At 73.1% G+C, this 52,924-nt stretch carries 56 protein-coding genes and 2 pseudogenes; 31 read left to right on the forward strand and 27 right to left on the reverse strand.

Annotation, left to right across the window (positions count from 1 at the left end; genetic code table 11):
• The 3 genes and pseudogenes from ACIP98_RS00880 to ACIP98_RS00890 all read right to left on the reverse strand — a co-directional run.
• Nucleotides 1–272: pseudogene (locus tag ACIP98_RS00880) on the reverse strand (hypothetical protein); the annotation flags it as partial.
• 257 nt (nucleotides 273–529) lie between these two features.
• The gene (locus ACIP98_RS00885; protein ID WP_401973055.1) at nucleotides 530–1,000 is read right to left on the reverse strand and encodes a hypothetical protein; all 471 of its coding nucleotides are present in this window, start codon (nucleotides 998–1,000) and stop codon (nucleotides 530–532) included.
• 93 nt (nucleotides 1,001–1,093) lie between these two features.
• A complete protein-coding gene (locus ACIP98_RS00890; protein ID WP_401973056.1) occupies nucleotides 1,094–3,163 on the reverse strand; it encodes a putative Ig domain-containing protein in 2,070 nt (689 codons plus the stop codon).
• 384 nt (nucleotides 3,164–3,547) lie between these two features.
• Here ACIP98_RS00890 and ACIP98_RS00895 point away from each other — a divergent pair, with 384 nt between their 5' ends.
• The 10 genes and pseudogenes from ACIP98_RS00895 to ACIP98_RS00940 all read left to right on the forward strand — a co-directional run bounded on the left by ACIP98_RS00895 (nucleotide 3,548) and on the right by ACIP98_RS00940 (nucleotide 12,395).
• Nucleotides 3,548–4,351: a MerR family transcriptional regulator gene (locus ACIP98_RS00895; RefSeq protein WP_401973057.1), complete on the forward strand. Its 804-nt coding sequence runs from the start codon at nucleotides 3,548–3,550 to the stop codon at nucleotides 4,349–4,351.
• Nucleotides 4,348–5,223, forward strand: a complete 876-nt coding sequence (locus ACIP98_RS00900) for a hypothetical protein (RefSeq protein ID WP_401973058.1) — start codon at nucleotides 4,348–4,350, stop codon at nucleotides 5,221–5,223. The genes ACIP98_RS00895 and ACIP98_RS00900 overlap by 4 nt, the downstream gene beginning before the upstream one ends.
• A gap of 105 nt (nucleotides 5,224–5,328) precedes the next feature.
• Nucleotides 5,329–6,144, forward strand: coding sequence for a putative protein N(5)-glutamine methyltransferase (locus ACIP98_RS00905; RefSeq protein WP_401973059.1), 816 nt, complete (start codon nucleotides 5,329–5,331; stop codon nucleotides 6,142–6,144).
• A gap of 906 nt (nucleotides 6,145–7,050) precedes the next feature.
• Nucleotides 7,051–7,353: pseudogene (locus ACIP98_RS00910) on the forward strand (transglycosylase SLT domain-containing protein); the annotation flags it as partial.
• A gap of 178 nt (nucleotides 7,354–7,531) precedes the next feature.
• Entirely contained in the window at nucleotides 7,532–7,972 is a 441-nt protein-coding gene (locus ACIP98_RS00915; protein WP_319660159.1) for a GntR family transcriptional regulator, read from the forward strand.
• Nucleotides 7,973–7,980: 8 nt separating this feature from the next.
• Nucleotides 7,981–8,904: an ABC transporter ATP-binding protein gene (locus tag ACIP98_RS00920; protein ID WP_319660160.1), complete on the forward strand. Its 924-nt coding sequence runs from the start codon at nucleotides 7,981–7,983 to the stop codon at nucleotides 8,902–8,904.
• On the forward strand, nucleotides 8,901–9,905 hold the full coding sequence (locus tag ACIP98_RS00925) for an ABC transporter permease subunit (protein ID WP_401973060.1): 1,005 nt from the start codon (nucleotides 8,901–8,903) through the stop codon (nucleotides 9,903–9,905). The genes ACIP98_RS00920 and ACIP98_RS00925 overlap by 4 nt, the downstream gene beginning before the upstream one ends.
• A 107-nt stretch (nucleotides 9,906–10,012) precedes the next feature.
• On the forward strand, nucleotides 10,013–10,804 hold the full coding sequence (locus ACIP98_RS00930; RefSeq protein ID WP_319660162.1) for a maleylpyruvate isomerase family mycothiol-dependent enzyme: 792 nt from the start codon (nucleotides 10,013–10,015) through the stop codon (nucleotides 10,802–10,804).
• Nucleotides 10,805–10,944: 140 nt separating this feature from the next.
• Nucleotides 10,945–11,460: a GNAT family N-acetyltransferase gene (locus ACIP98_RS00935; RefSeq protein ID WP_319660163.1), complete on the forward strand. Its 516-nt coding sequence runs from the start codon at nucleotides 10,945–10,947 to the stop codon at nucleotides 11,458–11,460.
• Nucleotides 11,457–12,395, forward strand: coding sequence for an aldo/keto reductase (locus ACIP98_RS00940; RefSeq protein WP_401973061.1), 939 nt, complete (start codon nucleotides 11,457–11,459; stop codon nucleotides 12,393–12,395). Before ACIP98_RS00935 ends, ACIP98_RS00940 begins: the two co-directional genes overlap by 4 nt.
• 37 nt (nucleotides 12,396–12,432) lie before the next feature.
• Here ACIP98_RS00940 and ACIP98_RS00945 read toward each other — a convergent pair whose 3' ends face one another.
• Nucleotides 12,433–13,335 carry an aminoglycoside phosphotransferase family protein gene (locus ACIP98_RS00945; protein WP_319660165.1) on the reverse strand — a complete coding sequence of 301 codons (903 nt, stop codon included), beginning with the start codon at nucleotides 13,333–13,335 and terminating at the stop codon, nucleotides 12,433–12,435.
• 111 nt (nucleotides 13,336–13,446) lie between these two features.
• On the opposite strand from ACIP98_RS00945, the gene ACIP98_RS00950 reads away from it, so the two are divergent.
• From ACIP98_RS00950 to tsaA, 3 genes are all read left to right on the forward strand, one after another.
• Nucleotides 13,447–14,154: a Clp protease N-terminal domain-containing protein gene (locus tag ACIP98_RS00950; RefSeq protein WP_401973062.1), complete on the forward strand. Its 708-nt coding sequence runs from the start codon at nucleotides 13,447–13,449 to the stop codon at nucleotides 14,152–14,154.
• A 175-nt stretch (nucleotides 14,155–14,329) separates the two neighbouring features.
• Complete coding sequence (locus ACIP98_RS00955) at nucleotides 14,330–16,342, forward strand: TerD family protein (protein ID WP_401973063.1); 2,013 nt, start codon at nucleotides 14,330–14,332, stop codon at nucleotides 16,340–16,342.
• A gap of 9 nt (nucleotides 16,343–16,351) precedes the next feature.
• Nucleotides 16,352–16,768 carry a tRNA (N6-threonylcarbamoyladenosine(37)-N6)-methyltransferase TrmO gene (tsaA, locus tag ACIP98_RS00960; protein WP_401973064.1) on the forward strand — a complete coding sequence of 139 codons (417 nt, stop codon included), beginning with the start codon at nucleotides 16,352–16,354 and terminating at the stop codon, nucleotides 16,766–16,768.
• 69 nt (nucleotides 16,769–16,837) lie between these two features.
• Here tsaA and ACIP98_RS00965 read toward each other — a convergent pair whose 3' ends face one another.
• The gene (locus ACIP98_RS00965; RefSeq protein WP_319660168.1) at nucleotides 16,838–17,695 is read right to left on the reverse strand and encodes a class II glutamine amidotransferase; all 858 of its coding nucleotides are present in this window, start codon (nucleotides 17,693–17,695) and stop codon (nucleotides 16,838–16,840) included.
• A gap of 557 nt (nucleotides 17,696–18,252) precedes the next feature.
• Here ACIP98_RS00965 and ACIP98_RS00970 point away from each other — a divergent pair.
• Both ACIP98_RS00970 and ACIP98_RS00975 read left to right on the forward strand, forming a co-directional pair.
• The gene (locus ACIP98_RS00970; protein ID WP_401973065.1) at nucleotides 18,253–19,200 is read left to right on the forward strand and encodes a LysR substrate-binding domain-containing protein; all 948 of its coding nucleotides are present in this window, start codon (nucleotides 18,253–18,255) and stop codon (nucleotides 19,198–19,200) included.
• Between the two features lie 115 nt (nucleotides 19,201–19,315).
• The gene (locus ACIP98_RS00975) at nucleotides 19,316–20,494 is read left to right on the forward strand and encodes an NAD-dependent formate dehydrogenase (RefSeq protein ID WP_401973066.1); all 1,179 of its coding nucleotides are present in this window, start codon (nucleotides 19,316–19,318) and stop codon (nucleotides 20,492–20,494) included.
• A gap of 36 nt (nucleotides 20,495–20,530) precedes the next feature.
• On the opposite strand, the gene ACIP98_RS00980 is transcribed toward ACIP98_RS00975, so the two are convergent.
• From ACIP98_RS00980 to ACIP98_RS01000, 5 genes are all read right to left on the reverse strand, one after another.
• Nucleotides 20,531–20,929 carry a helix-turn-helix transcriptional regulator gene (locus ACIP98_RS00980; protein ID WP_319660171.1) on the reverse strand — a complete coding sequence of 133 codons (399 nt, stop codon included), beginning with the start codon at nucleotides 20,927–20,929 and terminating at the stop codon, nucleotides 20,531–20,533.
• 83 nt (nucleotides 20,930–21,012) lie between these two features.
• Nucleotides 21,013–22,209 carry an ABC transporter permease gene (locus tag ACIP98_RS00985; RefSeq protein WP_401973067.1) on the reverse strand — a complete coding sequence of 399 codons (1,197 nt, stop codon included), beginning with the start codon at nucleotides 22,207–22,209 and terminating at the stop codon, nucleotides 21,013–21,015.
• Entirely contained in the window at nucleotides 22,206–22,916 is a 711-nt protein-coding gene (locus ACIP98_RS00990; protein ID WP_401973068.1) for an ABC transporter ATP-binding protein, read from the reverse strand. The genes ACIP98_RS00985 and ACIP98_RS00990 overlap by 4 nt, the downstream gene beginning before the upstream one ends.
• Nucleotides 22,913–24,040 carry a hypothetical protein gene (locus tag ACIP98_RS00995; RefSeq protein WP_401973069.1) on the reverse strand — a complete coding sequence of 376 codons (1,128 nt, stop codon included), beginning with the start codon at nucleotides 24,038–24,040 and terminating at the stop codon, nucleotides 22,913–22,915. The genes ACIP98_RS00990 and ACIP98_RS00995 overlap by 4 nt, the downstream gene beginning before the upstream one ends.
• Nucleotides 24,033–24,671, reverse strand: a complete 639-nt coding sequence (locus ACIP98_RS01000; protein WP_401973070.1) for a hypothetical protein — start codon at nucleotides 24,669–24,671, stop codon at nucleotides 24,033–24,035. Before ACIP98_RS01000 ends, ACIP98_RS00995 begins: the two co-directional genes overlap by 8 nt.
• A gap of 123 nt (nucleotides 24,672–24,794) precedes the next feature.
• On the opposite strand from ACIP98_RS01000, the gene ACIP98_RS01005 reads away from it, so the two are divergent.
• Both ACIP98_RS01005 and ACIP98_RS01010 read left to right on the forward strand, forming a co-directional pair.
• Nucleotides 24,795–25,493, forward strand: coding sequence for a response regulator transcription factor (locus ACIP98_RS01005; protein ID WP_319660176.1), 699 nt, complete (start codon nucleotides 24,795–24,797; stop codon nucleotides 25,491–25,493).
• A complete protein-coding gene (locus tag ACIP98_RS01010; RefSeq protein WP_401973071.1) occupies nucleotides 25,490–27,352 on the forward strand; it encodes a sensor histidine kinase in 1,863 nt (620 codons plus the stop codon). The genes ACIP98_RS01005 and ACIP98_RS01010 overlap by 4 nt, the downstream gene beginning before the upstream one ends.
• On the opposite strand, the gene ACIP98_RS01015 is transcribed toward ACIP98_RS01010, so the two are convergent.
• The gene (locus ACIP98_RS01015) at nucleotides 27,282–28,247 is read right to left on the reverse strand and encodes a DUF1152 domain-containing protein (protein ID WP_319660178.1); all 966 of its coding nucleotides are present in this window, start codon (nucleotides 28,245–28,247) and stop codon (nucleotides 27,282–27,284) included. The two genes, ACIP98_RS01010 and ACIP98_RS01015, sit on opposite strands and share 71 nt — an antisense overlap.
• 227 nt (nucleotides 28,248–28,474) lie before the next feature.
• Here ACIP98_RS01015 and ACIP98_RS01020 point away from each other — a divergent pair, with 227 nt between their 5' ends.
• Nucleotides 28,475–28,861: a hypothetical protein gene (locus ACIP98_RS01020; RefSeq protein WP_319660179.1), complete on the forward strand. Its 387-nt coding sequence runs from the start codon at nucleotides 28,475–28,477 to the stop codon at nucleotides 28,859–28,861.
• 98 nt (nucleotides 28,862–28,959) lie between these two features.
• A complete protein-coding gene (locus ACIP98_RS01025) occupies nucleotides 28,960–29,277 on the forward strand; it encodes a hypothetical protein (protein WP_319660180.1) in 318 nt (105 codons plus the stop codon).
• A gap of 35 nt (nucleotides 29,278–29,312) precedes the next feature.
• Here the strand turns inward: ACIP98_RS01025 and ACIP98_RS01030 are convergent, their stop codons facing one another.
• The 5 genes from ACIP98_RS01030 to ACIP98_RS01050 all read right to left on the reverse strand — a co-directional run bounded on the left by ACIP98_RS01030 (nucleotide 29,313) and on the right by ACIP98_RS01050 (nucleotide 34,233).
• Nucleotides 29,313–31,238 (reverse strand): sulfatase, encoded by a 1,926-nt coding sequence (locus tag ACIP98_RS01030; protein ID WP_401973072.1) that lies wholly within the window; start codon nucleotides 31,236–31,238, stop codon nucleotides 29,313–29,315.
• Nucleotides 31,239–31,339: 101 nt separating this feature from the next.
• Nucleotides 31,340–31,759: a hypothetical protein gene (locus ACIP98_RS01035; protein WP_401973073.1), complete on the reverse strand. Its 420-nt coding sequence runs from the start codon at nucleotides 31,757–31,759 to the stop codon at nucleotides 31,340–31,342.
• 3 nt (nucleotides 31,760–31,762) lie between these two features.
• A complete protein-coding gene (locus ACIP98_RS01040) occupies nucleotides 31,763–32,188 on the reverse strand; it encodes a hypothetical protein (protein ID WP_401973074.1) in 426 nt (141 codons plus the stop codon).
• A gap of 19 nt (nucleotides 32,189–32,207) precedes the next feature.
• Nucleotides 32,208–33,812 (reverse strand): peptidoglycan-binding protein, encoded by a 1,605-nt coding sequence (locus ACIP98_RS01045; protein WP_401973075.1) that lies wholly within the window; start codon nucleotides 33,810–33,812, stop codon nucleotides 32,208–32,210.
• A 64-nt stretch (nucleotides 33,813–33,876) separates the two neighbouring features.
• On the reverse strand, nucleotides 33,877–34,233 hold the full coding sequence (locus tag ACIP98_RS01050) for a WXG100 family type VII secretion target (protein ID WP_401973076.1): 357 nt from the start codon (nucleotides 34,231–34,233) through the stop codon (nucleotides 33,877–33,879).
• Between the two features lie 573 nt (nucleotides 34,234–34,806).
• Between ACIP98_RS01050 and ACIP98_RS01055 the strand changes: the two genes are divergently transcribed.
• Together ACIP98_RS01055 and ACIP98_RS01060 are read left to right on the forward strand one after the other, a co-directional pair.
• A complete protein-coding gene (locus ACIP98_RS01055; RefSeq protein ID WP_401973077.1) occupies nucleotides 34,807–35,022 on the forward strand; it encodes a hypothetical protein in 216 nt (71 codons plus the stop codon).
• Nucleotides 35,023–35,128: 106 nt separating this feature from the next.
• Nucleotides 35,129–36,043, forward strand: a complete 915-nt coding sequence (locus ACIP98_RS01060; RefSeq protein WP_319660187.1) for a DUF4232 domain-containing protein — start codon at nucleotides 35,129–35,131, stop codon at nucleotides 36,041–36,043.
• Between the two features lie 16 nt (nucleotides 36,044–36,059).
• On the opposite strand, the gene ACIP98_RS01065 is transcribed toward ACIP98_RS01060, so the two are convergent.
• From ACIP98_RS01065 to ACIP98_RS01080, 4 genes are all read right to left on the reverse strand, one after another.
• Nucleotides 36,060–36,734 carry a hypothetical protein gene (locus ACIP98_RS01065; RefSeq protein WP_401973078.1) on the reverse strand — a complete coding sequence of 225 codons (675 nt, stop codon included), beginning with the start codon at nucleotides 36,732–36,734 and terminating at the stop codon, nucleotides 36,060–36,062.
• A 116-nt stretch (nucleotides 36,735–36,850) separates the two neighbouring features.
• Nucleotides 36,851–37,426 carry a hypothetical protein gene (locus ACIP98_RS01070; protein ID WP_401973079.1) on the reverse strand — a complete coding sequence of 192 codons (576 nt, stop codon included), beginning with the start codon at nucleotides 37,424–37,426 and terminating at the stop codon, nucleotides 36,851–36,853.
• Complete coding sequence (locus tag ACIP98_RS01075; RefSeq protein ID WP_401973080.1) at nucleotides 37,419–37,970, reverse strand: SigE family RNA polymerase sigma factor; 552 nt, start codon at nucleotides 37,968–37,970, stop codon at nucleotides 37,419–37,421. Before ACIP98_RS01075 ends, ACIP98_RS01070 begins: the two co-directional genes overlap by 8 nt.
• Nucleotides 37,971–38,175: 205 nt before the next feature.
• The gene (locus ACIP98_RS01080) at nucleotides 38,176–38,607 is read right to left on the reverse strand and encodes a hypothetical protein (protein WP_319660392.1); all 432 of its coding nucleotides are present in this window, start codon (nucleotides 38,605–38,607) and stop codon (nucleotides 38,176–38,178) included.
• A gap of 432 nt (nucleotides 38,608–39,039) precedes the next feature.
• On the opposite strand from ACIP98_RS01080, the gene ACIP98_RS01085 reads away from it, so the two are divergent.
• The 5 genes from ACIP98_RS01085 to ACIP98_RS01105 all read left to right on the forward strand — a co-directional run bounded on the left by ACIP98_RS01085 (nucleotide 39,040) and on the right by ACIP98_RS01105 (nucleotide 42,667).
• Nucleotides 39,040–39,324 carry a zinc ribbon domain-containing protein gene (locus tag ACIP98_RS01085; RefSeq protein ID WP_319660192.1) on the forward strand — a complete coding sequence of 95 codons (285 nt, stop codon included), beginning with the start codon at nucleotides 39,040–39,042 and terminating at the stop codon, nucleotides 39,322–39,324.
• 45 nt (nucleotides 39,325–39,369) lie between these two features.
• Complete coding sequence (locus tag ACIP98_RS01090) at nucleotides 39,370–39,990, forward strand: AmiS/UreI family transporter (protein ID WP_319660193.1); 621 nt, start codon at nucleotides 39,370–39,372, stop codon at nucleotides 39,988–39,990.
• Between the two features lie 68 nt (nucleotides 39,991–40,058).
• Entirely contained in the window at nucleotides 40,059–41,309 is a 1,251-nt protein-coding gene (gene fmdA, locus ACIP98_RS01095) for a formamidase (protein WP_319660194.1), read from the forward strand.
• A gap of 155 nt (nucleotides 41,310–41,464) precedes the next feature.
• Nucleotides 41,465–42,202 carry a carbonic anhydrase gene (locus tag ACIP98_RS01100; protein ID WP_319660195.1) on the forward strand — a complete coding sequence of 246 codons (738 nt, stop codon included), beginning with the start codon at nucleotides 41,465–41,467 and terminating at the stop codon, nucleotides 42,200–42,202.
• Nucleotides 42,203–42,253: 51 nt separating this feature from the next.
• Nucleotides 42,254–42,667 (forward strand): VOC family protein, encoded by a 414-nt coding sequence (locus ACIP98_RS01105; RefSeq protein WP_401973081.1) that lies wholly within the window; start codon nucleotides 42,254–42,256, stop codon nucleotides 42,665–42,667.
• Between the two features lie 11 nt (nucleotides 42,668–42,678).
• Here the strand turns inward: ACIP98_RS01105 and ACIP98_RS01110 are convergent, their stop codons facing one another.
• Nucleotides 42,679–43,473, reverse strand: coding sequence for a hypothetical protein (locus ACIP98_RS01110; protein WP_401973082.1), 795 nt, complete (start codon nucleotides 43,471–43,473; stop codon nucleotides 42,679–42,681).
• A 269-nt stretch (nucleotides 43,474–43,742) separates the two neighbouring features.
• Between ACIP98_RS01110 and ACIP98_RS01115 the strand changes: the two genes are divergently transcribed.
• The 4 genes from ACIP98_RS01115 to ACIP98_RS01130 are packed head-to-tail and all read left to right on the forward strand — an operon-like array spanning nucleotide 43,743 to nucleotide 48,221.
• Nucleotides 43,743–44,696, forward strand: coding sequence for a hypothetical protein (locus ACIP98_RS01115; protein WP_319660198.1), 954 nt, complete (start codon nucleotides 43,743–43,745; stop codon nucleotides 44,694–44,696).
• The gene (locus ACIP98_RS01120; RefSeq protein ID WP_401973083.1) at nucleotides 44,693–46,174 is read left to right on the forward strand and encodes a peptidoglycan-binding protein; all 1,482 of its coding nucleotides are present in this window, start codon (nucleotides 44,693–44,695) and stop codon (nucleotides 46,172–46,174) included. The genes ACIP98_RS01115 and ACIP98_RS01120 overlap by 4 nt, the downstream gene beginning before the upstream one ends.
• The gene (locus ACIP98_RS01125; RefSeq protein WP_401973084.1) at nucleotides 46,171–46,962 is read left to right on the forward strand and encodes an ABC transporter ATP-binding protein; all 792 of its coding nucleotides are present in this window, start codon (nucleotides 46,171–46,173) and stop codon (nucleotides 46,960–46,962) included. Before ACIP98_RS01120 ends, ACIP98_RS01125 begins: the two co-directional genes overlap by 4 nt.
• Nucleotides 46,959–48,221: an ABC transporter permease gene (locus ACIP98_RS01130; protein ID WP_401973085.1), complete on the forward strand. Its 1,263-nt coding sequence runs from the start codon at nucleotides 46,959–46,961 to the stop codon at nucleotides 48,219–48,221. The genes ACIP98_RS01125 and ACIP98_RS01130 overlap by 4 nt, the downstream gene beginning before the upstream one ends.
• A 25-nt stretch (nucleotides 48,222–48,246) precedes the next feature.
• Here the strand turns inward: ACIP98_RS01130 and ACIP98_RS01135 are convergent, their stop codons facing one another.
• The 4 genes from ACIP98_RS01135 to ACIP98_RS01150 form a co-directional block, all read right to left on the reverse strand.
• Entirely contained in the window at nucleotides 48,247–48,594 is a 348-nt protein-coding gene (locus ACIP98_RS01135) for a MerR family transcriptional regulator (protein ID WP_319660202.1), read from the reverse strand.
• Between the two features lie 180 nt (nucleotides 48,595–48,774).
• On the reverse strand, nucleotides 48,775–49,086 hold the full coding sequence (locus tag ACIP98_RS01140; protein ID WP_319660203.1) for an SCO5918 family protein: 312 nt from the start codon (nucleotides 49,084–49,086) through the stop codon (nucleotides 48,775–48,777).
• 55 nt (nucleotides 49,087–49,141) lie between these two features.
• Complete coding sequence (locus ACIP98_RS01145; protein WP_319660204.1) at nucleotides 49,142–50,680, reverse strand: DEAD/DEAH box helicase; 1,539 nt, start codon at nucleotides 50,678–50,680, stop codon at nucleotides 49,142–49,144.
• 376 nt (nucleotides 50,681–51,056) lie between these two features.
• Nucleotides 51,057–51,260 carry a cold-shock protein gene (locus ACIP98_RS01150; RefSeq protein WP_272118185.1) on the reverse strand — a complete coding sequence of 68 codons (204 nt, stop codon included), beginning with the start codon at nucleotides 51,258–51,260 and terminating at the stop codon, nucleotides 51,057–51,059.
• 542 nt (nucleotides 51,261–51,802) lie between these two features.
• Here ACIP98_RS01150 and ACIP98_RS01155 point away from each other — a divergent pair.
• A complete protein-coding gene (locus tag ACIP98_RS01155; RefSeq protein ID WP_401973086.1) occupies nucleotides 51,803–52,027 on the forward strand; it encodes a hypothetical protein in 225 nt (74 codons plus the stop codon).
• Between the two features lie 222 nt (nucleotides 52,028–52,249).
• Here ACIP98_RS01155 and ACIP98_RS01160 read toward each other — a convergent pair whose 3' ends face one another.
• Together ACIP98_RS01160 and ACIP98_RS01165 are read right to left on the reverse strand one after the other, a co-directional pair.
• Entirely contained in the window at nucleotides 52,250–52,420 is a 171-nt protein-coding gene (locus ACIP98_RS01160) for a hypothetical protein (RefSeq protein ID WP_319660206.1), read from the reverse strand.
• Nucleotides 52,421–52,454: 34 nt separating this feature from the next.
• Nucleotides 52,455–52,811 carry a PRC-barrel domain-containing protein gene (locus ACIP98_RS01165; RefSeq protein ID WP_401973087.1) on the reverse strand — a complete coding sequence of 119 codons (357 nt, stop codon included), beginning with the start codon at nucleotides 52,809–52,811 and terminating at the stop codon, nucleotides 52,455–52,457.
• Nucleotides 52,812–52,924 lie beyond the last annotated feature (113 nt).

The following is a 52,924-nucleotide window of genomic DNA, read 5'->3' on the forward strand; positions in this document are numbered from 1 at the left end:
CTCACGGAGACCGTGGTGCCGTCCGCGAAGGGCACCGTGGAGCCGAGGGTGCCGGTGATGGTGACCTCGGTGCCGGGAAGGGCGCCGGCCGGGGCGTTCACCGTGAGGGTGGTGGCGGCGAGGGCCGGGTCCTCCAGGCTGAACGAGGTCACCGGCGGGACGGTGGTCCCGCTGTCGGTGGCGGCAGCCGGCGTGGCCGTGACACCGAGCAGGGATGCGGTGGCGAGCAGGACGGACAGAGCCGTCCCGCTCGCGATGTGGCGGGTGCGCAAGCTGGTTCCCCCCAGGCAGGCGTGGAGTCCGGAAGTCTTCCGGTGAGGTGTGGGTGCGCCGAGGGGCGCGGGCGCCCGTGAAGGTGCTCCGGCGCGCCTTCGTCGGCGGCAAGGGGAAACGCTACGTCATGCCTATGACAGCGGGCTACTGCATTGATCGCCCATGTCGATCCGTTACCACGACTTCGTCGGTCGCTGACCGATCCGTGCCCGAATCGATGCCGGGATCCGTACAACCTTTTCGCGGGCACTGGTGTTCAGCCCTGTGCGACCCGCACGGTGACGGTCCACTCGCGCAGTCCCAGGCAGGCTACCCCGTCCGGGGAGGTCGGCTGGGCGCACAGGGGACGGGTGGCGGTGAGGCGGGCCGTGCCGGGGGCGGTGGCGCGGTAGGCGGCGATTGTGTCGCCGCGGGGGGCGCCGATGCCGGCGTTGTCGGCCCGCAGGGCGCCGCCCTCGAGCGTGACGGGGGACCAGGGGCGGTCGGGGCTGCCGTCGAGCGCGACGCGGACCGTGGCGCCGGTGCCCACGCAGAGCGTGCGGCCGCTGTCGGCGGCGGTGAGGTCGAGCCGGGTGGGGCACGGCTTCACGCCGGTGGCCGGGCCGTCGCCCGGCTCGGCGCCGCCGCCGCAGGCGGTGAGCACGAGCGCCGCGACGGCCGCCGCGACGGCGGCTGTCGGTCGGGGGTGCGGCAGATGCGGTCGGTGCGGTCGGTGCGATCGGTACATGGGAGAGCCTCCTTTTCTCTGTGACGTGTCCCGGACGTAAAAGGGTCCCGGCCGCCTCGCGGCGACCGGGACCCCACACGCGGAGGAAGGGGCTCAGCCCGTGGTCAGGGCGGTGTCGTCGACCACGAAACTCGTCTGCAGGGAGGAGTCCTCGGTGCCGCTGAACTTCAGGGTGACGGTGGAACCGGCGAAGGAGGACAGGTCGAAGCTCTTCTGGGCGTACCCCGTGGCCTTGTTGAGGTTGGAGTACGTGGCCAGGGTGGTGGACCCGGCCGTGACGGTGAGCTTGTCGTAGGCCGAGGTCGTGGTGGTCTCGGCGGTGTCGATGTGCAGCCAGAAGGTGAGGGTCGCCTTGCAGCCGGCCGGGACGGTCACCGACTGGGAGAGCGTGTCGGTGTGCGTGGAGCCGTAGCCGTCCAGCCAGGCCTTGTACGAGCCGCTGTGCGCGGCCTCACCGGAGTCGTTGGTGACGACACCGCTGGAGGCGGTCCAGCCGGTGGCGCCCGACTCGAAGCCGGGGTTGGCCAGCAGCTGGCCGGCCGTGCAGGTGCCGCCGCCGGCCGGCGCGATCGTCCAGCCGAAGGAGGCCGAGCCGGAGGCGCCGGTGGAGTCGGAGGCGGTGACGGTGGTCTGGTAGGTGCCGGCGGTGGTCGGGGTGCCGGAGACCAGGCCGGTCGAGGCGTTCACGGAGAGCCCGGCGGGCAGGCCGCTCGCGCTGTAGGTGAGCGCGGCGCCCGCGCTGTCGGTGGCCGCGATCTGCAGGCTGCGGGCGGTGCCGACGGTGCCGGTCTGGCTTCCCGGGTTGGTGACGGTGACCGTGTTGCCGCTGCTGGTGCCGTTCTTGAAGGCGGTGACACCGTTCGGGGTGCCGAGGCCGGTCGGGCCGTCGTAGCCGGACTTCGCGGTGCACAGGTAGGAGCTGGAGCAGCTGCCGTTGGCGCCGGTGGTCACGTCGTAGAGGTTGGCGGTGTGGGCGTAGGGGTACGACGCCGGGTTGCTGCCCGCGGCCGGGGCGCCGCCCAGGGCGTACACGCCCGCGATGAGCGGCGAGGAGGCGCTGGTGCCGCCGTAGACCGCCCAGCCGGAGCCGCCGTAGGTGTCGTACACCGCGACGCCGGTGGCGGGGTCGGCCACCGCGGAGACGTCGGCGACGGTGCGCCGGGCGCAGCCGGTGTCGGTCTGCCAGGTGGGCTTGGTGTCGTACGCGGAGCAGCCCGAGCCGGTGCCGTCGCCGCCCGAGGTGGTGCCCCAGACCTTCTCGGTCCAGCCGCGGGTGGTGGAGGAGGTGTTCAGCGAGGTGCCGCCGACGGCGGTCACGTAGCGGGAGGCCGCCGGGTACTCGGCGCCGTAGCCCGCGTCGCCGGCGGAGACGGTGATGGCGACACCCGGGTGGTTGAAGTAGGCGCTGTCGTACGACGGGTCGGCGGACTCCTCGTCGCCGCCGTAGCTGTTGGAGACGAACTTCGCGCCGAGCGCTACGGCCTCGTTCACGGCCGTGCCGAGGTCCTCCATGCTCGCGGAGTCGGCCTCGACCAGCAGGATGTTGCAGCTCGGGCAGGCGGCGCTGACCATGTCGAGGTCGAGTGCGATCTCACCGGCCCAACCGCTGTCGGGGCTCGGCAGGTTGGTGGTGCTGCCGGTCTGGCCGACCTTCTTGAAGCAGCCGTTGGCGGTCGTGCAGGCCGACAGCCCGTACTGGGAGCGGTAGGTGGACAGGTCGGTGGCGGCGTTGGGGTCGTCGTAGGCGTCGACGATGGCCACGGTGAGGCCGGAGCCGCCGGTGGACGGCAGGTTGTAGGCGCTGTGCAGGTTGGCCGGCCCCAGACCGGACGGGGTGGCCTCGGGCGAGAGCGTGTTGTCGCGGCGCATCGCGATGTCGGTGCGCCGCTGGGCGAGGCAGCTGAACCGGCCGGCGACGGGCGCGCCGCACAGGTGCTCCGTCGGGACGTGGGCACCGGCCGTGCCGGTCGAGTGCACCGCCTGGGCCTGCGGCGACTGCAGGGCCCGGGCGTTCTGGGTGTCGCGGGCCGAGAGGGTGTGGGGGGTGGGGGGTGCGGCGGCCTGGGCCGTGGGACCGGCGGCCAGCAGGCCGCTGACGGCCAGGGCGAGCGCGGGCAGGGCCGCGGCGACCGATCGTCTCAGTCGGTGCGTGGAGAGGTGCACGAGGTGCCTCCGTCGAGTGCCGGGAGTGGGGGTGTCACGGCGCGGTGCGGGTGGCGCGGGCGGCGCGGATCCTGGGCGGCCGCGGGGTGCAGGTCATTTGCCTGTAAGGCATGTACATGTCATTTCGACACGCGTAGACCACCCCTGTGCTGCGGCTGCGTACGGGTGATGACGGTTGACGCGCCGAAGCTATTGCAGGCCGCCACCGCCGAACAGCGGCGGAGGAAGATCTTTACCGCCGCTTGAGGGGCGTTTGCCCGGACCGAGGCGGGAGCCCTCGGCCCGGCGGCGGCCGGCCCGATTTCCCTAGGGTTTTCCCTGTACGCCCCGCTGTGGCCGCGCCGTCCTTGACCTTGTCGCAGCGTCAAGGTCTCTACTGGCCCCATGCGCATCGGAGAACTCGCCGCCCTCGCCGGGGTCAGCACCCGCACGGTCCGGCACTACCACCGCATCGGGCTGCTGCCCGAGCCCGCGCGCCGCGTCAACGGCTACCGCGACTACGGGCTGCGCGACGCCGTCGGGCTCGCCCGCGTCCGGCGGCTGGCGGAACTCGGCCTCGGCCTGGAGGAGATCAGGGACGTACTCGCCGACGACGCCGGCAAGGACCTGGCGGAAGTCCTCGCCGAACTCGACGCCGACCTCGCCCGCCAGGAGGAGGCCATCCGCGGCCGCCGCGCCCGGCTGGCGGAACTGCTGCGCCAGGCCGGGACCGGCGGGCTCCCCGCGGAGGGACCCGTCTCCCCCGAACTCGCCGAGCTCTTCGCCGACATGGCCCGCGTCACCGCGGACCTGCCGGGACCCGAGCCCGCGATGGCGGCCAGGGAACGCGAACTGCTCGCCCTCCTGGAAACGGCGGCCACCCCGCAGACCCGGGGCTGGCTGACCGGCCTGCTGCGCTCCATGGACACCGGCCCGGACGCGATGCGCCGCGCGTACGCGGTCTACGCGCTCATGGACGAACTGGCCGGCGCCCCGCTCGACGACCCCCGGGTCGGCGAGGCTGCGCGGGCCATCGCCGACGCCGTCCCGGACGAGATCGTCGCCGCGATGGCCGACACCGCTGAGGACGACGTGGTGGCGGCCGCCGGACAGGGCGGCTTCGTCGCCGCGTTCCTCGACGACCACGCCCCCGCCCAGGCCGAGGCCGTGCGGCAGGCGATCCGGCTGCTGTCGGAGCGTGCCCGATGAGGAGCGCGCGCGGCTGGGCACTGGGCCTGCTGCTCTGCGCGGAGGCCGTGCTGGCCGGGTGCCTGTCGGCCGGGGTGCCGGTGCCGACGCCGGTGCTCCGGGGCACGGAACTCTGCCTTGCCGCCGCGGCCGCGTGGCGGCTGCCGCGCCTGGTGCGGGTCCACCGCGAGGCGCGGCGCCGGGGTCAGTCGCGGCGGGCCGCGCTGCGGACGGCCGTGCGCGCCATGGTGCCGGTGGCCGTGCGGCGGCTGGTGCGTCACGAACTCGCCCTGGCGGCGAGCCTGTTGCTATGGACCGCGCGGCGGCCGCGGCACGGCGTGGGCAAGGGCGCTGTCCCGGTCCCGTACAGCGGGGCGCAGACGGCCACCGTCTACGGGCTGCTCTTCGTCTCCGTGGTCGAGACCGTGCTGCTGGCGCTGGTCATCCCCTGGCCGGCCGTGCACGCCGTCACGCTCGTCCTCGACCTGTGGGGCTGCTTCTTCGTCCTGGCCTTGCACGCGGCGTGCGTGGTCCGCCCGCACGTCGTGGAGGCGGACGGCTCGCTGCGGGTGCGGTACGGCGCGCTCGTCGACATCCGGGTGCCCGCCGGGCGGATAGCGGCCGCCCGCGTCGACCGGCGCTTCCCCGGTGGACGGCTGGTGACGCTCACCGACGACGGCACGGCCGACCTGGTCGTCGGCGGGCAGACCACCGTGACCGTCGAGCTGTCCGAGCCGGTCGCCTTCCTGCGCCCGCTGGGCGCCCCCGCCCGGGCGCGCGTGCTGCGCTTCCACGCCGACGACCCGCGCGCCGTCGTGGCCGCCCTGGGGTGGGCGGGCCGCGGGGGCTCGGGTAACGTGGCGTCGCCCGCAGTGGACGGACCGAGGAGGTGAGACCCATTACCGCCATGTCAGGTTGGGTGCTCCCCCCGTACGGCTCCGCTGCCACCCCGGCGTAGGAGACCGCGAGAGCGCCCTTCGGCATCCCGAAAGGCCTTCATGCCCGCATTGCCTCCTTCCGTGCCGCCCACCCCGGTCGATCACCGGGCCGTCGTCGCCGCGCTGCGCGCCGCCGGCTGCGTCTTCGCCGAGGACGAGGCGCGACTGCTCCTCGCCGCCGCGGGGACCCCGGCCGAGCTCGCCGTCATGGTCGAGCGCCGTACCGCCGGTTTCCCCCTCGAACAGGTCGTCGGCTGGGCCGAGTTCCGCGGTCTGCGGATCGCCGTGGACCCCGGGGTCTTCGTGCCCCGGCGTCGTACCGAGTTCCTCGCCGGCGAGGCCGCCCGGCTGGCCCGCCCCGGCGCGGTCGTCGTCGACCTGTGCTGCGGTTCCGGGGCGGTGGGCGCCGCGCTGGCCGCCGAGGTGGAGCGGCCCCGGCTGTACGCCGCCGACATCGATCCCGCCGCGGTCGCCTGCGCCCGCCGGAACCTGGCCGCCGCGGGCGGTGAGGTCCACCAGGGCGACCTCTACGAGCCGTTGCCCGCCCGGCTGCGAGGCCGCGTCGACATCCTGGTCGCCAACGCCCCGTACGTCCCCACCGACGCCGTCGGTCTTCTGCCCCCCGAGGCCCGTGACCACGAACCGCTCACGGCCCTCGACGGCGGCCCGGACGGCCTCGACATCCTCCGCAGGGTCGTCGCCCGCGCCCCCGACTGGCTGGCCCCGGGCGGCCACCTCCTCTTCGAGACCGGGGAGCGGCAGGCCCCGGCGGCGGTCGAGGCCGTCACCCGGGCCGGCCTTCGCGCGCGCGTCGCTGTTTCCGAGGAATGGCACGCCACCGTGATCGTCGGCACCGCGGCGGCCCGGTCCGTATAAGGGTTCGCGGAGAAAAGCCCCCGCCGGAACGGGACCAAGGTCCCGCCGCCTCGCTGTCGAAAGGCCCGGCCGTCGAAAGGCGGAAAGCAAGAATGCGGGAAAGCGGGGGAGGGAGAAAGTCCCGGCGCTCGGAGGGGAAAGTCCTGGCACCCGGAAGGGGAAGTCGCCCGCCCGCGTGAAGCGGAATCCCCCGCGTTTTCGTCCGCCTCCCGGGCTTCCCCTTCGTGCCGCGCCCGCGCGGGCGCGCGGGCGCGCGTAAGGGGGGTGTCCGCGCGGGCCGCGGTGCCGGCGGCGGCCCGCCGCGCAGGGGCCGCCGCCCCGGTACCGATGTGCCGGTGCGGCGGCCCCTTGGCATGTTCGCCCACGTCGGCGGGGGGCTGCACCCCTGCGGAGTCCGTGCCCGCAGGGCGCCGGTCGCGCCCGGCGCCACCGTCGCCCGGAGTGGGACACGCAGTGTCATCGGGTGGGCGCGGGGAGCGAGAACGGCGGCGAATTCGTGACCGGGACCACGTGGCGCCGGTCACGCAAGGGGCGATTTGTGGGGGTTTGCGTGTGACGTGGCAGATATGGCGCGCGCCACAATCCGGCCCTCTTAGTAGTCCGCGGTCCTCAATTCCCGTCCGGTGACTGGGCGGCGGGACTTTGGACCCTGGGGGCACTACTAATCGCGGTCGTAATGGGGGGCATTGACCCCCGCCAGGAATTCGGCCAACAATTCATGGCGTACCCCACGGAAAAGGAAAGAAACGAATGCAGATCTCCTCCATGACGAAGTTCGCCTCCGCCGCCAAGGCCAAGAAGATCTCCCTCGGCGTCGTCGCTGCCAGCGCCGCCGTCGTCGCCGGTGGTGTGGCGATGGCCCCCACCGCTTCCGCCGCTACGACGCACTCCGGCTCCGTCAACGCCTGGATCAACCAGAGCCTGGAGATCATGCACAAGAACGGCATCCCGGGCACGTACAACGGCATCTACAAGAACCTGATGCGCGAGTCCTCGGGCAACCCGTCGGCGATCAACAACTGGGACAGCAACGCCGCCAAGGGCATCCCGTCGAAGGGCCTCATGCAGGTCATCGACCCGACGTTCAAGACGTACCACGTGCCCGGAACCTCGTACAACATCTACGACCCGGTCGCCAACATCACCGCGGCCTGCAACTACGCGGCCCACCGCTACGGTTCGATCGACAACGTCAACTCGGCCTACTGAGGCCGGGCGCGACAGCGCCACGCGTGTGCCCGTGAAGAGTGCCCCCGGCAGTGCCACTGCCGGGGGGCGCTCTTTTTTGTGCTCCCGGACCGGTTCCCGGGTCCGTGCTTGACACCCGCCGCGGACCCGACGCATCATCGTTCCACTAATCAAGTAGTGGAATGGTGGTGCTGGGAACGTGGAGTTCCGCATCGACCGCCGGAGCGGCGTCGCCGCCTACCAGCAGATCGTCCAGCAGACCAAGCAGGCACTGCGGCTGGGCGTGCTGGTGCCGGGCGACCGGCTGCCGACGGCCAAGGAGGTCGCCGAGAGCAGCGCGGTCAACCCCAATACGACGCTGAAGGCCTACCGCGAGCTGGAGCGGGAGGGGCTGGTCGAGCCCCGGCCGGGCCTGGGGACGTTCGTCCGCCGGTCGCTGGCCCGCCCGCAGGCCGGGCCGGACTCGCCGCTGCGCGGCGAGCTGGACGAGTGGGTGCTCCGGGCCCGTGCCGCGGGCCTGGAGCGGGACGACGTGATCGCCCTGGTCACGTCGGTACTGGAAGAGCGGTACGCCGGTCCCCTGGTGTCCGCCGCGGGCACGGAAACGCACGGGAACACGGAAAGCGGGAAGCACGGATGAGTGAGGGCATGGACCTTCCGGGACCACCGGAGGAGTCGGCGATCGAGGCCTACGGCGTCGGGAAGAAGTACCGGCGCGGCTGGGCGCTGCAGGACTGCTCCTTCCGGCTGCCGGCCGGCCGGATCTGCGGTCTCGTGGGGCCCAACGGAGCGGGCAAGACGACGCTGATGAGCATCGCCGCCAATCTCCTGGAGCCGACCGCCGGCACGCTGCGCGTGTTCGGCGCGGCCCCCGAGTCCGCGGAGGCCGGCCGCCGGGTCGCCTTCCTCGCCCAGGAGAAGCCGCTGTACAAGCGCTTCACCGTGGCCGAGACGCTGCGCATGGGCCGCGAGCTCAACCCCGGCTGGGACCAGGCCGCCGCCGAGGGGATCGTGCGCTCCGGCAATGTGCCGCTGAACGCGCGGATCGGCACCCTGTCGGGCGGCCAGCGCACCCGCGTCGCCTTCGCCGTGGCCTTCGGCAAGCGCCCCGACCTGCTGCTCCTGGACGAGCCGCTGTCCGACCTGGACCCGCTGGTGCGTCACGAGATGATGAGCCTGCTGATGGCCGAGGTCGCCGAGCACGGCACGACCGTCCTGATGTCCTCGCACATGCTCGCCGAGCTGGGCACCATCTGCGACTACCTCATGGTCATCGCCGGCGGCGGGCTCCGCCTCGCCGGCGACGTCGACGAACTGCTCTCCGCCCACACCCTGCTGACCGGTGTCGCCGAGGGCGGCCCGGGCGTGCCGGCCGGCCTGGGGCATCACACCTTCGTCGAGTCCCGCGTGCACGGACGGCAGTTCACCGCCCTCATACGCCCCGACGGCCCGGTCGGCGCCCCGTGGCAGGCCGACACCCCGAACCTGGAGGAACTCCTGCTCGCCTATCTGCGCAACCCCGGGGCTCCCGCGCTGATCAGCCCCACGGCCCGGGTGGCGGTGGCGGCATGAGCACCATGACCGATCCGAGGACGCCCGCCGCCGCGCCGGCCGAGGCGACCCGCCGCCCGCACCTGAGCGGCATGACCTGGCTGGTGTGGCGGCAGCACCGGGCCGCGTACTGGACCCTGATCGCCCTGACCGTGGCCGGACTGGCCGGTATCGCCTGGCGGCGGTCCGTCCTGACGGACTACCTCGCACCGTACGGCTGGCCGCACCTGAAGTCCGACGACTGGGTCCAGGGCTTCACCGCCTACTCCCAGCAGCTGAGCCAGGCCGGCCTGGCGCTCAGCTTCGTCCCCATTCTCCTCGCCGTCTTCGTCGGTGCCCCGCTGCTCGCCCCGGACCTGGAGAACGGCACCGCGAAGCTGATCGCGGCGCAGTCCGTGAGCCGGGTGCGATGGATCGCCAACAAGCTCGTCATCACCGGGCTCCTCCTGGTGATCGGCACGACGCTGCTCTCGGTCGCGTACGCCTGGTGGTGGGAGCCGGCGAAGAGCCAGGCCGGCTGGACCGAGTCCACCTACTTCGACACCACCGGTCCGGTGCCGGTGGCGCTCACCCTGTTCCTCGTCGCCGCGGGTGTCCTCATCGGCACGCTGCTGCGGCGCACGCTGACGGCGATGGTGGTGACCTTCTTCTTCGCGGTCTTCTCGGAGGTCGTCTGGAGCCTGACCCGGTTGCACCTGGGCACCCCGGTCACGCTGGCCACCCACCACGCCGCGGGTCTGCCGGGCCAGTCCCCCGCACTGCCGGCCGGCGCGTTCGAGATCGACTCCAACTACGTCACCGGCTCGGGCAAGTTGATGGGCTGGGGCACGTGCGCCCATGAGGCGGACGAGAAGGCCGTCGAGGTCTGCCTGCGCAAGCTGGACGTGGTGGGCTGGTCGACCGAGTACCTGCCCGTCTCGCAGCTGTCGACGATGCAGTGGCTCGGCGCGGGCATCCTGTTCGTCCTGACCGCCGCCCTCGTCGCGGTGATCGTCCTGCGGGGCCGCAGGCGACTGGTCTGAGTCCGGCGTCCGGACCCGGCTCCCGCCCCTCACCAGGGGCGGGAGCCGGGTCCTCGGCGCGTCACGGGTCTTTACAGACGTACCCGCCTCGGCCACCCTTCTCCTCCATGACGTCCGTCCCGCCGCAGGTCACCGCAGCCGTCCACGCCACCGCCGAGCGGATCGCCGAGCTGCTCCGCCGCTGCGCGGACGCGTCGGCGCGCATCCCCGGTGCGCAGTGGACGGTGGGCGAGGCGGCGGCGCACCTGGTGCTGGCCAACGAGCTGATGGCGGCGCTCGCGCGGGGCGACGAGCGGCCCTACGGCGACGGCACCGCCGGCAGCCTCGCCGCCGCCAACGCGGCCTCGCTGGAGGCGTACCCGGAGCGCGACCCGGCCGTGCTGGCCGAGGGCGTCGTGCGCCACGCCCGGGCGTTCACCGAGGCGGCGTCCGGCCGCCCGGCGGAGCGGCCCGTCCGCACCCCGCTCGGCCCGATGGACCTGGCCACCCTCGGGTCGTACCTGGTGGCGCACATGCTCGGCCACGGCTGGGACATCGCCGCCGCACTGCGCCGCCCGCACATGATCGACGCGGCGGCGGTGGAGGCGACCGTGCCGTTCGTCATGACCGCCATGCCGCGCGTGCTCAGTGCCGCGGCCGCCGGCCACACCGCCTGCTACGACCTGCGGGTGCGCGGCGGCTCGCGCTTCGCGGTCACCTTCGCCGACGGGGCCGCGGAGGTCACGCCCGAACTCCCGGGCCGCGCCGATGTGACGATCGTCGCCGAGCCCGTGACGTTCCTGCTCATCGCACTCGGCCGGCGTACCGCCACCGGTGCCGTGGCCCGCGGCAAGATCCTCGCCTGGGGCCGCAAGCCGTGGCTCGCGCCGGGCTTCCCGGCGTTGTTCACCGCGCCCTGAGGCGCGGCGCACGCGGCACTTGATAGACTGCCGGCCGTCGTTCAAGCCTTCTCGCTGCGGATCCCGATCCGCCGGGGAGGCTTTTTTCATGCCCGGCGGGGGCCCGCCCCGCAGCGGGCCCCTTCCCGGACAGGAGACCCATGCCGGATCCATGTGTACGTCGAGCGACGGCCGACGACCGCCCCGTGGCGGAGCGCCTCTGGTTGATGTTCCGTCACGACATGTCCGGGTTCGGCGGCGTCGTGCCGAACCCGGACGGGACCTTCCGGAGCGACCGGCTCCACGCCGCATTCGCCGGCGGCGACTGGGCCCCCTATCTGCTGACGAGCGGCGAGCGCCCCGTCGGTCTCGCCTTCGTGCGCGGCCTGACGGGCCCGACGCGTGTGCTGAACAGCTTCTTCGTCGTCCGCGGAGCGCGCCGGGCCGGCGTCGGACTGCGCGCGGTCCGGGACGTCCTCGGCAGGCACCCGGGTCCGTGGGCGGTCGCCTTCCAGGACGCCAACACGGTCGCGGCGCGCTTCTGGCGCCGTGTCGCGAGCGAGGTCGCCGGCGACGGCTGGAGCGAGGAGCACCGGCCGGTACCGGGTCGTCCGGACCTGGCGCCCGACACCTGGATCTCGTTCGGCGCTCCCACGACGACGGGTGGCCGGTCATGACCTCATCGACGAACACCGCGGCGGACGCGGGTACCGGGCGGCTCGGCGACCTGACCGTCAACCGCGTCGGGTTCGGCGCGATGCGCCTGACGGGCAGTGCCCCGTTCGACCTCGGCGAACCGAGCGACCGCGAGCGGTCGATCACCGTTCTGCGGCGCGCGGTCGAGCTCGGCGTCAACCACATCGACACCGCCTCCTTCTACTTCTCCTCGAAGCGCTCCGCCAACGAGCTGATCAACCGGGCGCTGGCGCCCTATCCGGAGGATCTGGTCATCAGCACCAAGGTCTGGCCCGGCCGGGACCCCTCGGGCGCGTGGTGGTGGGCCGCACCGGAGCAACTGCGCGGCCAGGTCGAGGAGAATCTGCGCCAGCTGGGCCGTGACCATCTGGACGTGGTGAACCTGCGCGTCCCGCCCAGTCACAGGAACGGCTCGACCGGCGCCCACTTCGAGGCGCTGGCCGCGCTGCGGGACGCCGGACTCGTACGCCACCTCGGCATGTCCAACGCCACGCCCGCGCACGTGGCCGAGGCGCGGGCCATCGCGCCGGTCGTGTGCGTGCAGAATCCCTACAGCCTCGACGCGCCCGGCGAGGAGCGGGAGTTCCTGCGGGCCTGTGGTGAACTCGGCATCGCCTTCGTGCCGTTCTTCGCGATCGCCGGAGCCGGACGGGAGGCGGGCGCGAGCGCCGCCGACAGCGAGGCGGTGCTCGCCGTCGCCCGCGCGCACGGCGCGTCGGCGGCGCAGGTCCGCCTGGCGTGGACACTTCACCAGGGGCCGCACGTGCTGGCCATCCCCGGTACCGGTGATCCGGACCACCTGGTCGCGAACGTCGCCGCCGGGGCGATCCGGCTCTCGGAGGACGACATGGCGCTCCTGGGATCCCACCACCAGGACGACGGACGGCCCCCGGCCGCCGCGCGGGCCGCTTCGTGAACACCGGCCGCGCCTGACGGACCGTGCGCCGGGGCGGTCAGAGGCCCGACAGGGTCATGAGGAAGCGGGTCCTCGCGTCGTCGCGTCGCGCGCAGATCCCGGGGACCGCGTTGAGGGCGGCCAGGGCCCGGCACCAGCCCCGTACCCGCTCCGGGGACTGGCCGGGAACCATGGCCGCCAGCTCCTCGATCCGCGCGTCCAGCGCGGCCGGGTCCGTGACTCCCTCGAGAACCCAGTCCACCGCGTCGAAGTCGGGGTCGCCCCACGCGGGCCGGGGGTCGATCGCCACCATGCGGGCGCCCGGCCCGGACAGCACGTTGGACGGATGGAGGTCACCGTGCACAAGTCCCACCGGCCCGCTGGTGGCGAGTTCCAGCGCCGCCTGCCTGGCCCGGCCGAGCACCGCCGGGTCGAGCAGGCCGTTCATGCCGGCCGCCGACAGCCTGCGGTCGGCCAGGCCGAAGAGGAAGCCGACCCGGTCCGACAGGGGCCGCAGCACCGAGTGCTCCCCGGGAACGGGGGAAGCGGCCCGCAGGTCCCGGAGCAGCGCCGCGGCCTCGGTCAACCGCCAGGCGAGCTGCCGCACCGGCACTCCCGGCTCCACGTCCCCCAGCAGCAGGGCGCCGGCCGTGAGGTCCCGCGCCAGCAGGGGGACCACCGACGGCGTCCCTTCCCAGGCGCGCAGGGCCTCGGCCTCCTCGCGGGCGATCGCGGGCTCCGGCGTGACCTTCAGCCAGACCGGGGCACCGGTGTCACGCCGCACCGAGCGGAACACCCGCGAGGTGCCTCCCCCGCCGGACCCGACGACCTCCAGGTGCCACCGGGCGGCGAGTTCGGCCACCAGGCCGGGCAGTTCGTCGCACCAGGCACGCACCCCGTCCCCGAACCGGACCGCGAGCCGGTCCCGGACCTCCGGGGTGACAACAGCATGCGATCCCAAAGGGCCCCCTCGTCCGGCCGATGCGGTCCTTGCGCATCCTAGGAGCCCCGCCGGGCAACAATCGTCAACTTCCGGTTGACGTTCCCGCATGCGTCAACCTAACGTTGACGCATGACGCAACCCATCCGGCTCGACGACCTCATCGAGGCGATCAAGAAGGCCCACCCCGACGCGCTCGACCAGCTCTCCGACGCGGTCCTCGCCGCGGAGCACCTCGGAGAGGTGGCCGACCACCTCATCGGCCACTTCGTCGACCAGGCCCGCCGCTCCGGCGCCTCCTGGACCGACATCGGCAAGAGCATGGGCGTCACCAAGCAGGCCGCCCAGAAGCGCTTCGTCCCCGACCTCGACCCCAGCCAGGGCTTCAGCCGCTTCACCCCCCGTGCGCGCAACACCGTCATGGCCGCCCACACCGAGGCCCGCACCGCGGGCAACGCCGAGGTCGCCCCCGAGCACCTCGCCCTCGGCCTGCTCGCGGAACCGGAGGGCATCGCCGCCCGCGTCTTCACCGCGCAGGGCCACGCCCTCCCCGCCGTCCGCGAACACCTCACCGCCGCCCTGCCCCCCGCCGCCGGCCAGGGCCGCGCGGAAGGGGAGATCGTCCCCTACGACCTCCGCTCCCGCAAGGCCCTCGAACTCACCTTCCGCCAGGCCCTGCGCCTCGGCCACAACTACATCGGCACCGAGCACATCCTGCTCGCCCTCCTCGAACTCGAGGACGGCACCGGCCCCCTCACCTCCCTGGGCATCGACAAGTTCACGACGGAGACCGCCGTCACCGAGATGGTCGCGGCCGCGGCCGCCGCCCGCGGCGCCTAGCGCGAAGGGTCTGATGGAGCCCAGGTGTCCCCTGCCTGTTCTTCCTATTCCCTGACGTAACGCCGCTGTTCCGGCGCTAGGGTGATCAAACGAGCGTGGTGTGTCCGGCGTCACATGTTTCGTGGCGTCGTGTGCCCGGACAGCGTCGGACACCACGCAGGCAGGGGGGGTATGCATGCGCGAAATGGTCAAGGGCGCCAACGTGGGATTGGCGGCGCTCAGTGAGAACGCGGGCTCCGTGGTCGTGAGCCTCGCCTGGAGCAGCGCGACGGGGGACGGGGACGCGGATGTCTCGGTGCTCTTGCTGGATGAGAACGGGAAGGTGCGCAGCGACGCGGACTTCTACTTCTATAACAACCCGGCCGCGGTTGACGGCAGCGTCCAACTCTTCGACAAGTCGCCTGCCGCCGCTGGCAACGAGGACCGGATCGGCCTCGACCTGACGGCGATCGCACCGGGTGTGGAGCGGGTTGTTGTCGCGGCCAGCCGGTACGGCGGTGCGAATTTCGGCGAACTGGACGACCTGCGGTTGACGTTGAGCGACCAGGCAGGCGAGCCGTTGCTCGCCTTCGCCATCGAGGATGCGGGTGCCGAGAGCGCCTTCATTTTCGCGGAGCTTTACCGACGCGGTGAGGAATGGAAGTTCCGAGCCGTCGGGCAGGGATACGAGAGCGGCCTTGCCGGTCTGGCCGTGGACTTCGGGATCGACATTGACGACGATGCCGACGTCACCGAGGAGGCACTACCGGAAGCCGTGTCCCACGAGTTGGTTGAGGCACCGGACGTGGTGCGGTCCGCAACCGTACCCGCTCAGTCGGCGTCGCCGGAAGCCGAGGCCCGGCCGGCACGACGCCCTCGTACGGCGAAAAAGAAGATCACGCTCCCAAGGGCGCCCAAGAAGTCCCTTGCGGAGAACGACGCGTGGCGTCGGGCCCGTCTCTTCCCGGCCTCGTCGCTCCGGAACGATCGCGAGCGGGAGACACGCGCGACGTCGGTGCTGTTGTCGGTGATGGCCCAGGTGCCCGAGTTCGGACGTCGGCTCACTGCCGCGTTCGGCGCTCCGGCGGGCAGGATGGAGACGTTCACCGAGGTGTCGCTGCCGCACGGGGACTCGCCCAAGCGGCCTGACGGCGTCATCCGCGTGGAGCGGGCAGGCAAGCTGTGGACGGCCCTGGTCGAGACGAAGACCAACGGCAACGGGCTGAACTCCCAGCAGGTACAGGCCTACATGGACATCGCTGCCCGGCGCGGTTATGAGGCCGTGATCACCCTGTCCAACGACGTGGCCCTGGAGGGCAGCCCGCTCGTCGACGTGAAGATCGACGGGAGGCGCAAGCACAAGGTCGCGCTGTGGCACCTGTCCTGGGCAGAGGTGACGCATCAGGCGCAGATGCTCATCCGCCACGAAGGGGTGGGCAACGCGTCTCACGCCTGGCTCGTGGGCGAGTTGCTGCACTATCTGCAGCACGAGAATTCCGGCTGCCACGGCTTCCAGAACATGGGCCCTGCCTGGGTGCCCGTGCGCAACGGCATCGACGACGAGACGCTGTGCCAGGGCGACAGCCGTGCTGTCGAGGTCGTCGAGAGCTGGGAGCGACTGATCCGGCAGGTGTGTCTCAGGCTTGGGGGCGAACTGGGAATGAAGGTTCTCCCGGTACAGCGCAGCCGCCGTGGCACAGACCCGCGTGTCGGCCGTGCCGCCCTCGCGGACCGGTTGTGCGAGGACGGGCGACTCCACGCCGAACTGCTGGTCGACGGTACGCCGGGCATCCTGGCCCTCGTCGCGGACCTGCGCACCGGCAAGCTCCGGACCTCCATCGACATTCCCGCGCCGGACGCTGGATACCCCCTGACGTGGGTCAAGCGTCTGATCCGCCAGCTTGCCGAATCCCCTGCCGACCTGCACATCGAGACCCTCGTGAACGGCCAGGGCAACGGCCCCCGCGGCACCCTCGAACGGCTGCGTCCAGAGCCTGCCGACCTGCTGCCCAAGGGCGACGCCGTGATCACCGGCTTCCGGTTGTCGCTGTTCAAGGGCATGGGCACGACGCGCGGCACCGCCGAGAAGGGCTTCATCCGGAGTGTGGACGACGCGGTCGACCATTTCTACTCCGGTGTCGTCGCCCGTCTGGAACGCGATGCGGCGCCCAGCAGGCGCCAGCCGGCCGCCGCCCGCGGCGGGGAGTGACCGGGCGGCATGCAGCAGCCGGAGTACGCGCTGCGGCCCGTCGGGCGGGTGGAGTCGCCGTTGAAGCGCAGGCGGGACGCGCCGAAGCAGGCGGACGAGGGGGCGCCCGAGGCGTGGCTGGTGTTCGAGCCGGCGGTGGCGGAGGGGCTGCGCGGGCTGCGGGCCGGCATGGAGGTGCTGGTGCTCACCTGGCTGGACCGGGCGCGCCGGGACGTGCTGGAGGTGCGGCCGCGCGGCGAACCGGACCGGCTGCTGACCGGGGTGTTCGGCACGCGGTCGCCGGACCGGCCGAATCCGCTGGGCCTGCACCGGGTGGAGATCGCCGAGATCGAGGGCCTGCGGGTACGGGTGCGCCGGCTGGAGGCGCTGGACGGCACGCCCGTGGTGGACGTCAAGCCCGTGCTCGGGCGCTTCGACGAGCGGTGACCGGGGGTCCCGCGCGCCGCCGCGACGGCCCCGGGTACGGGACCAGGTCCCGCACCCGGGGCCGTCGCGTCACACGGGGGCGGCGTCGCGCGGGTCGACCGGCAGCGGGGCGAAGGGCAGCAGTTCGTCGCGGCCCGGCTGCACGACGCTGTACGTGCTCTCCGGCATCTCGTGCCAGGCGTCCGGCAGGTCGCCCAGCGGCTCGGAGACCACCAGCCGGGTCTCCGGGGAGACGTCCTGCAGCCACCACAGGTCGGGGTGCAGCTCCTCCAGGGACCTCACGCGGCTGCTGAAGAACAGCGAGCGCGAGCTGCGCCGGCTGGAGTAGCGGAACGCCCACAGCCGTTCGCCGTCGGTCACCGCCACGGTCATCTGCATCGGGAACTCCACCCCGTGCTCGTGGCCGACCCGCTCCACCAGGCCCACCATGTGGGCGACGGCGTTCGGCGCGTCCTGGTCCAGCCCGAGACTGAGGGCGAGCAGGAACATCACCTCGGAGTCGGTGGAGCCCTCCAGACGTGAGAACAGCACGGGATCGATGGCCATCGACAGGTCGCGGCGCAGCCGGTGGAAGTCGGTGATCGCGCCGTTGTGCATCCACAGCCAGCGGCCCAGCCGGAAGGGATGGCAGTTGGTCTGCTGGATCGCGCTGCCCGTGGAGGCCCGCACATGGGCGAAGAAGGTCGGCGAGGTGACGTGGTGCGCGATCTCCCGCAGGTTGCGGTTGTTCCAGGCGGGCCCGGTGTCGCGGATGATCGCGGGGGTCTCCAGCCCGGGGGAGTACCAGCCGATGCCGAAGCCGTCGCCGTTGGTCGTCTCGACGCCCATGCGGGAGTGCAGGCTCTGGTCGATCAGAGAGTGCTGGGGCTTGTACAGAATGTTGTCGAGCAGCATCGGCGTGCCCGTATAGGCCAGCCACCGGCACATCAGCACCACCCTCTTCCCCGGGTGTCCCCTCGTTCTCCCCCTTCTACTTCTTTACCCCCCTTCGTGCCCCGCCGCAGGCCGGGGCCCGCCTCACTCGGCAACGGTGCATTCGCCGTCCCTGGTTCCGGGAGCGCGCACAGTGCCACGTCCCACTCCCCCTCGGCCCCGTCCCCCGGGCCGTCCGGTGGAACGGCCGCCGTCGCGCGCGTGACGGCGTCGAAGCACGACGGGTTCTGCGTGATCGCGGTGGTCAGGATGCGGACGCGGGCCTGCTCGAAGGTGTTCGCGGTCGCGGACCACTCGGGGTCCTCGTACGCATGGCGTTGCGCCGTGCGCACCTGCCCGGTGAGCGTCGGTGACCGCCTGCCGCGCGTCGGCGCAGGACGCCGTGCGCTCCTCGGACGCCCCCGGGACGTCACCGCCCGCGGCCAGTGCCGCCCCCGCCGCGCCGCCGACCAGCGTGATCCGCGTTCTCCCCATGCGGCGGATGCCAGGTCACCGGCCCGGGATCCCCGCGGGGGCAGCCTTCGGGCCGCCCGGTCCGTAGGCTCCGCGGCATGCTGCTTCGTCAACTGGAGTACCTGGTCGCGCTCGCCCGCGAACGGCACTTCGCACGCGCCGCGGAGGCCTGCTACGTCTCCCAGCCCTCGCTGTCCGCGGCGATACGGAAACTGGAGCACGAGCTCGGGGTGCCGATCGTGATGCGCGGCCGCCGCTTCGAGGGCCTGACGCCGGAGGGCGAACGGGTGCTGGCCTGGGGGCACCGCATCCTGGCGGAGCGGGACGCGTTGCGGCAGGAACTGTCGGAGATGCGCGGCGGGTTGAGCGGCACGCTGCGGATGGGCGCGATCCCCACCGCGCTGACCGCCGCTTCGCTGCTGACCACGCCCTTCTGCGCCCGGCACCCGCGGGCCCGGGTGAGCCTGGAGTCGCTGTCCTCGGGGGACATCACGCGCCGGCTGGCCGACTTCGAGCTCGACGTGGCGATGACGTACCTGGACGACGACACGCTCGTCCACGTCCGGAAGTTCCCGCTGTACGAGGAGCGTTACGTCCTGCTGACGCCCGCGGACGGCGCCCCGGGCCCCGGCGCCGGCCCCGGCCCGGCGGAGAAGGTGAGCTGGGCGCAGGTCGCGGCGCTGCCGCTGTGCCTGCTGTCGCCGCGGATGCGCAACCGGCGGATCATCGACGGGTGCTTCGCCGCCGAGGGGGTGACGGCCGACCCGGCGGTGGAGTCCGACACGGTGGCCGGCCTGTACGCGCATCTGGTGGGCGGCCGCTGGTCGAGCGTCATCTCGCACGCGTGGCTGCACATGTTCGGGGTGCCGGACGGCATGCGGGTGGTGCCGCTGCGCGGCCCGGCGCGGGGGCCGCGGGTTGGCCTGGTCGTCGCGGACCACGAGCCGGGGTCGGTGCTCGGCGGGGCGCTGCTGGAGGTCGCGCGCGAGGCGGGTGTGCGGGACGCGCTGGACGAACTGCTCCACACCTACCTGGGACGCCGCTGACCGCAGGTGATAGCCGTCGGCTATCCCGAGATAGCGACAATCGCTTTGACCTGCGGAATCTCCGGCGAGGATGGTGAAAGGCACCTTCCGGCAACGGCGTTGAGGAGCCGCGATCATGGCCAAGGTTCTCTGTGTCCTGTACGACGACCCGACCGACGGGTACCCGACCACGTACGCCCGTGACGACCTGCCCCGCATCGACCACTACCCCGGCGGTCAGACCACGCCCACCCCGCAGGACACCGACTTCACCCCCGGTCACCTGCTCGGCAGCGTCACCGGCGAACTGGGCCTGCGCCGCTTCCTGGAGAGCCGCGGCCACACGCTGGTGGTCACCTCCGACAAGGACGGCGACGGGTCGGTCTTCGACCGGGAACTGCCGGACGCCGACGTCGTGATCTCCCAGCCCTTCTGGCCCGCGTACCTCACCCCCGAGCGCATCGCCGCCGCCAAGAACCTCAAGCTGGCCATCACCGCGGGCATCGGCTCGGACCACGTCGACCTGGACGCGGCGATCGCGCGCGGGGTCACCGTCGCCGAGGTCACCTACTGCAACAGCATCAGCGTCGCCGAGCACGTGGTGATGATGACGCTGTCCCTGGTGCGCAACTACCTGCCCTCCCACAAGGTGGTGCTGGACGGCGGCTGGAACATCGCCGACTGCGTGGCCCGCAGCTACGACCTGGAGGGCATGCACGTCGGCACGGTCGCGGCCGGCCGGATCGGGCTCGCGGTGCTGCGCCGGCTGGCGCCCTTCGACGTCAAGCTGCACTACACCGACCGGCACCGGCTCCCGGAGGAGACCGAGCGCGAGCTGGGCCTGACCTGGCACGCCGACACCGCCTCGATGGTGCCGCACTGCGATGTGGTCACCATCAACGCGCCGCTGCACCCGGAGACCGAGGGCCTGTTCGGGGACGAGCTCATCGGCACCATGAAGCGCGGCGCGTACCTGATCAACACCGCGCGGGCCCGGATCGCCGACCGGGACGCCATCGACCGGGCGCTGCGCAGCGGTCAGCTGGCCGGCTACGCGGGCGACGTCTGGTACCCCCAGCCCGCACCGGCCGACCACCCCTGGCGGACCATGCCGCACCACGGCATGACCCCGCACATCTCCGGCTCCTCGCTGTCGGCGCAGGCGCGCTACGCCGCCGGCACCCGGGAGATCCTGGAGTCCTGGCTGGACGGCAAGCCGATCCGCGACGAGTACCTGATCGTCGACGGCGGGGCGCTGGCCGGGACGGGCGCGCACTCCTACTCGACCTCCGCGTCGGCGGGCGGTGCCTCCTGACGGGGCGGGCAGGGGCCGGCGGGGCCGGCGGGGCCGTCAGACCGTGTCGATGTGCACGTTGGTGGACTTCACGCGGGCGGTGGCCTCCATGCCGACCTCCAGGCCGAGTTCCTCCACGGCCTCACGGGTGAGCAGGGACACCAGCCGGTGCGGGCCGGCCTGGATCTCCACCTGGGCCGCGACGTCGCCGAGCTTCACGGCGATGACGATGCCGGGGAAGGCGTTGCGGACCGAGGTGTGCGGCACGTCGTCCTCGGCGCCTCCCCCGGTGCGGGCGAGCTCCACCGAGAACGCGGCGAGGTCGCGGCCGTCGATGAGCCGGCGGCCGCCCTCGTCGCGGTGCGTGGCGACCCGGCCGGCGTCGGCCCACCGGCGCGCGGTGTCGGGGCTGACGCCGAGCAGCCGGGCTGCCTGGCCGATGGTGTAGGAGGGCATGTCGGATTCCTCTCGCCTCGGCCCGACGATATCCCGCCCCCCGCCCCGGGGGCGGGGTACCGCCGCCTGCCCCCGGGGCCGCGTCACACCGCCGCCAGCGCCTCCGTCGGGGGCAGCCGCGAGGCACGGACCGCCGGGTAGACACCCGCGGCCGCGCCCACGACGAGCGCGCCGAGCACACCCGCGGCGAGCGCGAGCGGCGGCAGGACCGGCGGCCACGACCGGGAGAGCGCGTAGCCGGCCGTCGCCGCCGCGCCCAGGACGGTGCCGGTGAGCCCGCCCAGGACGGACAGGGCGACGGACTCCGCGAGGAACTGCCCCCGGATCTGGCGGCGGTTGGCGCCCAGGGCCCGGCGCAGGCCGATCTCCCGGCGCCGCTCCAGCACCGAGACCACCATGGTGTTGGCCACGCCGATCCCGCCGACCAGCAGGGCGACCCCGGCCAGGCCCAGGAAGAGGGCCGAGAAGGTGTGCTGTGTGGCGCGCTTGGCGGCCAGCGCGTCCGAGGGGCGGCTGACCTGAACCAGGCCGGGCAGTTCGGGGTTGACGGTGGCGGGCAGCACGTCGCGCACCGCCTCGATCCGCGACTCGACCGCCTTGACGTAGATCACCGTGGGGTGGCCGTCGAAGCCCAGGGTGTGGCGGGCCGCGTCCCAGCCGACCAGGACGGAGGTCTCCAGTTCGGGGGTGAGCGGCATCGGCCGGAGCACGCCGATCACGGTGAACGCGTGGCCGTCGATGGACACCAGCGGCTCGCTGCCCGGGACGATCCGGTCGAAGCCCAGCCGGGACGCGGCGCGGGGGCCCAGGACGGCGGTCGGGAAGTGCTCGCTGGCGGGGGTGAGGAACCGCCCCGACCCCATACCGCCGCCGATCGTGTCCAGCAGGTTGGTCCTGGCGGCCAGGACGGTCATCCCGATCGAGTCGTTGGGATCGGCCAGATCGGAACGCCGCACCGTCGCATGGGTGTTGGCGACCGCGCTCGCGCTGGTGACGGGGCCGATGCGGGCGGCCATGGCGTCGGCGGCCTCGGGGAGCAGGGCTTCCGGCCCGCTGCCGGACGGCGGCGGCTGGGCACGCAGCATGTTGGTGCCCAGCGCGGACAGTTCGTCCATCAGCGCCCGCTGGCTGGAGGCGGGGATGCCGGTGACCACGACGAGCGTCGCGATGCCGATGGCGATGCCCAGCGCGGACAGCGCGGCCCGGGTCCTGCGGGTGCGCAGGCCCAGCAGGCCGAGCCGCAGGACGTCCAGGGGGGCGAGTCTGATGCGCTGGTTCATACGGGACTCCCGGCGGGGGTGCGGGTGGTGTCGGAGGAGATCCGGCCGTCGCGCAGTTCCACCCGGCGCGGCAGCCGGGCGGCGACGTCCCGGTCGTGGGTGATGACCGCGATGGTGGTGCCCTCCCGGTTGAGCGCGGTCAGCAGGTCCAGCACGGCCTGCCCGTTGGTGCTGTCCAGGGCCCCGGTCGGTTCGTCGGCGAGCACCAGCGCGGGCTCGTTGGCCAGTGCGCGGGCGATGGCGACCCGCTGCCGTTCGCCGCCCGACAATTGGTGCGGCAGATGGCGGGTGCGGTGCGCCAGGCCCACCCGGGCCAGTGCCTCCTCGGCGCGCGGGCGCCGCAGCCGGCGCGGCACGCCCGCGTACAGCAGGCCGGTGGCGACGTTCTCCGCCGCGTCGAGGCCGTCGGTGAGGTGGAAGTGCTGGAAGACGAAGCCGAGCAGCCGGGCGCGCAGCGCGGACAGCCGGCCGTCGTCCAGTCCTGAGACGGCGTGCCCGGCGATCTCGACGGTGCCGGAGGTCGGCCGGTCCAGGGTGCCCATGATGTGCAGCAGCGTGGACTTGCCGGACCCGGACGGCCCCAGGATGGCCAGCAGTTCGCCCTCCCCGACGGTGAGCGACACCCGGTCCAGGGCCGTGACGCCGCCGGGGTAGGTCTTGCTCACCTCGTCCACGACGAGGACGGGCGCGGCGGGCGGCCTGCTCATGAGGCCGTCACCACGGTCATGCCCTCGCTGACGCCCGGTCCGCTGATCTCCACCAGGCCGTCGGAGAACATCCCGGTCTTCACCGCGACCAGGGCGCCCCCGGGCCGCTGCACCGCGTACCCGCCCTCCCGGAGTGCGACGAGCGCGGTGACGGGGACGGTGAGGACGCCCTTGCGCTCGGTGCTGGTGAACAGGACCTGTACGGAGGCGGAGTCCAGCGCCTCGACGTCCGCGGCCCGCCGCGGGGTGACGGTGACGGCGACCGTGGGCGGGCCGGCCTGTGCCTGCTCCTCGTCCGAGGAGCCGCCCTGGACGGCGCGGGCGACCACGGTGACGGTGGCCGGGACCTCCCGGTTGTCGGGCAGCGTGACGGTGACGGCCTGCCCGGTGCGGACGCCGCCCACGTCGGTGGCGTCCAGGGTGAGCGCCACCGACTTGGCCGTCGAGGTGTACGTCAGCAGGTCCGCCTCCGCGGGGTCCCCCAGGACGGCTCCGACGGTGTTCACCCGCACCGGCCCCGGCAGGACCACGGCCCGGCCGAGTGCGAGGGTGCCGGTCGCCTGCTGGCCGGTGTGCTGCTGCCACCGCTTGAGCGCGGCGCTCAGGGCGGGGGTGAACTCGTCCCCGCCGGACGCGCCGTCCGCCCCGGCCGTGCCGCGCGACGACCACCCGGTGTCCCCGGTGTCGTACCCCAGGGCCCTGAGGTTGTCGGCCAGCACCGTGACGTCCCGGCCGTGCAGCCCCGGCTTGTCCAGCGGGCGGAAGAACGGGGTGTCGCCGAAGAAGACGGTGACGGGCTGGTCGTTCACCCAGTACAGGGGCTTGCCGCGGGCGGCCCGCGCGCCGGGGGACGGCAGCCGGGTGACCGTGCCCGCGCCCTTGCCGCGCAGCGGCAGCGGCCGGCCGTAGCCGAGGGTGCCGGGCATCGTGCGGCGGGTCGAGAGGTCGGTCCTGGCCACCTTGGCGGTGTGGAGGTGGACCGGCTGCTCGGGCGCGGTCTCGTGACTGCCGGCCCGCGCGTTCCAGGCGAAGGTGCCCGCCCCGGCCGTCCCGGCGGACAGCAGGACGGCCAGGGTCACCGTGAACCGGTGCCGGCGGCGCACGTGGAGGCGGTGCTCAGCCATGCTTGCCGCCGAAGGACTTGACCTTGCAGCTCAGGTCGAGGTCCGCCGACTTCTCGGGGCTCAGGGTGTTCGTGCCGGTGTAGGTCCAGCCGGTGTTGCCCGGCAGCGCCGTGACGTGCAGGCCCCCGTTGTTGAGGCAGGCGATGTAGTCGCGGTAGTCCTCGTCGAAGTCGGGGTTGGTCTCGCGCTCGGTCTCGGGCGGCTGGAGGGGCAGCTTCCCGGCGCAGGCCTTCTCGGCGGCCTTGGCGGTGGGGCTGTTGTCGTTCTGGTCGACGGAGTAGGGGCCGCGCTGGAGGTTCATCTTGTGCCCGTGCTCCTTCAGGCACTTCCAGTAGCCCTCCCAGTAGACCTGCGTCTCGGCGTCGGTCATGTCCAGGCGCAGTTGCGGCCGGCCCTGGTCGGCGGCCGTGGAAGGGGAAGGGGCCGCGGCGGTGGGGGAGGTGTCCCCGGCGGGCGGGGCGGACGCGGTCTGCAGCGAGGCGACGTCGTCCTTGCCGGCGGCGGTGTCGCCGGCCGGGGAGGAGGAGCCGCCGCAGCCGGCCAGCAGCAGGGCGGAGGCGAGGACGGCGGCGGGGACGGCGGCGGCCCCCAAGGAGCGCGGGACGCGGCGGGGGATGCGTGAGCGGGTCATGCCGCCCCATCGTGGGCGGCGAATGTGGGGAAGCTGTCAGGAAGCGTTCGCGGTCCGTTGGTCCCGTCCCGGAAGCGCCCGCGACCAGGGAATCGCGTCATTTGTCATATCTATACTCCCGGCATGAGCGCACGCATCCTGGTCGCCGAGGACGACACCAAGCAGGCCCAGCTGGTCCGCCTCTACCTGGAGCACGAGGGTCACACGGTGACCGTCGTGCACGACGGCCGGGCCGCGCTGGAGGAACTGCGCCGCGATCCGCCGCACCTGCTCGTCCTGGACGTGATGATGCCCAAGGTCGACGGCCTCGACGTCTGCCGCATCCTGCGCCGCGAGTCCGACCTGCCGGTGCTGATGCTGACCGCCCGCTGTACCGAGGACGACCTGCTGCTCGGCCTGGACCTGGGCGCCGACGACTACATGGCCAAGCCCTACAGCCCGCGGGAGCTGGTCGCCCGGGTGCGGACCCTGCTGCGGCGGGCCCGCCCCGCGCCGGCCGCCGCCCCCCGCCCGGACCCCGTTCTGACCGCGGGCGGCCTCGCCGTCGACCCGGTACGCCACGAGGTGAGCTGCGACGGCGAGCCGATCGACTGCACACCGGGGGAGTTCCGGCTGCTGGAGACCCTCGCGGAGCAGCCAGGACGGGTCTTCACCCGTGAGCAGATACTCGCCCAACTGCACGGGACCGGGCGGTACTTCACCGTGCGGACGGTGGACACCCACGTGATGAACCTGCGCCGCAAGATCGAGCCCGACCCGGCCCGCCCGATCCGCCTGCTCACCGTCTACGGCGTGGGCTACAAGCTCGCGGGGGACGTGTGACCCGGCCGGGCCTGCGCGGCAGCCTGGTGCTGCGGTTGCTCGTCCTGTCCGTGCTGATATCCGTCTGCTCGATCGGCGCGACCGCCTGGCTCGCCGTCCGCACCACCGCGCGGGCGATCCACCAGGAGCAGGGCCAGGCCTTCGCCGACGACGCACGGATCTACGACGCGCTGCTGGGCCTCGCGGCGGGCCAGGACGACTGGCACGGCGCGCAGCCGCTGGTCGACCGGCTGGCGCGGAAGACCGGGCACCGGATCGCCCTCACCGACCAGAACCGCCGGCCGTTCGCCGACTCCGCCGGTTCCTCCGGCGCCCGTTCCGCGCCGTTGCCCGACCGGGCGTCGGCGACCGTGGACCCCCTTGCGGTCGACTCGGTCTTCGTGCCCGGCGCGGTCGACTCCGACCGCATCGACCCGCGGGCGGTCGGCCCGTTCCGGCTGCCGCCCACCGAACGCGACCACCTGAGGGAACTGGCCCAGCGGAAGGCTGCCTGCCTGCACGACGTCTTCGGCATCGACACCACCGTCACCACCACGCCCAGCGGGCGGCCGCGGCTGCAGACCTACCTCGTGCAGCCGCCCACCGGCTCCCGCTGCGAGGCGGTCGACCTGGGCGAGCCCACGGCCACCGAGGCCCGCGCGCTCGCCCGGCTCAACACCCTGGCCGACACCTGCCTCGCCCGCCGCGACGCCCCGCCCGTGCAGCTCGCCCTCGACCTGACCTGGACGACCACCGGGTCCCGGAGCCCGGCGGCCCGGCGCACGCAGGCGCAGTGCCTGGCCACCGCCCGCCGTGAGCAACTCACCCCGTACGTCGCCCCGCCCGCGCTGCTCTTCGTGGGCGCTCCCGACCCGGAGGCGGCCGTCCCCTCCTCCCCCTTCGACCTGTCCGCCCCCAACCGGGTGCGGATCGCCGGGGTTGTCGGGGGTGTGCTGCTGCTCACCGTGGCCGTCACCGTCGTCCTGGGCCTGCGGCTGGTACGGCCGCTGCGCGCGCTGACCGGGGCGGCCCGGCGGTTCAAGGACGGCGACGTCTCCGCGCGGGTGGCGGTCACCGGCCGCGACGAGATCAGCCGGCTCGCGGAGGTCTTCAACGACATGTCCCGGCGCCGGGCCGAACTGGAGCGGCTGCGCACCGCCATGGTCGGCGACGTGGCCCACGAGCTGCGGACCCCGCTCAGCACCATCCGCGGCTGGCTGGAGGCCGCCGAGGACGGCATCGTCCCCGCCGACCGGGCCCTGATCTCCTCGCTGCTGGAGGAGGCGCTGCTGCTCCAGCACGTCGTGGACGACCTGCAGGACCTCGCCGCCGCCGACGCCGGCGAACTACGGCTCCACAAGGGCCCGGTGGACCTCGCGGACCTGCTGCGCCAGGTCGCCGGCGCGCACCGCGGCCGCGCCGACAAGGCCGGGGTCGTCCTCGCCGTGGACACCGCCGACGACCTCGGCGGCCTGCACGGCGACCCGGTCCGGCTGCGTCAGGCGGTCGGCAACCTGGTCTCCAACGCCCTCCGTCACACCCCGGCCGGCGGCACCGTCACCCTGCGCGGCCGGCGCGCCGGCGACACCGCCCTCGTCGCGGTCGCCGACACCGGCACCGGCATCGCGGCCGAGGACCTGCCGCACGTCTTCGACCGCTTCTGGCGCGCCGAGAAGTCCCGCAGCCGCAGCACCGGCGGCAGCGGTCTGGGCCTCGCCATCGTCCGCAACCTCACGCAGGCCCACGGCGGTACGGTCGGCGCCGAGAGCACCCTGGGCGCCGGCTCGGTCTTCACCCTGCGGCTGCCGTTCAGTGGGGAAACGTCCGGGGCGGCCGCTGACGCGGAAGCCCGTCGCGGAACTCCTCGACGATCGAGCTGATCTGCCGGGTGAGCTGCGTGCCCTCCAGCCGGTCGAGGTACAGGTTGCGGCGGGCCAGGCCCACGGCGTCCACGCAGAAGTACAGCGCCATCAGCGGATTGACGAACAACTCGCTGTGCCGGGTGCGCTCGGTGAACTGCGCGTTCCCGAACTCGCCGCGCACGGCGGCCGCCACCGAGCCGTTGACGATGCTCGGGTGGTCGGGCGTCGCGGCCTGCGCGTCGGCGACCGCGTCCAGGTAGAGCGCTCCCTCGCGGCTGTCGCGCGGCAGGGAGAACGCGCCGAGGTACGCGCCGTCCCGTTCCAGCGCGGCCAGGTTCTCCAGCACCAGTGTGTGGTTGACGCCGTGGTACGCGTCCACCCCGAAGCCGAGGCACACCACGAGACGCTCGGCCACGTCGGTCAGCCCGTGGACGGCGCCGAGGCTCGCCATGTCCTCCTCCGGGGTGCCGAGACCGTGCTCGTCACCCCGCATCAGGATGTCGGTGCCCCCGTCGGCCAGCACGATCGCGTCGACCCCGCCCAGGTGCGCGATCAGCGCCCGGTAGGCCGCGCGCAGCGGCTCCACGCCCGTGCGCTCCAGCGCGTACACCGTGGACGGCATCCCCCGCCCCTCCAGCCACCGGGCGAGGCTGCGTTCCGGGAAGTACGTGCCGCGCGCCACGGTGTCCGGGCGGATCGCGGCGACGCCCGGCTCCAGCCACACGTCCGTGTCCAGGCCGTACAGATCCGCGAACGACAGGTTGGCCAACGCCACCTCCTTGCCGGCCGTGCGCAGCGCCAGCGCCAGGGGAAGCCCGGCGTACACGTCGAATCCGCCGCCCGCTCCGGCCACGAGCACCCGCCGGGCGTCCCGCAGCCGCGTGAAGAGGGCCGGCTCGTCAAGGGAGAGCACCGGGGGACGGTAACAGCCCCTCGCGGGACCGCCGCCCGGGGAGGCGTTGGGCCGTTCGGGGGAAAACCCCGGCGGGACGCGCGTGGCGACCGGGGAGCGGGCGGCGGACCGCCGGACGAGCTGGGACAAGCGGTGTATAACCGCGGTGTCGGGGTCGTGCGGCGGGGTCGCCTGCGCAGGGGCCGCGGGGTCGAGGGATACGGGGAACGGTGAAGAGGATCGCCCGAGTGGGAGTCGTCGTCGCGGGAGCCCTGGGTGCCCTGGCCACCGTGCCGGGGGAGGCCGCCGCCCAGGTACCGGGCCCGGAGCCGTCGCTGCTGCACGCGGTCGCGGGCGCGGACGTCGGCACGGTGCTCCAGGCGGGGCCCAACGTGGTCTGCGGGCCGCTGATCGGCTTCACCTACCACGGTCCCGTGACCTGCGTGAACGGCCCGATCCGCAGCGGCAACAGCCGCAACAGCGGGAATTTCGTCAACCGCGGCAACCCCAACAACAGCGGCAACCTGTCGAGCTCCAACGGCTCCACCGGTTCCAACAACGCGGTCAACGGCGACGCCGTGGACAGCGCCAACTCGACCCAGGTCATCCGGGGACAGGGCGGCCGGGGACGCTAGCCGGGGGCGCCGAGTGGTCGGGCAGGGGAGCCCGGCGGACAATGGTGGCGCATGTGCTGATTCCGCCCACGGGGGGCGTGAGGATCGAGAGGTCTGCGATGACACGAGCCGTGCGATACGCCCTCATGACCGCCGGCGCGGGGACCCTGCTGCTGGCCGGCACCGCGCCGGCGCTCGCAGCCGGGCCGGCCGACGTCCGCGCCCGCTGCACGCCGAACACCCGGGTCTGCGCCAACGGCCCGGTGGACAGCGGAAACCTCAACAACAGCCAGAACGTCACGATCAACGGGACCGCGAACAACAGCGGCAACCCCATCATCGCCATCGCCTCTCCGAACAGTTCCAACACCTACGACGGCTCGGGCGACAACAGCTGGAACAACATCCAGCAGCTCACCCGGGCCATCGGCGGCTGACGCGGTTCGCGCCGGTCCGTCCCGCGAAGGCCGCGCTACGGCGCGGTCTTCGCCCCGTAGGTGGTCAGGAAGCGGTTGCGGAAGGTGTCCATCCGCCACACCGGCGCGTCCGGGTGCGGCCGGAGGCCGTCCTGCCAGCCCCAGCCCGACATGCGGTCGAGCACGTCCTTGTCGTGGGCGACGATCGCGATCGGCACGTCGTGGCTCGGGTTCTTCCCGCTGACCATGGTGGTCGGCTGGTGGTCGCCCAGGAAGACCAGCACGGTGTTGTCGTTGCCGTACCGCTCCACCCACGACACCAGGTTGCTCACCGTGTACTCGATGGACTTGGCGTACTCCTGGCGCACCGAGTGCGCGCTCTTCCAGACGTCGTCGGGGTTCTTGCCCTCCTTGTTGATGGCGTTGAAGACCGAGCCGTCGCCGAGCTCGTCCCAGCCCACCGTGCGCGGGATCGGCGCCCAGGGGCGGTGGCTGGAGACCAGGATGATCTCGCTCATCAGCGGCTTGTCGTGCTTCTGGCCGTGCTCCATGCGCTGGAAGGCCTCCAGGCTGTACTGGTCCGGCACCGGCGACCAGCTGAAGTTGGGGCCCTTGTAGCCGAGGTGCTGGGAGTCGTAGACGTGGTCCAGCCCGTAGAACTTGCCCTCCGGCCAGGACCGGATGACACCCGGCATGATGCCCACCGTGCGCCAGGCGTCCGCCCGTTGGAAGGCGCCGGTGAGGGTGAGCCGGTCGCTGGAGGTGACGGTGCGGTAGCGCTGCTGGTTGTCGATCCACAGCCCCGACAGGAACGTCGAGTGCGCCAGCCAGCTCCCGCCGCCGAACGTCGGCGAGGTGAGGAACGCGCTCCGCGAGGAGAAGCCGGCCGCCTTCAGCCGGCGCGTCCCGTCCGCCAGCATCGCGTCCACCTGGGGCGCCATCTCCGGCGACTCGACCGCGCTGCGGCCGTAGCTCTCCACGAAGGCGAAGATCACGTCCTTGCCGCGCAGCCCGCTCAGCAACTGGTCCGGCGGCACGTGGGCGAACGGGTCGACGGCCGCCTCCTTGGCGAATTCCTTCGAGTCCGCCAGGCTGACCTGCGCCATGTGGACGTGGTTCGTGGCCTGTTCCACCGTGGTCTTCGCGGCCAGCGGATCACCGGCGATCCGCACCCCGAAGGCCGCCAGCGCCACCCACAGCGTCCCGAGCACCAGCGTGCCGCGGGTCGCCACGGCACTGTGCCGGGCGACGACGTCGCTCATCCGCACGAGGGCCAGCGTCATGAGCACGAGCAGGGCCACGACCAGCAGGATCGCCCCGATGACGGCGGCGACGGCGAAGGCCTGGCCGGAGGTCTCCTTCAGGTACTCCTCGCCGTCGCTGATCAGGGTCCAGTCCAGCACGGGGTCGAAGGGGCGGTAGAGCACCGACCAGAAGCCCATGTCGAGGAACTTCAGGAGGGTCAGCAGACCGAGCACGATGCCGAGCACGACGGCGGCGATCCGCCGCGGCCGCGGCGGGAGCAGCAGCGCCAGCCCCACACCGAGCAGGGCCTCCGCCGGGATCCGCGTGAACTGCGCGACCGTCAGCCTGTCCAGCGTGTCCGGCAGCAGCACGGCACCCAGCACGAGCACCGCGGCCAGCACGGTCGTCGCCGTCGCCACCCCTCGTGCCGCCCCCGGATACCGCCCGCGCCATCCGCGCGGGGTCTCGTCCCGGGCGGGCGCGCCGACGGCCTCGGCCGGGTTCCCCCCGGCAGCCTCGGGCTCTGCGGCCTGAGCCGCCGTGTCGGGGTCGGGGTCGCCGGGCTCGGCCGGTTCGGGGGCGTCGGCGGCTTCCGTGGCCTCGGTGGACTCCGTCGCGGTGTCGGCCGGTTCGGCCGGGCCCTGCTGGGCCGCGGCGTCCTCGGGGACGCCGGTCTCGTCGGGCGGCACGTCCTTGTCCGTGCCCGGCGGCTGTTGAGAACGCGTGAAGAGCGACAACCCGAAGGTCCTTCCGTACGAGGCCCCGCTGACGGCGTGGCGGGCCGGAGTGCTGGACCGCCGCTTTCTACGGTGCTGTACGACCTCACGGTGCGCCAGGTTCAACGCCCCGGCGGGTTTTGCCTCCCCATTGCCACACGCAGACCCATGATGTCCGCGACGGCGGTCAGCCAGCGCGCGGTGGTCTCGTCGGTGTCGATGTCGACGCCGGCACCGGAGACGTCCGCCGCGATGAGCCAGCGCTGTGCGAGGGCGGTCGCCCGCGGGCCCGGCAGCGGCTCGGCCAGCGCGGCCGCGGCCTGCGTACCGCCCGCGCGGACCAGCCCGGCCAGTGCGGCGACCGCGCGCGGGCGGACGTCCAGCCGGGCCAGCAGGACGGCCGCGCCGACGGCCCCGTCGCCGAAGAGCGCGGTGCGCTGCGGCCCCGGACCGCTCAGGCCGTGGCGGAGCAGCACCGGCAGGCCCTGTTCGGCACGGTCGGCCAGCTCGGCTTCGGTGAGGGGAGCGGGGGACGGGGCCATGGGTTACCTCACGGTGACGGTGTACGTGTAATAGCGGGGCACGGAATCGGTGGCGGTGTGCTGGGCGGTGACGCCCGGCGAGGGCGAGGCCGTGGGGCCCGCGCCCACGCATGTGCGGGCCGGGCAGTGCAGCAGCCGGACCTGCGTGCGGCCCGTGCCGACGGCCTCGAAGGCGAAGGTCTTCGCGCCGTCGTCCCCGTCCTCGGCGCCCGCGCGCAGCACCGCGCTGTCCGGGGCCGGGTCGACGCGGTACCACCACTCCCCCTGCCCGGGGTCGTAGGGCACGGAGATGCGGAACTCCTCGCCGGGCGCCGCCTCGATGGCGCGCGTGCCGGTGCCGTACTCCGCGGTGCCCGGCGAGCAGCCGGTCAGGCCGAGGAGCACGGCGGCCGTCGTGGCCGCGGCGGCCGGGAGCGATCTGGTGTTCATCGGCGGTCCTCGGGCGGGTTCACTCGGCGGGCAGGTGGACGGAATAGGCGTCGGGCATGCGGTTGTCGGCGGTCCGGTCCATGCGGCCGTCCACGAAGTCGTCCTCGCTGATCCAGGTGGTGTGGCCCCAGGGGTTGTAGACCTGGAGCATGTCGCCCTCCTGGCCGACGATCATCACGGCGTGACCGACGCGGTCGCCGTGCTCGTCCTTCCCCTCGATGTTGACCGGCACCGGCTTGCCCTCGGCGACGGAACGCTCGATGTCCGGCAGCACGTCGCGGCGGGCGTCGGCGCTGCGGACGTCCTGCTGGTGGTACTCGCTGCCGGTGTGCGGGCTGATCTCCTTGTCGGCGATCTCGGTCTGCCCCTCCAGGTCCATGCCGGTGCGCTCGCGGCCGAAGGGGAAGTCGTACGCGTAGCCGCCGTCGCCCTCCTCGTACAGCCGTGACTGCTCGTCGCGGAGCCGTTCGCGGAAGGCGCCGGTGTCCTCCTCCTGCCCGCTCGGGCCGCCGGTCAGCTCCAGGGCGTAGACCGGGTCGACCATCGCCCGGCCGGTGACCACCGACGAGGGCACGCAGGTGGGGCCCTCCTGGGACCAGCGCTCGCCGTTGAAGTCGGCCTGGTCGGAGTTGACGTTGGAGCCGTCGGGGTTGCGGCCCTCGTCGGCGAGGCTGTCGTCGCGCGTGACATACGGCGTCAGGTGCCGCTGCAGCCAGACCGGGTCCCTGCCGTGGATCTTGTCGCGGAAGGCCGCGACCTCGTCCACGTCGTATCCCGCGGCCATGGCCTTGGTGAGGTAGGCGCGTTCCTCCGGGGTGGAGGCGTCGGCGAGCATCCCCTCGAAGCGCGCACGGTCGGCCGGCGACATCCGGTCCATGCGCTGTCCGGCGCGGTCCAGGTCGGTCGCGGTGAGGATCTCGTTGTGCTCGCGGTCCCCACCGGCCACGCCCGTGTCGGCGAGGGCGAGGCGGTCGGCGGCGGACAGTTCGCCGGTGTCCATGCGGGCGGCGCGGGCCTCGGCGGCGTACTTGTCGAGCTCACGGGCGGCGGCGCGCGCGGCGTCGTCGGCGGTGACGGCGGCGGCGTGCAGGCGCTCGGCCCCGGCGCCGGCGACGGACTGGGCGCGGCGGCGCTCGGCCTCCTCCGCGTCCTTCTCGACCATGTCGTCGAAGAAGCCGTCCTCGTCGCCCAGGATCGTCAGCGCCTCGCGCAACTGCTCGCGCCCGTCGCGGTCCTCGGCCCGCGCGGACTCCACGGCCGTGGAGAGCGTCATCAGCGCGCCGCCCACCGCGCGGAAGGCGACGGCCATCTGCTCCGCGTCGCGGAAGGCGGCGGCCACGACGTCCGCGGCGCGCGCGCCGGTGTCGCCCACCCACACCTCCGGCAGTCCTGACCGGGCCACGGACTCCACCTCGTCGTGGACCTTCTCCGCCTGGTCGGCCTGCTTGCGGTAGGTGGTGCCCAGGGTCTCCAGGATGTCGGGGTCGCCCACCGGGGCCGACACCTCCAGGGCCTTCCTGATCGCCCCGATGAGGCTGTTCTTGCTGTCGGCGCCGGCGATGTCGTCCCGTGCGGCGCTCAGGCGCTCGCGGCGGTCGGTGGTGGATTCCCCCGTGTCGGGCATGGCTGATGGGTCCCCGTGGTGTCGTACGGCGGTGGGCAGGTGGCGGTGGATGCCGGCGCCGCGGCTATCCGAAGACCGAGTGCGGGCCCGCGGGTTCCGCCGGGACGGTTGTGGTCGCCGCGCGCCGGATCCCGTTCCCGGCCTCGTGCTCGGCGGTCCCGTAGGCACGGGCGGACAGGCGTACCCTGCCCGCGAGTTCGTGCAGTGCCTCCTCCAGCAGCCGGGCCTCGGCCTGCCAGGCGGCGGCGAACCGGTCGTACGCCGGGCCGGAGTCGGAGCCGCCGAGCGCGTCGGCGGTCCGGCACGGCTGCCGGGCGAGGATCTCTCCGATGCCGCCGGTGTCGTCCCCGGCGCGGTCGAGGCGGCCCGCCTGGTCGCCCATGCCGCCGCGCTGGACCTCGTACCCACCCGAGCCGCTCATGCGCATCCCCCGAATCACGCGTACTGGCCGGTCACTTGACCGCCGGCGACTATAGCAATACCCCTCCTTTACCCGGCCCGGCCCGGCCCGGCCCGGCGTCAGCGGTCGCCGGTGGTCGTCGGATGCGCCCCCGCGCCCGGCGGTTGATCTCGAAGGTGACGCCCCCTGCGGGGTCCGGCTCAGCTCCGCGGTCCACGCGACCGGTCCGCGGAAAGGGCCGAGGCGGGCGCCGACGGCGTCCTCGTACCCGGCGCGACCGATCCCGGGGAGCCGCGGCGACGGCCGCGCAGATCCCGGTCCCCGTCAACGTCCCCGTCGTGCCCGGCCTTTCCCTTGCCGAGCTCGGCTCCGGGCATCCGCCGCGTCAGCACCGGCTCCCTGCCGTACCGCTCCGCCCTCGACGCCGCGGTCGGCACGGGCGCCGGCTCCTGCGGTACGAGGAATCCGCCCGCTGACCGCGGTTCCTGGGCCGGACGGGTGAAGCCGGGTCCCGGAACGCAACCGGCGCTTCCCCGGCGGCAGTCCTGCAGGGCAAGTCCGGTCGATTCCGTCCGAGATCCGAGGGGAAACACCATGAGCCTTCTCGATGCTCCGCTGCGGTCGCACGACATCACCCCTGCCCTCTCCGCCGTCGACGCCCGCTGGGTCGACCTCCACGCCGCCCTCATCGCTGCGGGCGTCCCTCCGCTCCCCGGCGACAGCACCGCCGTCCGTGTTCTCGCCCGGAGTCTCGACGACGCCACGGTCAGCGCCGTCGTCGCCTGGATCGACAGCGCCGCCGCCCGCTGACGCGGCGCGGCGGCTCAGGCCGTCCGGCCCGCTCTGTGACGAGGGCGTTACCGGAACTGTGGCCTCCACCACGGTCGGTACGGCGCCGCCCTGATGGGGTGGGCGGATGCGCACCCTTCCCCTCACCGTGTCTGCCGTGCTGGCGGGCGTCCTGGTCCTCACGGCCTGCGGAACGCGGTCGGCCGGTATCCCCGGCGGCGGCGTCCCGCGGGCGGCCGGGCCGTCGTGCCGGCCCGCACCGGCGACCGCCGGTGCCACCGGTGCCACCGGGGAGGACGGGACGGAAGGCGTCGGCATCGTGGGCTCGGACGTGGCGTCGCCGTCCTGCGGTCCGGCGCTCCAGGTCACCAACCACGGGTCGGAACCCTTCACCTACACCGTCACCCTCTCCTTCTCGACCGCCTCCGGAGCGGCGATGGACAGTACCGAGCAGACCGTCGCGGCGGTCGCTCCCGGCCGCACCGTCAGGCGGCCGGTGGACCTCGCCGCCGGCGGCGTACGGAGTGCGGACCTCCCCCTGTACGTCAAGGTCCTCCAGGTCCGCAGCGTCCCGACGGACGAGGCGCCCGCGCCGGCCGGATCCTGCCCGTCCTCCGGCGTGCGCGTCACCGCCGACCGGGGCGACGCCGCCATGGGACTGCGGGTCGTGGGGCTGCACCTGGAGAACTGCTCGCAGGCCCCCCACCGCGTCGAGGGCTACCCGCGACTGCAGCTCCTCGACGCGGCCCACCGGCCCGTCACCGGCATCAGGATCCTCCACGGCAGTGAGACCCGCTCCGTGACCACCGGCTTCGACGACCCGCCCCGCCCTGTGACCCTCCAGCCCGGCGAGACCGCCTCCGCCGGGCTGATCTGGCGCAACACCGTCACCTTCGGCGACCCCGTCAACGCTCCCTACGTCCGGGTCTTCGCCGAGCCCGGCGCGAGCCCCGTGATGGTGACGCCGGAACTCGACCTCGGCACGACCGGGAAGCTCGGCGTGAGCGCGTGGCAGAAGTCCGCGATCGACGCGTGGCGTTGAGCGCGGGGTCGCGCTGTCACGGGGTGTAGAGCGACTGCAGTCTGACGACGCGGCCCTGCGCGTCGAAGCTGAGGTCGTAGCCGAGCCCCTCCCGGAAGGACGGCGACCGGGCCGTCAGCCGCTTGACGAACTCGGCCGCCGAGTAGGAGGCGGGAACGGAGTCGTCCCCCAGGGGGACCGACAGCAGGACGCGGCCGTCCGGGGCCAGAGGGACGGTGACGTAGGGCCCTCGGCTCGGAATGATCCCCATGGCCTCGGTCGGCTCGGTGGAGATCGCCTTACGGGCGGACCGCACGGACAGGTAGGTCCGCCCGCCGGTGGTCCATGCGTTCTGCATCTGCACGAACTGCTTGGTGCCGGCCCAGCGCGCCGCGTCGGCCGGGGGGACGGACGCCACTACGGAGGGCGGCGCGTCGGCCGGCGGGGCGGAGGCGACCACGGAGGGCGGTGCGGACGCCGGGGGGACGGACGCCACCGGGGAGACCGGTTCCGACGCCTGCGGGACCCCCGGGGTCGACGCCACGGCGGAGGGCGCGGCCGGCGCGGAGGTGCCTGACGGGTCGCCGGCGACGCCCTGCCTGTCGGCGGCACCGGAGCCGGAGCCTGCACCGGAACAGGCGCTGAGCGCAAGGCAGGTGAGGGCGGCCAGGGTGCCGGCCCAGGCGGCGCTCCGGCGGTGTGAGGTGAACATCGTGCGGTGTCCCATCGGTTCGGTGATCGGGATACGTACACGGCCTCTACGCACGGGCCCGCCGCGGCGGTTACACCCCGGAGGTCACGACGTCGTAAAGCCGCCCCGGCGGGCCGTCACTCCTCCGCCTCGCGCAGCGACACGACCCGGCCCTCGGTGTCGTAGTCGATCGCGAACGTCCACCGCGGGCCGCCGGCCAGCCGGCGGACCAGTTCGGACAGGCGCAGGTCCGAACGGTGACCGCCGGAGAGCAGGCGCGCCTCGACCAGGGTCGCGCCGGGCAGCGTGAGGGTGTGGACGACCCCGGTGGGCGTCGTGCCGCCCGGGCCCGCCCGGAGCTGCTCGACCGTGACGCGCACCGAGTCGCCCTGGGCCACCGCGTCGTAGACGCGGCCCAGTTCGGCGGCGTACTCCTCGTCCGGGGCGGGCGAGGGAGTGGTGAAGGGCGGGGGAGCCGGCGCCGGGGTGACGGCGGCGGGCCGGGGCCCGGGGACGGACCCGGCCAGCGTCACGCCGCCCGCGACCAGTGCGCACGCGAGCAGGGCGACGCCGCCCGCCGCGGCCGTCCGCCTGCGGCGCAGCCGCCGCTCACCGCGCGCCCGCACCTGGTGCGCGGCGAGCGGCACGGCGAGGCCCTGCCCCGACTCGGCCAGCCCGGCGAGGCGTCTGCCCAGTTCGGTCTCGTCAGCCACGTTTCCCCTCCGGCAACCGGTCGGCCCGGGGATCCAGGTCCGTGTGTTCCAGCAGGCGCGCGAGGGCCGCCCGCCCCCGGCTCAGATGCACCTTGACGGTACCGACCGGCGTCCCGGTCTCGGCCGCCACCTGCTCCACCGACAGATCGCACAGGTGGTGCAGCACCACCGCCCGCCGCTGCGCCTCGGGAATCCGCCGCAGCGCCTCGACCAGCACCACGTGGTGCGGCTCGGGCGGCGGCACCGCGGCCGGGGGACCCTGCCGGCGGGCGAGGGCCAGCGCGCTTCTCATCCGCCGCCACCGGCTGACGGCCAGCCGCCACGCCACGGTCCGCACCCACGCCTCGGGCGCGCCGTCCAGGTCCAGCTCGGCCCGCCGCTCCCACGCACGGGCGAAGGCCTCCTGCACGACGTCCTGCGCCTCCGCGAGGTCGCCCGTCATCGCGTACAACTGGCCGATGAGACGGCCCACGCTCGCGCTGTAGAAGGCGTCGAAGTCGGCCTCCTCCGTACCGCGTCCCGGCAGGTTCTCGGGCAGTCGCATGCCTCTTTCCCGGTCCCATGCCGCGGCCCGCGCCCCCGCATGATCGACGATGCGGCGCCCATGGTGCCGACCGGGCCCGCACGGCTTCAAGCGGCCCAGGGTACGGCGAAGGCCCCGACCGCTTCACGGCCGGGGCCCTCGGCACGCGGTCGGCGCCGGTCAGCACGGGGTGGGTGGGTCGGCACGGGGTCGGTCCCGCGCGGGATCAGTTCGCGGCGGGCTGCCCGCCGATCTCGCAGGCCTGGCAGGGCGGCCGGCCGCAGGTGCACTGGGTGATCGCCGCCAGCACCCCGTGGTCGTGGTACAGGCACTCGTCCCGGCACGTGTGGCGGGGGATGAAGCCCGCCTCGATCTCGCCGGGCCACGGCTCGTGCCCCTCACGGCAGCGGGCGAACCGCTCCGGGTCGGTGGCGTGCAGCTCCCGCATGGCGGAGCGGGCGTCCTCCTCCAGCTCCCGTACCCGCGTCACGAGCGCCTTGAGCTCGGCGGCGATGCCGGCGTAGTGGTCGGCCCCGGTCCGTACGTGGGCGGCCCGCAGCGCCATGGCGGCGTTGCCGAGGAACCGGCCGGCGTCCTGGAGGTCGGTCACGTGGTGCAGCTGAATGCCCGTCACACCCCGTACCCACACGGCGTCCATCGTCACGTCTCTCCGCCCTTCCAGTGCTCTCCGGCGTTTCTCCGGCGTTCTCCGGTGTTCTGCACGCCGTTGCCGCCGCATTTCTCGGGAAAGGCGGCCGGACACCGACGCTAAATCCGCCGGTGGTGGGCGTCCAGGAGAAGGGCAGTGAATCGCCTCACAAGGTGCGCGGCATCGGCGCGCTGTGCCCGGCGCGAGGGGCGGCGGAATGTACGGGGCCGGTCACCCGGAGCCACGGCGCCCGGTCGTGAACAGGGCCGAAAGTCCCGGGAAATGGGGACTCCGGTCGTTCCCACAATCCCCCTGAGTCACCTTGACAACGGTGTTGCCGTGGCGTCTCCTGGAATGAGGGATCGTTCCCCGGCGGGCGCCGCGGAAATGGGCGCGGACGCCGAGGTCGGCCGAAGTGCGCCGTTTCACGGAGGCAACTGCATGGCGACCTATGAATACTTCTGCGACCACTGCGGTTCCTTCGAGGTCAAGCTTGCGATCGGCACCGCTCCCGGCGGTCACGGCTGCCCCGCGTGCGCGGGCCCGGCGCGGCGGGTCTTCTCCGCCCCCTCGCTCGCCATGACGCCGCCGTCGGCCGCCTCCCTCAGGGAGCGGGAGGAGCGCTCCCGCGAGGCCCCGGACGTCGTGTCCGCCGTGCCGTCCCGCCTGCGCCGCCGGCCCGAGCCGGCCCCGCATCCCGCGCTCTCGCGGCTGCCCCGGCCCTGACCGGGCGAAGTCCCGTCCTTCCGCGTACCCAGGAGGTGCGTCCCCGTGGCCAACGTGGGACTGCTCTTCGTCGGTGCGGTCCTGTTCATGAACGGCCTGCTGCTGTTGGGAAAAGCCGACCCCAGGTCCGCGGCGGTGTTCAACCTCTTCATCGGCGCACTGCAGGTCCTCACCCCGACCTACCTCATCTTCACGTCCGGCAATGACCCGGACAAGATTCTCTCGGCGTCCGGCATCTATCTGTTCGGATTCACCTACCTCTACGTGGGCATCGTCCTGCTCGCCGGCATGGACAACATCTGCGTCGGCTATTACTCGCTGTTCGTCGCGGTGGTGGCCCTGGGGTATTCGTTCGCCAACTTCCACCTCCTGAAGGACTACCCCTTCGGCGTGATCTGGCTGTACTGGTCGTTCCTGTGGGGCCTGTTCTTCCTGCTGTTCGGTCTCCGGCGGACGGAACTCACGGTTTACGTGGGCTGGGTCACGGCCATCGAGGGCTGGGTCACCGGAGTGATTCCCGCGGCGCTGCTGCTGTCCGGCTACTGGAAGCACACCACGGAGATCGCCATCGCCCTGGGCGCGTTCGCCGTCGTGGTGTTCGGCGTGCTGTGGCCGCTGACCCGGAAATCGCGGCAGGCGGCCCGGATCGCCGGAGAGGCGACCTGACCCGACCCACCCCGACCCACCCCCACCCGGACCCCAACGGATCCGAAGAAAGACGAGGAGAGGCTGTCATGCCCGACGTAGTTTTCAGCATCGACCAGACCAAGTCGATGCGGGAGCAGGCCACGCCAGGACACAACAGGTGGCATCCCGACGTCCCGAACGTCGCCATGGTGAAACCCGGGTCCGAGTTCCGGATGGAGTGCCGTGACTGGACCGACTGCCAGATCGGCAACAACGACTCCGCCAACGACGTCCGCGACATCGACCTGACCGTTCCGCACATGCTCAGCGGCCCGATCGGCGTCGAGGGCGCGGAACCCGGCGACCTGCTCGTCGTCGACATCCTCGACCTCGGCCCCGTCCCCCAGCAGACCGGGGACGCGGCCGGCCAGGGCTGGGGCTACACCGGCATCTTCGCCAAGGCCAACGGCGGCGGTTTCCTGACCGACTACTTCCCCGACGCGTACAAGGCCGTGTGGGACTTCCACGGCCAGCAGGCGGTCTCCCGGCACCTTCCCGGCATCCGCTTCACCGGCATCACCCACCCCGGGCTCTTCGGCACCGCGCCCTCCGCCGAACTGCTCGCCCGGTGGAACGCCCGCGAGCAGTCGCTGATCGACACCGACCCGCAGCGCGTCCCGCCGCTCGCCAACCCCCCGGACGCCGCCAACGCCCTCGCCGGCACGGCCACCGGCAGCCTCGCCGCGCGCATCGCGGCGGAGGGCGCCCGCACGGTCCCGGCCCGCGAGAACGGCGGCAACCACGACATCAAGAACTTCACGCGCGGCTCGCGGGTCTTCTATCCCGTGCACGTGAAGGACGCCAAGCTCTCCGGCGGCGACCTGCACTTCAGCCAGGGCGACGGGGAGATCACCTTCTGCGGTGCCATCGAGATGGGCGGCTTCATCGACTTCCACGTCGACCTGATCAAGGGCGGCATGGAGACGTACGGCATCTCCACCAACCCCGTCTTCATGCCCGGCAACGTCGAACCGCGCTACTCGGACTTCCTGTCCTTCGTCGGGATCTCCGTCGACCAGGACACCGACACCAACTACTACCTCGACGCGACGATGGCCTACCGCCGCGCCTGCCTCAACGCCGTCGAGTACCTCAAGCGCTTCGGCTACAGCGGTGAGCAGGCCTACCTCCTGCTCGGCTCCGCCCCCATCGAGGGCCGCATCAGCGGCATCGTCGACATCCCCAACGCCTGCTGCTCCCTCTACCTGCCGACCGCGATGTTCGACTTCGACGTCCGCCCGTCCGGCGCCGGCCCCCTGCGCGCCGACCGCGGCCGGGCCGCCCTCACCAGCACCTGACCCCACTCCTGTTCCCACCGCCGCCGTGCGTGGGCCGTCGGTGTTAACAGAGCGCGCGTCCGCCGGTGCCTGCCGCCGGATCGGCCGTACCGGGCCGAGGATTCGCCGTGGCCGAGACGTACGGACGGCTCCGACGGCAGTGAGGGGAACAACCGATGGACAGCGCAGGACTCCCGCGGCGCAGGGCGCTGCTCGCCGGCGGCCTCGTGGTGGCCGCCGGCGCCCTCTCGGCGTGCTCGTCGAAGACCGTTGTGCCGAGCGCGATGACGTCCGCGCCGGGGCAGTCGAGGCCGCGCACGCCGTCCGAGGCCTTCGACCGGCTGATGGACGGCAACGAGCGCTGGGTGAACGGGAACCTCCAGCACCCCGACCGGGACCCCGACCGCCGGGAGTTCGTCGCCATGAAGCAGGAGCCCTTCGGGGCGGTCCTGTCCTGCATCGACTCCCGCGTCCCGCCCGAGCTGCTCTTCGACACCGGCCTCGGCGACCTGTACGTGATGCGCACCGGCGGGCAGGCGCTCGGCCCCGTCGTCACCGGTTCCGTCGAGTACGGGCCGATGACCGGCGGCACCCCTCTGGTCGTCGTCCTCGGCCACCAGCGGTGCGGTGCCATCGAGGCGGCGTACAAGGCGATGCACGGGGGCACGGCGCTGCCCGGCAACCTGGAGGCGATCTCCCGGGCCCTGCGCCCGGCCTACGAACAGGCGGTCGAGAAGGGCGGCTCCGACCCCGTCGAGACGATGACCCGCGCACAGATCAAGATCACGGCCGATCAACTGCGGGGCAACCGGGACCTCGCCCCCTTGGTGAAGAAGGGCGGCCTCGCCGTGGTCGGCGCCTACTACTCGCTCGACACCGGGAAGGTGCAGGTGCTCACCGGCGCACCTGCCTGACCCGGCGCCCCATCCATGGACAGGGCCGCCGTTCCGGGGCAGACTGCGCCCGTGCGATCCCGGACCGAAGGCATGTGGTGGGGAACCGCGATCGAGGCCCCGGACCCCGGCGCCTTGGCGAGGTTCTACTCGGAGCTGCTCGGCTGGCCCATCGGGCACGAGGAACCGGGCACGGCCGTCGTCGTCGCGCCCGGGGGCCCCGTCTACCTGGTGTTCCAGCAGGCGGACGACTACCGGCCCCCGGTCTGGCCGCCCGCCGAGGGGCAGCAGCGTCCGATGATGCACTTCGACTTCCAGGTCGGCGACCTCGACTCCGCCGTCGCCGACGCGATCGCCCTCGGCGCCTCGCCGGCCGGTCATCAGCCCCAGGAGAACGTCCGCGTCCTCCTCGATCCGGCCGGCCACCCGTTCTGCCTGTGCAAGGAGGCGGACGAGGCCGGCGGCGTCGTGCAGGACGGCTCCTGAGGGCGCCCGGGTCACCTGCCGGGGCGCGGGAACGCCGTCTCCAGGGCCTTGGTGACCATGGCGAGCGTGCCGTCCGCCGGGCCGCGCACGCAGACGGAGATCCGCAGCTCGAAGGGCTTGCCTGAAGGAGCCGTCCGGCCGTGGCCCCAGCCGGTGGTCCCCACGCTGCCCAGCAGCGTGCGGCAGCCCTTCCCGGCGGCGGTGGTGCCGCTCATCGCGAGCGGCACAGCGTCGCTCGCCTTGCCCGTCACATCGCTGCGGAACGAGATCAGGACGCCGCCCTGGTGCAGTGACGCCAAGGGCCGGCAGGTGGTGAGCAGTTCGTCGGGGGAGCCGGTGCACAGGGTGTGGGCCGGGGCGTTCAGCGGCTGCGAGGAGACGTAGCCGACCACACTGCCCTGCGGGTCGGTGACCTCCAGGGCGTGCCAGCCGAGCGGCACCTGCAGCGTCAGTCCACCGAGTCCGGGCAGGCGAAGGGTCGTGAGGCCGGCGTCGACGGTCGCCGAGGCCGTTGGTGTGGCTGTGCCCGTGTCCGCATGGGAGGACGGCGCGGCGGGTGTCACGCCCCGGTCCGTTCCGGCCCGAGACGACCGCGGCCCCGGTACGACGACGGCCACGGCCACGGCGGCGGCGAGCGAGACGGCCGTACCGATCGCCACCCGGCGCCGCCGTCCGCGCCGCCGGACCCGCAGCGCGATCCGGACCAGCCGGTCGGCGGGCGTGGACGGTCGCGGCACGGCGTCCCTCAGGAGGAGCCGTACGGCCCGCTCCGCCTCGCTCCACCGCCCGTCGGCCGTGGTGCGCATGTGCCTCACTCCCCTTCGCCGGCCGGGACGTCGCCGCGCGTTCCGTACGCGGCGGCAGGCTCAGTGCCCACGCTCGCCTCAACCGGGCGGAGCCCCCTTTCGGTTGCCCGGCGGCGCGCGGTTCCTCCGGCACGTCCATGCCCGCGGCCACTGTGATGTGCGCCACATCGCGAACGGGGGATACGCCCTGCCCGGCGGTCCACCGGGTTCAGGAGAGCGACGGGTGGACCTCCCCGTTCGAGCGTCTCCGAACGAAGTGATGGAACGACATGGCTCTCATTCTCAGGACCCGCGGCGTATGGCCGACGGTGGCCGCGGCCGCCGTGCTGGGGCTGTCCGGGTGCTCCCAGGGCGGCGACTCGGCCGCCTCCTCCGACGGAGCGGCGCCGTCCTCGGCAGCCGCGCCGTCCGCCGCGTCCACGGCCGCGTCCGGCGGCCAGTTGGAGATTCCCGCGAACGCGGACGAGGAGACCAGGCGGGCGTACATCATGGAGAACGCCACCGCCGCCTGCATGCGGGCGAAGGGATTCACCTACACCCCGCACGTGACGGACTACGGGGCCGACGGCATCAACGCGGTCGACGGCCAGGACTACGCACGGGCGAAGACCTTCCGGGAGAAGTACGGCTTCGGCATCTACGCCGGTGCCGTCTACCGGGACGACCCGAACGTGTGGGGCAGTGCGGCGTACACCGCCAAGCAGGAGACAGGCCCGGACGACGCCTATCTGAACGCACTCACCCCGACGCAACGCAAGGCCTACGACCAGGCGATGGGCGGCGCGCGCGTGGCGGGCGGCAAGAAGGAGATGGGCCCGGGGTGCTCCAAGGACGCGTACACCAAGGCCTACGGGCCGGAGAAGTCGCAGGCCGAGATCGACCGGCAGACCGCCGCGGACCAGGAGCAGGACCGCGAGGCGCACCAGGCGCTCGACGGCGACCCGAAGCTGGTGTCCCTGGCGCAGGAGTTCGCGTCCTGTCTGCGCGGTGAGGGCATCCCGGTCACGACGACGCAGCCCACCTCCATCGGGGACATGGTGAAGTTCCAGGTGAGCGCGCAGATGCCGATGGACGGCGTGCTGAGCCTGGACAAGAGCACCGCCCTGACGAAACTCACCCGTGAGATCGGCCTCGCCAAGAAGGACCTGGCCTGCGGCAAGGACTTCCGGGCCGCGTACTTCCCCGCCCTCGCCGAGCACCCCCTGTCCGGGGTCACCGGATGAGCCCGCTGCGCGGACGCGGGGGCCCGGCGAACCGCGGCAGGTCGGTGGGGCTGATCGTCGGGGTGGTGACGCTCGTGGGCGCGGGCGGCTGGTTCGCGGGTTCGCAGATGCAGTCGCCCGCCGACGCGGCCGCCGCACACCAGGCGCCGAAAGCCGGTCCGGTCACCGTCGCCGTGGTGCGCCAGAAGCTGACCGCCCGTGTGGTGACGCAGGGCAGCGTGGAGTTCGGCGCTCCGCACGCGGTGTCGCTCTCCGGGCCGGTCGGTTCCCCCGACGACTCCGGGGACGGACAGGCCACGGCCCAACTGGTCACCAAACTGCCGACGGAGGGCGCCACGCTGCGCGAGGGCAGTGTGCTGATGCAGGTCAGCGGTCGTCCGGTGTTCGTGCTGCGCGGGCCGGTGCCGATGTACCGCACCCTGGGACCGGGCATGTCGGGCGACGACGTCCGCCAGTTGCAGAGCGCCCTGCGCCGGCTCGGCCACGACCCGGGAGCCGTCAGCGGCAACTACCGGCAGGGCACGGCGACCGCGGTCGACCACTGGTACGAGAGCGCGGGTTACACGCCCCGCAAGCCCAGCGCCGCCGACGCGTCGCAACTCGGCGACCTTCAGGCGGCGGTGTCGCAGGCGCAACTGGCCCTGCTTTCGGCGCGGAACGGCGGCGCGACGGCCGGGGGCGGCGATGACGGGGGCGGCGCCACCGGGACGGCCTCCGGCGCCGGTTCCGGCTCCGGGTCCGGGTCCGACGACGCGGCCCACGCCCTGGAACTGCGGTCCGCACAGCAGCAGCTGAACCGGGCGAACGCGGCGCTCAGCGCCTTCGACGCCGGTTACGGCACCAAGGTCCCGGCGGGCGAGGTCGTCTTCCTGCCGGACCTGCCGGTGCGGGTCGACAAGGTCAAGGCGCGTCTCGGGGCCGCCCCGGACGGCGAGGTCGCCACCGTGACCAGCGCCGACGTGGTGGTGCAGGCGGTCGTACCGGGAACGGACGGGGCCGTGCTGCGCGAGGGCATGGTGGCACGGATCGAGACCGGCGACGGCACGCACGTGAACGGCGTCGTCTCGCAGCTCGGCGGTTCCGGCGTACCGGCGGACGGGAGCAAGGACGAGGCCGGCGAGGGCGGTGAAGCCGATGGCGGCGACGGGGGATCGGGCGCCCCGGACGTCCCCGCCGACTCCTCCGCCCCGGTCCCGGTGGTGATCTCGATCCCCGATCCCGGACCGCTGAGGAACCAGTCGGGCCTCTCGGCCAAGGTGACCGTCGACGTGGGCGCCTCCAAGGGGGCGGTGCTCGTCGTGCCCGTGGTCGCGGTCCGGACGTCCGCCGACGGGCAGGCCCGGGTCGCGGTGGCGCGCGCCGGCAAGGTCGTGGACGTGCGCGTCACCGTGGGGCTCTCCGCCGCCGGGCTGGTCGCGGTGACCCCTGAGGACGCCGGCTCGCTCGCCGAGGGCGACCACGTGGTGGTCGGCACGTGAGGGGCCGGCCCGTACCGGCCGCCGCCCGGGAGGACGTGCCGGACGCACTCGACGCACCGGACGCACTCGACGCACCGGACGCACTCGACGCACCGGACGCGGACACCGTGATCCGGCTGGACTCGCTCAGCCGGGTCTTCGACTCCGAACCGCCCGTGCACGCCCTGCGCGAGGTGGACCTGACGGTCCGCCGCGGTGAGCACCTGTCGATCGTCGGCCCCTCCGGGTCCGGAAAGTCCACGCTGCTCAACACCCTGGGCCTGCTGGACCGTCCGACGTCGGGGAACTACTGGCTCGACGGCGTGCTCACCGGCGCCCTGGGCGACCGGGAGCGGACCGCGCTGCGCGGCAGCCGCATCGGGTTCGTCTTCCAGTCCTTCCACCTGCTGCCCTACCGGACGGTGGACGAGAACGTCATGCTCGCCGAGACCTACCGGGCCGCCCGGCCGGGCCGCGAGCGCCGCACCCGGGCCGACCGCGCCCGGCAGGCCCTGGCGCGGGTCGGTCTCGGGCACCGCTTCGGCTTCCTGCCCGGGCGGCTGTCCGGCGGCGAACAGCAACGGGTGGCCATCGCCCGCGCCCTGATGGGCGAGCCCGCCCTGCTGCTGTGCGACGAGCCGACGGGCAACCTCGACAGCGAGAACACCGAGTCGGTGCTGGAGCTCTTCGGTGAACTCCAGGCACAGGGCATGACGTTGCTCGTGATCACGCACGACGAGTCCGTGAGCCGGCGGGCCGGCCGGCGGGTGCGGATCCGTGACGGCCGGCTGAGTCAGGAGAGCGCATGACGACCGGCCGCGGCGGGCATCGCCGCGGGCGCCGGGAACGGCCCGAGCGCCCCTTCATCGACCCGCGGGACCTGTGGTCGGAGTCGCTGGCCGGCGTCCTCGCCCGCCCGGTCCGCTCCGCCCTCACCACACTGGGCACGGTGCTCGGCATCGGCACGCTGGTGATCACGGTCGGCGTGGCGTCGACGGCCGCGAACCAGATCGTCGGCCGCTTCGACGCCCTCACCGCCACCTCGGTGAGCGTCGTCGTGCCCGCCCCGGAGCCGGGCTCGACCGACCCCGCGCTGGTCGGGTGGTCCGGCGTCGACGCGGTGGAACGCCTCGCCGGAGTGGAGTCGGCCGCCGCGCTGTCGGACTCCCAGGACACCGCGAACGTCCAGGTACGGGCGAACGACGTGGTCGCACCCGGTGAACTGAGCGGGCAGACCCTCGCCGTGGTCGCCGCCGGCCCGTCGCTGCCCGCGGCGGTCCGCGGCACGATGGCCGCCGGCCGGTTCTACGACGCCGGGGACATCGCCCGGCACGAGCGGGTGGCGGTCCTCGGCGACCAGGCGGCCCGGCTCCTGGGCGTCGACGACGTCCGGGAGGCTCCGGCCGTCTTCTTCGAGGGGCAGTCGTTCACCGTGATCGGCGTCCTCGGCGGCTTCCGGCGCGAGCAGCGGCTGTCCGCCTCGGTGATCCTTCCGCCCACCACGGCGGCCGACCGTATCGGTCTCGAGGACGTGACCCGAGTCCTGGTCAACACCTCGCTCGGCGCCGCACAGCAGGTCGCCCGGCAGGCACCGGTCGCCCTCTCGCCCGGCCACCAGGACGCCCTGACCGTGGTCGCCCCGCCGGATCTGTCCAAGGCCCGCAAGGGAGTCCAGGGCGACGTCAACGGACTGTTCCTGGTACTCGGGCTGGTGTCCCTGATCGTCGGCGCCATCGGCATCGCCAACGTCACCCTCGTCACGGTGATGGAGCGGGTCGGCGAGATCGGCCTGCGCCGCGCCCTCGGCGCCTCCCGGCGGCAGGTGGCCGGGCAGTTCCTGGCGGAGTCGACCACCATCGGGCTCCTCGGCGGTGTCGTCGGCGCGGCCCTGGGCGTGGTCGTCGTGGTCGGCGTGGCGGGTGTGAAGCACTGGACGCCCGTGCTGGACCTCCGCCTGGCCCTCGGCGCCCCGGTCGCCGGGGCCCTCGTCGGGCTCCTCGCGGGCCTCTACCCCTCGCTCCGGGCAGCCGGGATGGAACCCGTGGACGCCCTGCGCGCGCCGTCCTGAGCGGTTTCCCCGGCCGTCGCCGAGGTCATCCGGTGGTGCCGGAGGCGCCCCGCTCCTCGGCGGCGGCGCGGCGGAACTCCGCGTTGATCCGCTGGGCTTCCTCGAGTTGGTCCTCGAGGATGATGATGCGGCAGGCGGCCTCGACCGGCATGCCCTGGTCGACGAGCTCGCGGGCGCGGGCGGCGATGCGCAGCTGGTAGCGGGAGTACCGGCGGTGTCCGCCCTCCGAGCGGAGCGGGGTGATGAGGCGGGCCTCGCCGATGGAACGGAGAAAACCCGGGGTGGTGCCGAGCATCTCGGCGGCCCGTCCCATGGTGTACGCGGGGTAGTCGTCGTCGTCGAGACGATCACTGAGCGGAGTGTCCTCGGTCATTCTCACCTCGTTGTGCGACGCGTCGTGAGGCCCCGGTGCCTCACGGCGCCGGGGCCCCGGAGGAAATTCAACACCATTTTCCGGTCCCCGAGCGGTGGCGACCTTCCGCTCGAACGGACCCCTGACACGGCGAGGGCCCGACCGGCATGCGCCGGTCGGGCCCTGTGCTCAGCTCGTCGGTCACACCGGCGAGGGGAGGCCGAGCAGCGCCGACGCCTCCTCGATCGGGCTGAGGGCGGGTGCGGCCGAGGCCTCCGGGGCGGCGGCCCGGCAGGTGAAACCGAGACGCGTCATGGCCCGGGTGACCTCCGCGGCCGTGAAGTCGCGGCGGTCCTGCCGGGTGATGACCTCGCCGACCTGCTTCACGGGGTACTGGCGGCGGCCGATGATCACGGACTCACCCGTGATCGGTTCGGGCTTGACGCCCTTCATCGACGCCAGCACTCCGTTCTTGGTCAGGTCGAACGCGAAACGGGCGATGACGCAGCGCATGGTGCCTCACAGGTGGGGAGGGAACGTGACCGGGACCGGGCGGCAGGGCGGTTGCCTAGGCTGCTGCCGCGTCGAAGGTGGACCGCCGGGTCGAGCGGCGCACCGGCCGGCCGGTCCCGCGGTTCTCGGTGGCGCCGTGGTTCTCCGTGCCGCGGCCGCGCCGGCCGCGGGGGCCGGGGACGCCGCGCCCCGGGCGCTCGGCCACCGGTGCGGTGATGACGACCGGGACGCCGGACGGGGTCCGCGCGCCGGTGATCCGGCTCAGTTCGGCCTCGCCGGAGCGGACCTGGGTGGTCAGGGGGCGGATTCCCGCGTGCACCATGAGACGGTCCATGTCGCGGCGCTGGTCGGGCGTGACCAGGGTGACGACCAGGCCGGACTCCCCGGCGCGGGCGGTGCGGCCGCCGCGGTGCAGGTAGTCCTTGTGGTCGGTCGGCGGGTCCACGTTGACCACCAGGTCGAGGTTGTCGACGTGGATGCCGCGTGCCGCGACGTTGGTCGCCACCAGCACCGTGACGTGCCCGGTCTTGAACTGCGCCAGCGTCCGGGTGCGTTGGGGCTGCGACTTGCCGCCGTGCAGCGCGGCCGCCCGTACACCGCTGTTCAGCAGGTGCGTGGTGAGCCGGTCGACGGCGCGCTTGGTGTCCAGGAACATGATCACGCGGCCCTCGCGCGCCGCGATCTCCGTCGTCGCCCGGTGCTTGTCCGCGCTGTGCACATGGAGCACGTGGTGCTCCATCGTGGTGACCGCGCCCGCGGACGGGTCGACGGAGTGCACCACCGGGTCGGACAGGTAGCGGCGGACCAGCAGGTCCACGTTGCGGTCCAGGGTGGCCGAGAACAGCATCCGCTGCCCGTCCGGACGCACCTGGTCCAGCAGCTCGGTGACCTGCGGCATGAAGCCCATGTCGGCCATCTGGTCGGCCTCGTCGAGGACGGTGATGCCGACCTGGTCCAGGCGGCAGTCGCCGCGTGCGATGAGGTCCTTCAGCCGGCCCGGCGTCGCGACGACGACCTCGGCGCCGCCTCGCAGCGCACCGGCCTGGCGGCCGATCGACATGCCGCCGACCACGGTGGTGAGCCGCAGCTGCACCGAGCGGGCGTAGGGGGTGAGTGCGTCGGTGACCTGCTGCGCCAGCTCCCGGGTCGGCACCAGCACCAGGGCCAGCGGCTGCCGGGGCTCGGCCCGGCGGCCGGCCGTACGCGCCAGCAGCGCCAGGCCGAAGGCGAGGGTCTTGCCGGATCCGGTGCGTCCGCGGCCGAGCACGTCGCGGCCCGCGAGCGAGTTCGGCAGCGTCGCCCCCTGGATCGGGAACGGCACGGTCACGCCCTCGCTGACCAGTGCGGCCAGCAACTGCTTCGGCATGTCGAGATCGGCGAACGCCTCGACGGCCGGGAGCGCCGGGGTGGTTGTCACCGGCAGGGCGAACTCGCCCTGCGGCGCGGTCGGTCGGCGCCGCTGACCGCCCGAACGGCTCGGCGCGCCGGAGCGGTTGGAGCTGTAGGTCTTGCCGCCCGAGCGGCTGCCGCCGGTGCCGCCGGAACCGCCGGAGCGGGTGCGGGTGTAACGGTCGTTCGTACGTGTGCGGTTCATGAAGAACCTTCCTCGAGGCGGCACGCATCAAGGAATTTCTGTGGCAATGAACAGCACAGAGAATCGCAAGAACGGGCCGGAAAAGAAGCGAAATCGGATCCGACCCGGCGGGGGACGCTCACGGGTCGAGGCGCCGAAAGGGTCGGCGCGATCCTGGTGGGAGAATGCGGGGCGGGCAGTGTGCGGTACGTCCCGTTGGCCGTCGCTGCGCGATGCCGAGGGAAACATCCGTCATGGGGCGGGTTCACCGGCCCGCCGGAATGCCGCTGCCCCGATGGTTGTCGCGGCGCGACGCGGGGGTCACGCCCGGAAGGGCAACACGCCGGGGCCCGCACCCCTTGGTGCGGGCCCCAGCGGCGAACTGCGCGTGCGGTGATCAGGCGGGAACGATGTTCTCGGCCGTCGGGCCCTTCTGGCCCTGCGCGATGTCGAAGCTCACCTTCTGGCCTTCCAGCAGCTCGCGGAAGCCCTGGGCGGCGATGTTCGAGTAGTGGGCGAACACGTCAGGCCCGCCGCCGTCCTGCTCGATGAAGCCGAAACCCTTTTCCGCGTTGAACCACTTCACGGTGCCAGTCGTCATGTGTCAAATCTCCTTCGGGCAGTGCCCGGAATCCGCACTGTGCGGACTCCGCGTCGCTGTGATGATGACCCCGCCCGGGAAATGACCGGAAATGCGCAGTGCTTCCATCGGCATGGCGGCCGGTGAAGGCACTGGAAGTTCTTGGGTATCACAACTGCAACTGCTTCGACAGTAGCACGGAGCGATCGACCGTGCGCGGTGGATAATTACGCTCCGCCTGTTGTGCCAGAAAGCCTCACCGCGCGTCGCGTGAATTTCTCTCTTCGTCACAACAGATATTGACCCGCCCGGACACGGTTTTCCGCCCCGCCCCCCGGGTCCCCGCCCGCCCCGCCACGCCCCCGCGACACGCTCGGAGCACACCCCGCGGGTGCCGTCGGCAGGCGGACGAGTTCGCGCACCGCGGAGGCCGCCCGCGGGTGCCGGCGAGGCCGTTCCAGCAGGTCAGCGCGGGGGGCGGGGTGCCGTACGGCTGCCTGTCCATCATTCGGGCGCATGTTCGAGCCTATGCGCCGGGCATCCCACCACGCATACTGGCTGCAATGACGAAAAGATCCGCGCCCCCGCGCCACTTGCCCACGAGCCCCTTCAAGGCGCCCGCCGAACCGGTCCTCAAGCAGTTCACCGTGGGGGACCGTGTCTCCCACGACCAGCACGGCCTCGGAAAAGTCATGGCCGAGGAGGCCGCGGGCGGGGCACTGCTCGTCGACTTCGGTTCCCAGCTGACCCGCATCGTCAGCCCCTACTACGGCATGCACAAGCTCTGACCGCGCGACCTCTCACCGGTGGCCTCGACTACCGTCGGGCCACCCCTTCGCGTGCCAGGCCGGAGCGCCCCTGACGCTTCGGCATGCCCTTCTCCGGCCGGCGCCCGGCCGTGCCGCGGCGGCGGTCGCGGTGCTGTCCGGGATCGTACGAACCCCTGGCCGGGCACTCGCGCAGCGCCCCTCGCGCACCGTCCCGCCCGAGGCGCGGAGCATCGCGGGACGTCATCGGAGCGGGTGGCGGCGCGCACGCCGGAAGGACCGTACGCCGAAGAAGACGATGTCGGCCACCAGCACCACGATGCCGACGAACAAGAGGTAGGACAGGCTTCCGGCCGTCACGCCGATGATTCCGAGGACGACGGCCAGAAGAACCAGGAACAAGAAGATCGCCATGCGGCGTGCGTCCCCTCTGCTGTGGGCATGCGCGTCAGCGGCGCGCCAGCTGCCGTTCGCCGTTGGCGCCCGGCCGGTAGGCCAGGTCGTAGTGCTTGAAGATCGCTTCCTCCTGCTCGACGGGCAGGACGTCGTCCGTGCCGATGGCAGGGGCCTTCTTCACCAGCGCCTTGGCGTGTGCGACCTTGACGTAGCCCGGCCCCAGGATCGCCTCGTCGAGAGGGACGAAGAGCAGCCGTTGCCGGCTCAGCAGCCCGGTGCGGACGGTGGCCATGGCCGGTTCGTCGGTGGAGGTGTCCACGTAGATCGCTTCCAGCGAGCCGATCTTGTGCCCTTTCGGGTCGACGACATCGTGGTCGCGCCATTCGCGCACGTCAGTGGAATGGATCATGCCCTGCTCCCTGTGGGCGCTTCGGCGGTGCCGCAACGGCCCCGGCGTGTACACACCGGGGCCGCCCTTCCGGGTCGGTCGCACGTGAGAGTGCCCCGACCTGTCTTCATGGT

The organism is Streptomyces sp. NPDC088354 (assembly GCF_044753585.1).
Lineage (GTDB): Bacteria > Actinomycetota > Actinomycetes > Streptomycetales > Streptomycetaceae > Actinacidiphila.

Excerpts from the sequence above, each read along its gene's own strand:
- ACIP98_RS00885 (WP_401973055.1), bottom strand. The coding sequence starts at position 1,000 with ATGTACCGATCGCACCGACCGCACCGACCGCATCTGCCGCACCCCCGA.
- ACIP98_RS00895 (WP_401973057.1), top strand. The coding sequence starts at position 3,548 with ATGCGCATCGGAGAACTCGCCGCCCTCGCCGGGGTCAGCACCCGCACG.
- ACIP98_RS00900 (WP_401973058.1), top strand. The coding sequence starts at position 4,348 with ATGAGGAGCGCGCGCGGCTGGGCACTGGGCCTGCTGCTCTGCGCGGAG.
- ACIP98_RS00905 (WP_401973059.1), top strand. The coding sequence starts at position 5,329 with ATGCCCGCATTGCCTCCTTCCGTGCCGCCCACCCCGGTCGATCACCGG.
- ACIP98_RS00920 (WP_319660160.1), top strand. The coding sequence starts at position 7,981 with ATGGACCTTCCGGGACCACCGGAGGAGTCGGCGATCGAGGCCTACGGC.
- ACIP98_RS00925 (WP_401973060.1), top strand. The coding sequence starts at position 8,901 with ATGAGCACCATGACCGATCCGAGGACGCCCGCCGCCGCGCCGGCCGAG.
- ACIP98_RS00930 (WP_319660162.1), top strand. The coding sequence starts at position 10,013 with ATGACGTCCGTCCCGCCGCAGGTCACCGCAGCCGTCCACGCCACCGCC.
- ACIP98_RS00935 (WP_319660163.1), top strand. The coding sequence starts at position 10,945 with ATGCCGGATCCATGTGTACGTCGAGCGACGGCCGACGACCGCCCCGTG.
- ACIP98_RS00940 (WP_401973061.1), top strand. The coding sequence starts at position 11,457 with ATGACCTCATCGACGAACACCGCGGCGGACGCGGGTACCGGGCGGCTC.
- ACIP98_RS00950 (WP_401973062.1), top strand. The coding sequence starts at position 13,447 with ATGACGCAACCCATCCGGCTCGACGACCTCATCGAGGCGATCAAGAAG.
- ACIP98_RS00955 (WP_401973063.1), top strand. The coding sequence starts at position 14,330 with ATGCGCGAAATGGTCAAGGGCGCCAACGTGGGATTGGCGGCGCTCAGT.
- tsaA (WP_401973064.1), top strand. The coding sequence starts at position 16,352 with ATGCAGCAGCCGGAGTACGCGCTGCGGCCCGTCGGGCGGGTGGAGTCG.
- ACIP98_RS00965 (WP_319660168.1), bottom strand. The coding sequence starts at position 17,695 with ATGTGCCGGTGGCTGGCCTATACGGGCACGCCGATGCTGCTCGACAAC.
- ACIP98_RS00970 (WP_401973065.1), top strand. The coding sequence starts at position 18,253 with ATGCTGCTTCGTCAACTGGAGTACCTGGTCGCGCTCGCCCGCGAACGG.
- ACIP98_RS00975 (WP_401973066.1), top strand. The coding sequence starts at position 19,316 with ATGGCCAAGGTTCTCTGTGTCCTGTACGACGACCCGACCGACGGGTAC.
- ACIP98_RS00980 (WP_319660171.1), bottom strand. The coding sequence starts at position 20,929 with ATGCCCTCCTACACCATCGGCCAGGCAGCCCGGCTGCTCGGCGTCAGC.
- ACIP98_RS00985 (WP_401973067.1), bottom strand. The coding sequence starts at position 22,209 with ATGAACCAGCGCATCAGACTCGCCCCCCTGGACGTCCTGCGGCTCGGC.
- ACIP98_RS00990 (WP_401973068.1), bottom strand. The coding sequence starts at position 22,916 with ATGAGCAGGCCGCCCGCCGCGCCCGTCCTCGTCGTGGACGAGGTGAGC.
- ACIP98_RS00995 (WP_401973069.1), bottom strand. The coding sequence starts at position 24,040 with ATGGCTGAGCACCGCCTCCACGTGCGCCGCCGGCACCGGTTCACGGTG.
- ACIP98_RS01000 (WP_401973070.1), bottom strand. The coding sequence starts at position 24,671 with ATGACCCGCTCACGCATCCCCCGCCGCGTCCCGCGCTCCTTGGGGGCC.
- ACIP98_RS01005 (WP_319660176.1), top strand. The coding sequence starts at position 24,795 with ATGAGCGCACGCATCCTGGTCGCCGAGGACGACACCAAGCAGGCCCAG.
- ACIP98_RS01025 (WP_319660180.1), top strand. The coding sequence starts at position 28,960 with ATGACACGAGCCGTGCGATACGCCCTCATGACCGCCGGCGCGGGGACC.
- ACIP98_RS01035 (WP_401973073.1), bottom strand. The coding sequence starts at position 31,759 with ATGGCCCCGTCCCCCGCTCCCCTCACCGAAGCCGAGCTGGCCGACCGT.
- ACIP98_RS01040 (WP_401973074.1), bottom strand. The coding sequence starts at position 32,188 with ATGAACACCAGATCGCTCCCGGCCGCCGCGGCCACGACGGCCGCCGTG.
- ACIP98_RS01045 (WP_401973075.1), bottom strand. The coding sequence starts at position 33,812 with ATGCCCGACACGGGGGAATCCACCACCGACCGCCGCGAGCGCCTGAGC.
- ACIP98_RS01050 (WP_401973076.1), bottom strand. The coding sequence starts at position 34,233 with ATGAGCGGCTCGGGTGGGTACGAGGTCCAGCGCGGCGGCATGGGCGAC.
- ACIP98_RS01055 (WP_401973077.1), top strand. The coding sequence starts at position 34,807 with ATGAGCCTTCTCGATGCTCCGCTGCGGTCGCACGACATCACCCCTGCC.
- ACIP98_RS01060 (WP_319660187.1), top strand. The coding sequence starts at position 35,129 with ATGCGCACCCTTCCCCTCACCGTGTCTGCCGTGCTGGCGGGCGTCCTG.
- ACIP98_RS01065 (WP_401973078.1), bottom strand. The coding sequence starts at position 36,734 with ATGTTCACCTCACACCGCCGGAGCGCCGCCTGGGCCGGCACCCTGGCC.
- ACIP98_RS01075 (WP_401973080.1), bottom strand. The coding sequence starts at position 37,970 with ATGCGACTGCCCGAGAACCTGCCGGGACGCGGTACGGAGGAGGCCGAC.
- ACIP98_RS01080 (WP_319660392.1), bottom strand. The coding sequence starts at position 38,607 with ATGGACGCCGTGTGGGTACGGGGTGTGACGGGCATTCAGCTGCACCAC.
- ACIP98_RS01085 (WP_319660192.1), top strand. The coding sequence starts at position 39,040 with ATGGCGACCTATGAATACTTCTGCGACCACTGCGGTTCCTTCGAGGTC.
- fmdA (WP_319660194.1), top strand. The coding sequence starts at position 40,059 with ATGCCCGACGTAGTTTTCAGCATCGACCAGACCAAGTCGATGCGGGAG.
- ACIP98_RS01100 (WP_319660195.1), top strand. The coding sequence starts at position 41,465 with ATGGACAGCGCAGGACTCCCGCGGCGCAGGGCGCTGCTCGCCGGCGGC.
- ACIP98_RS01110 (WP_401973082.1), bottom strand. The coding sequence starts at position 43,473 with ATGCGCACCACGGCCGACGGGCGGTGGAGCGAGGCGGAGCGGGCCGTA.
- ACIP98_RS01115 (WP_319660198.1), top strand. The coding sequence starts at position 43,743 with ATGGCTCTCATTCTCAGGACCCGCGGCGTATGGCCGACGGTGGCCGCG.
- ACIP98_RS01120 (WP_401973083.1), top strand. The coding sequence starts at position 44,693 with ATGAGCCCGCTGCGCGGACGCGGGGGCCCGGCGAACCGCGGCAGGTCG.
- ACIP98_RS01130 (WP_401973085.1), top strand. The coding sequence starts at position 46,959 with ATGACGACCGGCCGCGGCGGGCATCGCCGCGGGCGCCGGGAACGGCCC.
- ACIP98_RS01135 (WP_319660202.1), bottom strand. The coding sequence starts at position 48,594 with ATGACCGAGGACACTCCGCTCAGTGATCGTCTCGACGACGACGACTAC.
- ACIP98_RS01140 (WP_319660203.1), bottom strand. The coding sequence starts at position 49,086 with ATGCGCTGCGTCATCGCCCGTTTCGCGTTCGACCTGACCAAGAACGGA.
- ACIP98_RS01145 (WP_319660204.1), bottom strand. The coding sequence starts at position 50,680 with ATGAACCGCACACGTACGAACGACCGTTACACCCGCACCCGCTCCGGC.
- ACIP98_RS01150 (WP_272118185.1), bottom strand. The coding sequence starts at position 51,260 with ATGACGACTGGCACCGTGAAGTGGTTCAACGCGGAAAAGGGTTTCGGC.
- ACIP98_RS01155 (WP_401973086.1), top strand. The coding sequence starts at position 51,803 with ATGACGAAAAGATCCGCGCCCCCGCGCCACTTGCCCACGAGCCCCTTC.
- ACIP98_RS01160 (WP_319660206.1), bottom strand. The coding sequence starts at position 52,420 with ATGGCGATCTTCTTGTTCCTGGTTCTTCTGGCCGTCGTCCTCGGAATC.
- ACIP98_RS01165 (WP_401973087.1), bottom strand. The coding sequence starts at position 52,811 with ATGATCCATTCCACTGACGTGCGCGAATGGCGCGACCACGATGTCGTC.